Source organism: Sphingomonas zeae, from assembly GCF_014197135.1.
Classification (GTDB): domain Bacteria; phylum Pseudomonadota; class Alphaproteobacteria; order Sphingomonadales; family Sphingomonadaceae; genus Sphingomonas; species Sphingomonas zeae.
Genome location: NZ_JACIFA010000015.1, coordinates 1 through 57,671 on the forward strand (window position 1 = coordinate 1; position 57,671 = coordinate 57,671).

35 protein-coding genes and 2 tRNA genes (1 of these 37 running past the window's edge) are annotated in these 57,671 nt (G+C 66.5%); 22 read left to right on the plus strand and 15 right to left on the minus strand.

Going from position 1 to position 57,671, the window contains the following annotated elements; translation table 11 throughout:
• Window positions 1-18: 18 nt before the first annotated feature.
• Window positions 19-95 (plus strand) — tRNA-Met (locus GGR45_RS16585).
• Between the two features lie 630 nt (window positions 96-725).
• A complete protein-coding gene (locus tag GGR45_RS16590) occupies window positions 726-2,408 on the plus strand; it encodes an alpha-L-fucosidase (protein ID WP_175310524.1) in 1,683 nt (560 codons plus the stop codon).
• A gap of 320 nt (window positions 2,409-2,728) precedes the next feature.
• On the opposite strand, the gene GGR45_RS16595 is transcribed toward GGR45_RS16590, so the two are convergent.
• Entirely contained in the window at window positions 2,729-4,585 is a 1,857-nt protein-coding gene (locus GGR45_RS16595) for a glycoside hydrolase family 97 protein (RefSeq protein ID WP_175310525.1), read from the minus strand.
• A 420-nt stretch (window positions 4,586-5,005) separates the two neighbouring features.
• Between GGR45_RS16595 and GGR45_RS16600 the strand changes: the two genes are divergently transcribed.
• Together GGR45_RS16600 and galA are read left to right on the plus strand one after the other, a co-directional pair.
• Window positions 5,006-7,777: a glycosyl hydrolase 115 family protein gene (locus GGR45_RS16600; RefSeq protein ID WP_217497861.1), complete on the plus strand. Its 2,772-nt coding sequence runs from the start codon at window positions 5,006-5,008 to the stop codon at window positions 7,775-7,777.
• Window positions 7,774-10,659, plus strand: a complete 2,886-nt coding sequence (galA, locus tag GGR45_RS16605; RefSeq protein ID WP_175310527.1) for a beta-galactosidase GalA — start codon at window positions 7,774-7,776, stop codon at window positions 10,657-10,659. The genes GGR45_RS16600 and galA overlap by 4 nt, the downstream gene beginning before the upstream one ends.
• 77 nt (window positions 10,660-10,736) lie before the next feature.
• Here the strand turns inward: galA and GGR45_RS16610 are convergent, their stop codons facing one another.
• From GGR45_RS16610 to GGR45_RS16620, 3 genes are all read right to left on the minus strand, one after another.
• Window positions 10,737-11,852 (minus strand): acyltransferase family protein, encoded by a 1,116-nt coding sequence (locus GGR45_RS16610; RefSeq protein WP_175310572.1) that lies wholly within the window; start codon window positions 11,850-11,852, stop codon window positions 10,737-10,739.
• Between the two features lie 5 nt (window positions 11,853-11,857).
• Window positions 11,858-14,140 carry an alpha-N-acetylglucosaminidase gene (locus tag GGR45_RS16615; protein WP_246358282.1) on the minus strand — a complete coding sequence of 761 codons (2,283 nt, stop codon included), beginning with the start codon at window positions 14,138-14,140 and terminating at the stop codon, window positions 11,858-11,860.
• 81 nt (window positions 14,141-14,221) lie between these two features.
• Window positions 14,222-17,005, minus strand: a complete 2,784-nt coding sequence (locus GGR45_RS16620; protein ID WP_175310529.1) for a TonB-dependent receptor — start codon at window positions 17,003-17,005, stop codon at window positions 14,222-14,224.
• An 824-nt stretch (window positions 17,006-17,829) separates the two neighbouring features.
• On the opposite strand from GGR45_RS16620, the gene GGR45_RS16625 reads away from it, so the two are divergent.
• The 6 genes from GGR45_RS16625 (at window position 17,830) to GGR45_RS16650 (ending at window position 27,312) form a co-directional block, all read left to right on the plus strand.
• Window positions 17,830-18,579: an acid phosphatase gene (locus GGR45_RS16625; protein ID WP_175310530.1), complete on the plus strand. Its 750-nt coding sequence runs from the start codon at window positions 17,830-17,832 to the stop codon at window positions 18,577-18,579.
• Between the two features lie 183 nt (window positions 18,580-18,762).
• Entirely contained in the window at window positions 18,763-22,338 is a 3,576-nt protein-coding gene (locus GGR45_RS16630; protein ID WP_175310531.1) for a hydantoinase B/oxoprolinase family protein, read from the plus strand.
• Window positions 22,338-23,006, plus strand: a complete 669-nt coding sequence (locus GGR45_RS16635; protein ID WP_175310532.1) for a DUF969 domain-containing protein — start codon at window positions 22,338-22,340, stop codon at window positions 23,004-23,006. Before GGR45_RS16630 ends, GGR45_RS16635 begins: the two co-directional genes overlap by 1 nt.
• A complete protein-coding gene (locus GGR45_RS16640; protein WP_175310533.1) occupies window positions 23,003-23,908 on the plus strand; it encodes a DUF979 domain-containing protein in 906 nt (301 codons plus the stop codon). Before GGR45_RS16635 ends, GGR45_RS16640 begins: the two co-directional genes overlap by 4 nt.
• Window positions 23,905-24,900, plus strand: coding sequence for a DUF2891 domain-containing protein (locus GGR45_RS16645; RefSeq protein WP_175310534.1), 996 nt, complete (start codon window positions 23,905-23,907; stop codon window positions 24,898-24,900). Before GGR45_RS16640 ends, GGR45_RS16645 begins: the two co-directional genes overlap by 4 nt.
• A 186-nt stretch (window positions 24,901-25,086) precedes the next feature.
• Window positions 25,087-27,312: a TonB-dependent receptor gene (locus GGR45_RS16650; protein ID WP_285138816.1), complete on the plus strand. Its 2,226-nt coding sequence runs from the start codon at window positions 25,087-25,089 to the stop codon at window positions 27,310-27,312.
• A 120-nt stretch (window positions 27,313-27,432) separates the two neighbouring features.
• Here GGR45_RS16650 and GGR45_RS16655 read toward each other — a convergent pair whose 3' ends face one another.
• From GGR45_RS16655 to GGR45_RS16665, 3 genes are all read right to left on the minus strand, one after another.
• Window positions 27,433-28,185 carry a FadR/GntR family transcriptional regulator gene (locus GGR45_RS16655; protein ID WP_042490680.1) on the minus strand — a complete coding sequence of 251 codons (753 nt, stop codon included), beginning with the start codon at window positions 28,183-28,185 and terminating at the stop codon, window positions 27,433-27,435.
• 62 nt (window positions 28,186-28,247) lie between these two features.
• The gene (locus tag GGR45_RS16660) at window positions 28,248-29,057 is read right to left on the minus strand and encodes a DeoR/GlpR family DNA-binding transcription regulator (protein ID WP_175310535.1); all 810 of its coding nucleotides are present in this window, start codon (window positions 29,055-29,057) and stop codon (window positions 28,248-28,250) included.
• Window positions 29,054-30,559 (minus strand): glycerol-3-phosphate dehydrogenase, encoded by a 1,506-nt coding sequence (locus tag GGR45_RS16665; protein WP_175310536.1) that lies wholly within the window; start codon window positions 30,557-30,559, stop codon window positions 29,054-29,056. The genes GGR45_RS16660 and GGR45_RS16665 overlap by 4 nt, the downstream gene beginning before the upstream one ends.
• 121 nt (window positions 30,560-30,680) lie before the next feature.
• Here GGR45_RS16665 and glpK point away from each other — a divergent pair, with 121 nt between their 5' ends.
• Both glpK and tpiA read left to right on the plus strand, forming a co-directional pair.
• Entirely contained in the window at window positions 30,681-32,174 is a 1,494-nt protein-coding gene (gene glpK, locus GGR45_RS16670) for a glycerol kinase GlpK (RefSeq protein ID WP_175310537.1), read from the plus strand.
• 2 nt (window positions 32,175-32,176) lie between these two features.
• Window positions 32,177-32,899: a triose-phosphate isomerase gene (tpiA, locus tag GGR45_RS16675; protein WP_175310574.1), complete on the plus strand. Its 723-nt coding sequence runs from the start codon at window positions 32,177-32,179 to the stop codon at window positions 32,897-32,899.
• A gap of 89 nt (window positions 32,900-32,988) precedes the next feature.
• On the opposite strand, the gene GGR45_RS16680 is transcribed toward tpiA, so the two are convergent.
• Both GGR45_RS16680 and GGR45_RS16685 read right to left on the minus strand, forming a co-directional pair.
• Window positions 32,989-34,155 carry a sensor histidine kinase gene (locus GGR45_RS16680; RefSeq protein ID WP_175310538.1) on the minus strand — a complete coding sequence of 389 codons (1,167 nt, stop codon included), beginning with the start codon at window positions 34,153-34,155 and terminating at the stop codon, window positions 32,989-32,991.
• A complete protein-coding gene (locus GGR45_RS16685; RefSeq protein WP_175310539.1) occupies window positions 34,145-35,464 on the minus strand; it encodes a sigma-54-dependent transcriptional regulator in 1,320 nt (439 codons plus the stop codon). Before GGR45_RS16685 ends, GGR45_RS16680 begins: the two co-directional genes overlap by 11 nt.
• 90 nt (window positions 35,465-35,554) lie before the next feature.
• Between GGR45_RS16685 and GGR45_RS16690 the strand changes: the two genes are divergently transcribed.
• The 5 genes from GGR45_RS16690 to GGR45_RS16710 are packed head-to-tail and all read left to right on the plus strand — an operon-like array spanning window position 35,555 to window position 41,943.
• Window positions 35,555-36,787, plus strand: a complete 1,233-nt coding sequence (locus GGR45_RS16690) for an efflux RND transporter periplasmic adaptor subunit (RefSeq protein ID WP_175310540.1) — start codon at window positions 35,555-35,557, stop codon at window positions 36,785-36,787.
• Between the two features lie 10 nt (window positions 36,788-36,797).
• A complete protein-coding gene (locus tag GGR45_RS16695; RefSeq protein ID WP_175310541.1) occupies window positions 36,798-37,475 on the plus strand; it encodes an ABC transporter ATP-binding protein in 678 nt (225 codons plus the stop codon).
• Between the two features lie 11 nt (window positions 37,476-37,486).
• Window positions 37,487-38,239, plus strand: a complete 753-nt coding sequence (locus GGR45_RS16700; protein WP_175310542.1) for a GIN domain-containing protein — start codon at window positions 37,487-37,489, stop codon at window positions 38,237-38,239.
• Between the two features lie 28 nt (window positions 38,240-38,267).
• Window positions 38,268-40,670 (plus strand): ABC transporter permease, encoded by a 2,403-nt coding sequence (locus GGR45_RS16705; RefSeq protein ID WP_175310543.1) that lies wholly within the window; start codon window positions 38,268-38,270, stop codon window positions 40,668-40,670.
• Window positions 40,663-41,943, plus strand: coding sequence for a TolC family outer membrane protein (locus GGR45_RS16710; protein ID WP_175310544.1), 1,281 nt, complete (start codon window positions 40,663-40,665; stop codon window positions 41,941-41,943). The genes GGR45_RS16705 and GGR45_RS16710 overlap by 8 nt, the downstream gene beginning before the upstream one ends.
• 159 nt (window positions 41,944-42,102) lie before the next feature.
• Here the strand turns inward: GGR45_RS16710 and GGR45_RS16715 are convergent, their stop codons facing one another.
• The 5 genes from GGR45_RS16715 to GGR45_RS16735 all read right to left on the minus strand — a co-directional run bounded on the left by GGR45_RS16715 (window position 42,103) and on the right by GGR45_RS16735 (window position 48,741).
• Complete coding sequence (locus GGR45_RS16715; RefSeq protein WP_175310545.1) at window positions 42,103-42,489, minus strand: response regulator; 387 nt, start codon at window positions 42,487-42,489, stop codon at window positions 42,103-42,105.
• Window positions 42,482-45,931 (minus strand): CheR family methyltransferase, encoded by a 3,450-nt coding sequence (locus tag GGR45_RS16720; RefSeq protein WP_343051212.1) that lies wholly within the window; start codon window positions 45,929-45,931, stop codon window positions 42,482-42,484. Before GGR45_RS16720 ends, GGR45_RS16715 begins: the two co-directional genes overlap by 8 nt.
• Complete coding sequence (locus GGR45_RS16725) at window positions 45,928-46,488, minus strand: PAS domain-containing protein (RefSeq protein ID WP_343051213.1); 561 nt, start codon at window positions 46,486-46,488, stop codon at window positions 45,928-45,930. The genes GGR45_RS16720 and GGR45_RS16725 overlap by 4 nt, the downstream gene beginning before the upstream one ends.
• A 132-nt stretch (window positions 46,489-46,620) precedes the next feature.
• A complete protein-coding gene (locus GGR45_RS16730) occupies window positions 46,621-48,507 on the minus strand; it encodes a M61 family metallopeptidase (RefSeq protein WP_175310546.1) in 1,887 nt (628 codons plus the stop codon).
• 160 nt (window positions 48,508-48,667) lie between these two features.
• Window positions 48,668-48,741: transfer RNA gene (locus GGR45_RS16735), tRNA-Cys, on the minus strand.
• Between the two features lie 799 nt (window positions 48,742-49,540).
• On the opposite strand from GGR45_RS16735, the gene GGR45_RS16740 reads away from it, so the two are divergent.
• The 5 genes from GGR45_RS16740 to GGR45_RS16760 all read left to right on the plus strand — a co-directional run bounded on the left by GGR45_RS16740 (window position 49,541) and on the right by GGR45_RS16760 (window position 56,771).
• Window positions 49,541-50,209: a protein-L-isoaspartate O-methyltransferase family protein gene (locus GGR45_RS16740; RefSeq protein WP_175310547.1), complete on the plus strand. Its 669-nt coding sequence runs from the start codon at window positions 49,541-49,543 to the stop codon at window positions 50,207-50,209.
• 6 nt (window positions 50,210-50,215) lie between these two features.
• Window positions 50,216-51,736 carry a TolC family outer membrane protein gene (locus tag GGR45_RS16745; RefSeq protein WP_175310548.1) on the plus strand — a complete coding sequence of 507 codons (1,521 nt, stop codon included), beginning with the start codon at window positions 50,216-50,218 and terminating at the stop codon, window positions 51,734-51,736.
• A gap of 44 nt (window positions 51,737-51,780) precedes the next feature.
• On the plus strand, window positions 51,781-52,353 hold the full coding sequence (locus tag GGR45_RS16750; RefSeq protein WP_175310549.1) for a DUF2497 domain-containing protein: 573 nt from the start codon (window positions 51,781-51,783) through the stop codon (window positions 52,351-52,353).
• 71 nt (window positions 52,354-52,424) lie between these two features.
• Window positions 52,425-54,056 (plus strand): histidine kinase famiy protein, encoded by a 1,632-nt coding sequence (locus GGR45_RS16755; RefSeq protein WP_217497862.1) that lies wholly within the window; start codon window positions 52,425-52,427, stop codon window positions 54,054-54,056.
• 42 nt (window positions 54,057-54,098) lie between these two features.
• A complete protein-coding gene (locus GGR45_RS16760) occupies window positions 54,099-56,771 on the plus strand; it encodes a valine--tRNA ligase (RefSeq protein WP_175310550.1) in 2,673 nt (890 codons plus the stop codon).
• 143 nt (window positions 56,772-56,914) lie between these two features.
• On the opposite strand, the gene GGR45_RS16765 is transcribed toward GGR45_RS16760, so the two are convergent.
• On the minus strand, window positions 56,915-57,671 hold the 3' portion of the coding sequence (locus GGR45_RS16765; protein WP_175310551.1) for a cation:proton antiporter domain-containing protein. Its footprint extends 1,022 nt past the window's final position; the window shows 757 of its 1,779 coding nt (coding positions 1,023-1,779); its start codon lies off the right edge, out of view — the gene reads right to left on this strand; its stop codon occupies window positions 56,915-56,917.

Consider the following 57,671-nt stretch of genomic DNA (forward strand, 5'->3'; position numbering starts at 1 on the left):
CACACCTTCCAGAATTGGCGCGGGGTGGAGCAGCCCGGTAGCTCGTCAGGCTCATAACCTGAAGGCCGCAGGTTCAAATCCTGCCCCCGCAACCACAGCTATAACACTCGATACGCCGCCCTCACGGCGGCGTCGTCGTTTATGCCCCAACCAAGCAAATCCGATACCTGAGCTGCTGCCGGTTCCGTGGACACCGAGATAGGGTGTTTTGGAACCGGAGGATGGAGATGCAACGACCGAAGTTCAGCCGTGAGTTCAAGCTTGGGGCAAAATGTCCCCCGGACATTTCGTCTTTCCCATCGCTGTCGCTGACAGTGGTGCGGACCAGCTTGCTGCGGATCACGCCGGCCAAGCTCATTGCCTACATCAGGCGGGCAAGGGTTTCGCAGGCGACGTTCAACCCTTCGCGCCGAAGTTGCCGCTAGACCCTGCACATGCCGTAAATGCCGAATTGCTCCTTGAATACGGCGCACTTCCGGTCCGAACGCATCACTATGCCAAGCCTGAGCCGACGGCTTGGTCGGCCCAACCCTTCTGGCTGTGTGAGCATGAACTGAATGCCCGAAGTCCCTTGCCAACTCCAACAAACAAAGGTCTAACATCGCGCATATAAGATAAGGCTTTCACGTGAGAGAGTAGAAAGCGGCGCATTCGATAGCGAGGTTGTTCCAATGGCCTTGGGAAATGCCGGCGATGCGTCTCGCGATTGATGGCGGGAGAGGGCGATGAGGGCGAACAGACGAGAGATGATCGGCGGAGGGATCGCGGCGGCATTGGTGCCTGCTGCGGCATCGGCCGTCACCACCGCACCGCAGACGATGGGGGCCGGGCGTGCGCTGAAGGTGCCGCCGCCTGCGCGCTTCACGCCGGACTGGGAGTCGCTGACCGCTGGCTATAGCGTGCCCGACTGGTTCCGTGACGCCAAGTTCGGCATGTGGGCGCATTGGACCGCGCAGTGTGTGCCAGAGGCGGGCGACTGGTATGCCCGCGACATGTATCTGCCCGGCTCACGCGCCTATGTTCATCATCTCAAACATTATGGTCACCCGGCCGATGTCGGCTTCATGCAGATCCAGAATCTGTGGAAAGCGGATCGCTGGGATCCTGGCCGATTGCTTGATCTTTACAAGAAGGCGGGTGCCAAATATTTCATGGCGCTGGCCAATCATCACGACAATCTGGATACCTACGACTCGAAATATCATCGCTGGAACACGATGCGGGTGGGGCCGCGACGCGATATCATCGGCGAGTGGGAAAAGGCCGCGCGCGCGCGCGGCTTGCGTTTCGCGGTGTCGAACCATTCGGCCCATGCCTGGCACTGGAACCAGCCCGCTTATGGCTATGACCCGACCGGCCCGCGCGCGGGCGAACGCTATGATGCCTATAAGCTGACCGCCGCGCAGGGGCGGGGGCAGTGGTGGGAAGGTCTGGATCCCCAACAACTCTATGGCGGGCGCCACATGCCGATGCCCGACGGCATCCGGACCCTTGCGGAGGCTCATGCCTGGCACGAAGCGACCGATCGCCTGTGGAACGAGGGCGTGCCTGCCGGGACCGACTTCGCCCGCAACTGGTTGCTGCGGACCAAGGATTTGGTTCAGAAATATCGTCCGGACATGGTCTATTTCGACAATTTCGACCTGCCGCTGGAGCAATATGGCCTGGACTTCACCTCCTGGTTCTACAACCAGTCGCTGCAGTGGAATGGCGGTCGGCTGGAGGCGGTAGTCACCAGCAAGATGACCCCGCCGCAACGACGCATGGGCATCGTCGACGATGTCGAGCGCGGCGGCAAAAGTTACATCGAACGCTTTCCGTGGCAGACCGATACCTGCATCGGCGGCTGGCATTACGACATCGAGACGTACAGGAACGATGGCTACAAGTCGGCAGCCAACGTCATCCATACGCTATGCGACGTCGTCTCGAAGAACGGTAATCTGATGCTGTCGGTGCCGATGCGGGGCGACGGGACGATCGACGACAAGGAAGAGAAGGTGGTCGAGGAGATCGCCGACTGGATGGGCCGCTATGGCGAGGCCATTTATGGCAGCCGCCCGTGGAAACTGAACGGCGAGGGGCCGACGCGCCCGAATTCGGGGCTGTTTTCCGAAGGTGGGCCGAAGTCGGCCTATACCGCCAGGGACGTGCGTTATGTGACGCGCAACGGCAACCTTCATGCGCTGGTGCTGGGCTGGCCGGAGGACAATGTCGCGCGGATGACGCTGCTGGGCCAAGCCAGTCCGACGATGCCGGGTCAGATCCAGCGGGTAACGCTGCAGGGCGACAACACCCCGCTGTCCTTCAAGCGCACGAGCGAGGCGCTGGAAGTCACGCTGCCGCAGGGCGCCCGTCACCACATCGGCGTCGCTCTGGTTATCTCGGGCAACGGCATCACCGCCTGACGATCACAGGGGGGCGGTGCGCCTCTCCATTGATAGGAGAGGGAACGGATGGGCGACTGGCCGCGACTGAAGCGCCGGGCCTTTTACCGTTCCAAGGCCCTCCCTTGCCCTAGACAGAAGAGGGGGGTGGCGAAGCTTGCCAGCGCTCTTGCCAACGCCACTGGGATGACGGGTTGAGCAAGCCTTCGGCGCGCGCGCTCCGCGCCCACCACGCTGCCTTATGGAGTGGAACGCAAAGGATCAAAGAAAGTTGATCCGCTCGAACGGAAGCGGGGCCGGGAGGCTTATCCCGGCCCGGCTTCTATTCAGCTAAGCCTCCGTCAACGTGCCGGACGCAGCCACCCCACATAGCCGCCCTGGGTACGCAGCGCGGTGTCGATTGAGTCCGTCGCGCCGACTATGCGCTCGGTCCGATCATAGGCGTCGGGCTTTGCTTGATTGTCGGCCAGCGACACCAGTTTCCACTTGCCTGCGCCCAGGAAGCGCAGGTCGATTTTCAGCGGACGCGCGGCGGTGCCGTTGATGATCGCCACGAACCAGTCCTGCCCGCGACGACGGGCAAAGCCCGCCATGGTGCCGGGCTCGCTGCCCGGCAGGACGATCGTCTCGTCATAGACCGCGGGGATCGCCTTCAGCACGTCGAGTGCGGGGTTTTCTAGATAGGCCTTCGGATGGCCGCCCATCGACAGATAGGGCGAGGTGAACAGGATCGCCTGCGCCAATTCGTGCGACCAACTGTTGCCCTGCAATTCCTTCGTCTCGAACACGGTCGGCGTATAGTCGCCCGGCCCGACGACATAGCGACTGAAGGGCAGGATCGTGTCATGGTCGCCCGGCAGCACGCGTTTGTAGCGGGTGATGTGCCATTCATGGCCGCGCACGCCCTCGCGCGTCATGACATTGGGCCAGGTCCGCTCTGTGCCGGTCGGCTTCAACGCGCCGTGGAAATCGACCATCAGCTTGTCGGCCGCCGCATCCCGGGCGAAATCCTGATACCAGGTAGCCCAGATGTGATTGGGATGCTGCGGGAAGTCTACCTTCACGCCGACGATGCCCATATTGGCATAGCGGCGCAGCATGGCGCGGCGCTGGGCAGGATCGAACATTTCCTTGCTGTGGACCCAAACCCAGATGTCGACGCCCTGCGATTGGGCATAGCGGATCGTCTCCGCCAGTCCTTCCCATGGACGCTTCCACTGCGCCCATCCTTCGTCGACCAGATAATAGCGATAGCCGAGCTGCCTGGTCCAATCGACCCACTGGCGCTGGTCGTCCTCCTTGGGCGCGCCGATCGCCAGCCATTGCCAGGACGAGACGCCGGGACGGATCCAGTCCGCCTTGGCCAGCGCGGCCGAGGGCGGCGGGTTGAGGTTCTGGATCAGCGTGGTGTTGACCAGTGCGGTCAGGTCGCGCGCGACGATGGTGACGCGCCAGGGCTGGACGACGGCCTGGTCGGTCTTCCACCCCTTGGGATCGGCATAGAGATTGCCCCGGAGCAGGCCGCCGGCATCGGGGGTCACGCCCATGTCGCCATAGTCGACGACCGCCGCCTCGCTGATCGTCACATAATAACGGTCGATCTTCGCAGTCAGCGGCATGCCAAGCGCGCGGCCGGTCAGCTGGCCCAACGTCTTGGTCTCGTAAACGGCTTCATAGCTGGGATCGAGCGCCGCCGCCCAGACGCGCGGGTCGGCCGCGGCGAGCTTCCAGCCCGAGTGATCCGCCTCGACCTGACGACCGGCCTTGGCGGGCAGGCGCAGGCGAACGCCGACGCCGTCATCGGCGACATGGACATCGGCCTCGAACCGGATACCGCGGGCGGTCAGCGCGACGCTGGCGACATTGGCCTTGTCGATCGCCTCGGCCTTGCCGCCAAGGAAGCGATAGCGGCTGTTGACCACCTTGCGCTGTACTGTGCCGATCTGCGCGGCATTGCCCAGATCCACGCCATCAACCTTCATCGCCAGCGGCGAGGGATCGAGGATCGCGCGCCCGTCGATCGTCACGCGATATTGCAGCTTGCCGCCGACATCCGACAGAACCGCCTGAACCTTGCCGTCCGGGCTGGCGACGGCCACCGTCTTGGCCTGTGCCCCGGATGCCGCCATGACGGCGCAGCACGCGATCGCCCAGCGACACGTACCCCTCCGCAACCTCAATCCCGTGATACGCGTCATGTTATCACCCTAGCCTGGGCCGGGACGGCAGGCGTTGCTCGCCTATCCCGAACCTCTCCCTTCGCTTTCAACGCTTTTATGTGTGAAACTGAAATGTGATGCACGCAAGGTCTGAAATGCATCTTGACGCTACATGGTTTTCTGTCTGGCCAGCTCCACCGCAATGCCCGGCAAAATAGCGCTCCAGTCGATCCGCCTCCGCAGCCGCGATCGTCGTGACCGAACCATGTTCGGCAGAGGTGAAGTTAGTGGTCTTCATCGGCGAGCCGGGGTCATTGAAATGGGGTGAGAGGGTCGATCACATAGGCTTGCAATCGGCTCTAAATTGGTCAGGCAAATCACCTTTACAGCTCGATCCGTTGGATTAGACTGATCGGACAAGCATGGGGGCGATGAATGAAGCGGGCGAGGATCGGTGTCATGAGCGCGGGCCTGGCATGGATGCTGGGCATGACCGTACCCGCCAAGGCCGCCGACCTCGAACTGACCCGCGCCAACCTGCTTGCCGCCCCTGATGGAGAGGGAACCACCCGCCTTGCCGCCGAGCTATTGTCTCGCGATCTGAGCGCGCTGGGCGGGCAGCCGGGCGCGGTCGTCGAGGACAGGACGAACTGCGCCAGTGTGTGTATCGTCATCGGCACCGCCGCTTCGCCGGTCGTGCAGAGGCTGGCGCGCGAAGGTGGCGTCGATCTGTCGCCCATCGCGGGTGGCTGGGAACGCTATATTCGTGTGGGCATGCGCGTGGCGGGGCGGCACTATCTATTGATCGTCGGATCGGATGCGCGCGGCGCCGCCTATGGTGTGACCGACCTGTCGCGCGCGCTCGGCGTGTCGCCCTGGGAATGGTGGGCCGATGTCACGCCGCGCCGTCGCGAGCGGATCGCCATCGACGCCGCAGCCTTCGTCTCGCGCGAACCCTCGGTGAAGTATCGCGGCATCTTCCTGAACGATGAGGATTGGGGGCTGGAGCCCTGGGCGGCCAAGACCTTCGACCCGGCCAAGGGCAATATCGGCCCAAAGACCTATGCGCGCGTCTTCGAACTGATGTGGCGGCTGAAGGCCAATACGCTGTGGCCGGCCATGCACTCGGTTTCGACGCCATTTTTCGGCGATCCGGGCAATGCGCCGCTCGCCCGGCGCTACGCGATCGTGATCGGCAGTTCCCATGCCGAGCCGATGCTCCGCAACAACCTGCGTGAATGGGATGAGGACAAACGGGGCGGGTTCGACTTCACCCGGCGGCCCCAGGCGATCGTCGATTACTGGCGCGAGCGAGTGAGAGAGACCAACGGGCAGGAGGCGTTCTATACCATGGGCCTGCGCGGCCTGCATGACGGGCCGATGCAGGGCGTCACGACCACGGAGGCGCGGCGCGGCATACTGGAGGATGTGGTCGGACGGCAGCGCGCGCTGCTCGCCGAGACGCTGGGCAAGCCCGCAGGGCAGGTACCGCAGCTTTATGTCGCCTATCATGAGTTGCAGGAGGCCTATGATGCCGGGCTGACCCTGCCGGATGATGTCACGCTGATGTGGACCGACGACAATTACGGCTATCTGCGGCGGCTCAGCACGCCCGAGGAGCAGAAGCGGCCGGGCGGAGCGGGCGTCTATTACCATCTGTCCTATTGGGGCCGGCCGCATGACTATCTGTGGCTGGGCACCACCCACCCGGCGCTGATCCGCGAGGAGATGGGGCGGGCGTGGAACACGGACGCACGGCGCATCTGGGTGGTCAATGTCGGCGATATCAAGCCGATCGAATATCTCTCGCAATATTTCCTCGACCTCGCCTTTGACGCGCGGTTGCTGCACCAGTCGCCTCGCGAGCATCTTCGCCGCTTCATGGCAGAACAGTTTGGCGAGGCCGAGGCGGGCGTGATCGCCGATGTGATGCTGCGCTTCTACGATCTGGCCTGGCCGCGAAAGCCGGAATTCATGGGTTTCGGCCAGACCGAATGGGTCATGCCCAACCGCCCGAGCGGTTACGTCCAGTCGGACGGCGAGGAGGCGCAGGACCGGATCGCGGCCTATCAGGCGCTTGCGACGCAGGCCGAGGCGATCGGCGCGCGCATCCCGAACGACCGGCAGGACGCGTTCTATGAGCTGGTCCTTTATCCGGTGCGCGGCGCAGCGGGGCTGAACACACGCATCCTGTCGCTCGATCTGGCCGAGCTGTATGCGCGGGATCAGCGGGCCAGCGCCAATGCCTATGTCGCGCGGGCCAAGGCGGCGCATGGTGGGCTGGTCGCGGATACGGCGCGGTACAATGCGCTCGCCGGGGGCAAGTGGCGCGGGATGATGGACATGGCACCCCGCCGTCTTCCGGTCTTTGCCGAGCCGATGTGGCCGAGCTGGCAGCCCTCGATGCAGAAGGGCTGCGCCACGGGACTATCGGGCGCATGGATCGGGGACGAGAATGTCCTGACCTTTACCCGCGGCGTTCCTGCCACGCGGCCCGTGACCCTGTACCAGCACCAACCACGGACGACCGCCTGGTCGGTGCATGGCATACCGGCCGGTCTGTCGCTGTCGGCTGCCAAGGGCGAGTTGAACGAGCGTGGCGGGTATGAGCAGCGGCTGACACTGCACTATGACGGCAAGGGAGCGGTCGGGCCGGTGACGCTGCGCTGCGGCGATCAGCCGGTGGTCGTCCATGCGACCGCGCTCACCCCGCCCAAGGTCGAGCCGGGCACGGCCATTGAGGACGAACGCCGCATCACCATGCCCGCACTGACCGCCCGCTATGGCGCCGATTGGGAAGCGATCGCCGATCTGGGCAGCCAGCATGGGGCGTTGCGGGCGAAGCTGGCACTGCCCACGCGCGGATCTGCGGCGCAGGGCACGCCCGCCACCTGGCGCTTCGCCACCATGACCGAGGCGGGGGCGAACCTGCACCTCGTCGCTTTGCCGACCCATCCGCGCGACCCGGCCCAGGGCCTGCGCGCGGCGGTGAAGCTGGATGACGGCGACTGGCAGACGTTGGATTTCGCAACAAAGGCTCGCAGCGACCGGTGGCGGCAGAATGTGCTGACCAACACCGCCGTCGCGACCCTGCCGCTCAAGAGTTTCGCCGCCGGAGCACACCAAGTGGCGATCGTGCCGCTCGATCCCGGCCTGACCCTGGATCGTGTCGAGCTGGTGCTCGACGGTGCGCGTCCGCTTTACGCGCCAATGCCGGAGACTGCCCGATGACCGTGACCCGCCGCACCCTGCTCGCCAGCGGGCTGGCCGCCCCGGCGCTGGGTACACCCGCCCTGGCTGCGAACCGCCCCGTGATGCTCGACAGCGGGGACGCGCCCGCGCCGTTCGAGGCGATGCCCGAGCCGCCTTTCGTGGCGGACCCCGGCTTGCTGCGGCTGGACGACGGCTGGTTGTTCCACAAGGGCGACATCGCGGTGCCACCGATCTTGGGGCATGAGGAAAGCTATCAGAATGCCAAGGCCGGGATCGCGCAGGGTGCGGCCGCCGTCAGCTATGACGACAGCGACTGGCGCGCGGTCGAGCTGCCGCATGATTGGGCGATGGAGGAGGTGGTCGATCCCGCCGCCAATGTCGCGCAAGGGTATCGGCGACGCGGGATCGGCTGGTATCGCCGTACGCTGAAGCTGCCGACCGAGTGGCGTGGCCGGTATCTGGAGGTGCAGCTCGGTGCGGCGGCGACCAACGCCAAGGTCTGGTTCAACGGCGTTCTCGTGGCGCACAGCTTCAGCGGTTACACCGCGATCCTGATCGACATCACCCCCTATGCCCGGTTCGGCGAGGAACTGAACACGCTGGCCGTTCGCGTCGATGCCGACACGATGGAGGGCTGGTGGTATGAGGGCGCAGGTCTATATCGCCACAACTGGTTGGCGGTGCGCGATGGCGTCAGCATCGTCACCGACGGCCTCCACGCCGACCCGCGGCGCAAAGATGCGGGTTGGGCGGTGCCGGTCGCGCTGACCGTCTCCAACATTCAAAAGATGGCAGCAACCGTCCGGGCCGAGGCGGTGCTGATCGACCCGAAGGGCCGCACGATCGGTCGGGCGGAGACGGACGTCACGATCGATCCGCTTAAGACCGCCGAGGCAATGATGTCCATTCCGGTCGCGGCGCCGCAGCGCTGGTCGGTCGATCAGCCGACCCTGTACCGGGTGGAGACGCGGCTGCTGCGCGACGGCAAGGCGATCGATGCCCGCGCCGCCCGGATCGGCTTTCGCGAGATCCGGTTCGACGCGGCGACCGGCTTTTACCTCAACGGCGTGGCGACCAAGATCAAGGGCGTGTGCGTCCATCAGGATCATGCCGGGGTGGGCGTCGCCATGCCCGATGCGATGTGGGAATGGCGCATCCGGCGGCTGAAGGCCATGGGGTGCAACGCACTGCGCTGCTCGCACCACGCGCCCGCACCCGAACTGCTCGACGCTTGCGACCGGCTGGGGATGCTGGTCATGGACGAGAACCGCAACTTCAACCCCAGCCCCGATTACCTGCGCCAGTTGCAATGGCTGGTCCGCCGCGACCGGAACCGGCCGAGCGTCTTTCTGTGGTCGGTCTTCAACGAGGAGCCGATGCAGGGCACCGAACAGGGTTACGAGATGGTCCGTCGCATGGCCGAGGCGGTCAAGGAGCTCGACATCTCGCGTCCCGTCACGGCGGCGATGAATGACGGGATGTTCTCCCCGCTCAACGTCTCGGACGCGGTCGATGTGATGGGCTTCAATTATCAGCATCGTCGCTACGACAGCTTCCACACCGCCCACCCGACCAAGCCGATGACCAGTTCGGAGGATACCAGCGCCTTCATGACGCGCGGCGTGTGGAAGACCGACATGGCCGCGCACGAGGTCAGCTCCTACGACACCGACGCCGCCGAATGGGGCCAGACCCATCACGAAAGCTGGCGGATGATCGAAACGCGGCCGTTCGTCGCGGGGACGTTCGTATGGACCGGCTTCGACTATCATGGCGAGCCGACGCCGTTCGAGTGGCCGACGACCAGCAGCGTGTTCGGCATCATGGATCTTTGCGGCTTTGCCAAGATGGCGTTTCACCTGCGCCGTGCGCAATGGGTTGACGATGCGCTGGCGCTCGCGATCGCGCCGCACTGGACCTGGCCAGGGCGCGAGGGGGAGGCGATCCGCGTGATCGCGCTGACCAATGCCGAGACGGTCGAGTTGAGGCTGAACGGCCAGTCGCTGGGCCAGAAAAAGGTCGACCGGCTGGCCATGCCAGAATGGCAGGTGCCTTATAGCCCCGGACGGCTGGAGGCGGTCGGCTATCGCGGCGGGCGCGAGGTGTCGCGTACCGCCGTTGAGACGGCGGGCAAGGCCGTCGCCTTGAAGCTGGTGGCGGATCGTGGCGGAATGCTGGGCACGGGCAGCGATGTTCAACCCTTCACCGTGATGGCGGTCGATGCGCGCGGGCAGGTGGTGCCCGATGCTGATGCGCTTGTCCGCTTCCGAGTGACTCGGGGCGCGGTGATCGGCGTTGGCAATGGCGATCCGAACGATCATGATTCCGAGGTCGTACCCGCGCGTCGCCTGTTCCACGGCCTCGCCCAGGCGCTGGTCTGCGCTGAGGCGGGGGCGGGCAGGCTGATCGTCGAGGCGAGCGCACCGGGACTGAAACCGGCGCGTGCCACGGTGCGGGTGATCGCCGCCGAGCCGCTGCCCGCGCTGCCCGCGACGCGCCCGGTGGCGATGCTGACCGACTGGAAGCGGAGCGACTTCACCGCGACGCGGCCCGATCCGCTGCGGCGCTATGCAGGCAACGACATGAACAGCCTGGTCTATGCGCGGCCCGGACGGCTGGAGGGGCCGGGCGAGGGCGTCTGGTCGACCTATCGCACCAGCTTCAAGCCGCGCCGCCGGGTGGCGGAACAGGGCGGGGCGGTGGTCTTTGCCGAGGTCGTCGGGCGAGCGCAGGCCTGGGTCGACGGGATTAAGCGAGCGGAGAAGACGGACTTTGCAGGCGCGCCGTTGGTAGTCCCGTTCCCGGCCGGGGTGGGCGAGCGGCAGGTGGTGCTGGTCGTGGAAGCGGAGCCGGGCAAGGCTTCGGGATTGGGGCGGACGATTTCGGTGCGGGAGCGTTGACCCGTGCGCTTCGACTTCGCTCAGCGTGAACGGAATTCACCCCTCCGTTCAGCCCGAGCGAAGTCGAAGGCCAAGGGTCACACCTTCAGAATGATCCCCTTGCGATCCAGCACCCACCCGAACGCGCAGCAGATCAGCGTATAGGCGAGAGCGCAGAGCAGCGACCCGACCGGTCCCGGTGCGATCGGCTGGAAGCCGTTGAGGCCGACCCAGGTGTAAAGCCCCACACCGTCGACATGGACCAACTCCAACACGACGACGAGCAGTTCGGAAAAGAGATAGATGGCCAGCGGATTGCGCCCCAGCATCTGAAGGAAGGAGCGCCCGAGCGTCACGCCCCGCACCTCGACCAGCCAGAGCGTCGCGCCCAGCAGGATCAGGTCGAGCCCGACGGTCAGCGCGACGAACGTGCCGGTCCACAGCTTCTTGCCGATCGGCAGGACCGGCGCGAACAGCAATGCGACGACGACCAGCGCGGCCCCGATCGCCGCCAGCTTCCCGACCGTCGCGCCATGCTTGCCCCAGCGCTGGATGGCGAGGCCGGTCAGATAGCCCGCGATCACATTGGCGGTCGCCGGCAGGGTGCCGAGCAGCCCCTCGGGATCGAAGCCATGGTCCTTCTTGTAAAGATGCTCCGGCCCGATCAACCACAGGTCGAACAGCGTCCCTGCATTCCTATAGCGCCCGAACGCCTCGCCCGCCGGGCTGAGGCCGACCAGGATCGCCCAATGCGCCACAACCAGCCCGATGGCGACCATGAGCAAATGGCTCGGCCGCAGATAGCGGGCAAGGAGAGCCCCCAGCAAATAGCAGAGCGCGATGCGTTGCAGCACGCCGGTCAGCCGGGTGTCGGCAAAGGGCTTGGCGACCCAGCTGCCGTCCGCCTGATGGGCGACGAAGGGGAACCAGTACATCAGCACGCCGAGCAGGAAGATCAAAGCGGCGCGCTTGAACACCCGGCGCAGGAAGACATGCTCGGGCATCGGTCGGGTCAGCGCGAAGCTCATCGCGTTGCCGACCGCGAACAGGAAGCTGGGATAGATCAGGTCGGCGAGCGTAAAGCCGATCCACGGCGCGTGCTGCAACTGGCTGAACGCGCCGCCCGCGCCTGCCGTGTTGACCACGATCATCAGGAAGATGGTCGCGCCCCGGAACATGTCGAGTGAGGCGAAGCGCTCGGGTCTGGCGGTCATGATCGTCACCGGGCGGTCTCCATCATCAACGCGCGCGCCTCGGCGACCGGGTCGGCGGGCGTTATGGCCTTGTAGGAGCGTCGCGAGGCGACCCACGCCTTTTCCCAATCAAGCAGCTTGGCCGTGAAGGCGGCATCGTCGACCGGCCGCTCGGCCAGCGCGGCGGCGCGCGCCTCGGTCAGATAACGGGTCCAGCGCGGCAGATAATAATCGGCATACATGCCTGCCCAGGCCTTGGACGCATAATCGCCCAGATGGCCGCGCCCGCCCCAGATCGTCACCTGCGCCTTGGCATTCTGTTCGTAAGCGCTTTTCTCGGCGGGGGTGTCGCCATAGGCCCGCGCATCGGCGATCCAGCTGGCCAGACTCTCCTGCTGTCCGCCGATCAGATGGTCGATGGCAAGTGCGAGAACCTTGACCCGCGCCGTTTCGCGGTCCCCGGCGGCGACGTCGCCTTTCTGATAGGCGGCAACGCCGGCCTTCACGCTGTCGTCGAGCGACAGGCTGGCGGCGTGGCGGGTCAGGTCGACCAGATCGTAACGGTAGAGCGGGCTCTTGCCATAGGCAGGCGCGAGTTTGAGCATGGCGGCGATCCCGGCGCGCAGCCTGATGCGGTCGCCCGGCTCGGCGGGATAGGTCGGCGCATCGGCGGCCGGTCGTTTGAAGAACAGATACGCGCCGGCCCGCTCGTTCCACCAGCGCGGGGTCCAGTAGCGGACGTCATAGGCGCCCGCGACGACATCCTGCCACGCCGCGATCATTGCGGGATCGCTCCGTCCATAGCGGGCGGCAGTGTACCGGCTCAGCCAGGGCGCCATCGCCATGTCCGTGCCCGGCCAGGCAACGTCATAGGCATAGTCATAGACCAGGCTGTTATTGTGGAGCCCTTCGGGGAACAGTCCGAAGCCGCGCACATGGCCGCGGCCCTTGTCCGCGAACAGCGCGGCGACATCGCGGCGGTAGAAATCCGGCGCGCCGTACACGGGGTTGCTGCCGCCATAATTATGGACATAGCCATAGACCCAGCTCTTGCCGTCAAACCCGTTCGTGGTCTTCCAGATGCCGGGATAGCGGTCGTTGCCGATGTCGAGGATCAGCATCTTCTCGTTCGGCACGTCGCGCAGGAAGGCGGCGATGGCGTCGGGCGTCCAGAATTTCTTGTCCGCGCCGAACAGCCAGCCCTGCATCACCCAGGTGGCTCCCGGCGCGGCGGCGGCGATCGAGGCGTATAGCCGCTGGCCATAAGCGGCCAGCCGGGCGTCGCGGACCTCGCGGGGCAGGGCGGCCGCCTTGGTCGCGGCATCGAGCGCGGGCGTGTTGGCGGTCGCGTCGCCGTACGAGGCATGGGCGGTGTCGCTGCCATCCTCAGCGATCGGCGGCACCATCTCGTTGAAGGCGTCGGCGAGGTAGTAAGTCCCCGGCCCGTACTCGGCGGTGTAGAGTTGCAGGAACCGCTTGGCGAGCGGCGCGAAAAGGGGGTCGGACGGGCCGAGCCAATAGGTGCCCTCAAATCCTTCCCAGGACCGCATCTTGTAGATGCGCGCCTTGGGATGCGCCTCCGCAAAGGCCTTGGGCACGTAACCAGCGAAGGCGGGCAGGATGGGGGTCATGCCCAAGCTGCGCATCCGGGTGAGGATACGCTTTTGCAGATCGTGTTTCTTGTCGATCCAACCGTTCGGCAGGGGCGCGCGATAGCCTTCGATATTGCCCATGCGCTGCCATGGCAGGAAGGCGGGGCCGGAGAAATGCTGGGCCAGTTGCGCCTCGCTCAACCCCTGTTCTCGCCAAAGCTGGCGCCAGACATAATCCTGCCCCTCCATGGCGAGCGGCATGTCGACGCCGTGGACGGCCATCGCGTCGATCTCCCGCTCCCAGCGCGGCCAGCCCCACCAGGGCGTGGTATAGCCGAAGGTGCAGGTATTCAGGTAGGCGCGGAACGCAAAGGGCGAGGATACCCAGCCGCTGTCGCCGGGCGTCAGGCGGCTCATCGGGCCGACGCGCTTGCCTTCCCAGCTGATCGACAGCCGCCCTTGTGTGTTCAGCGTCGCGGCGGCCCCGCGCACGGCCGCGATCGGGGACGAGGCTTCGACATGCAGCCGGTCATGATCGACCCGGACGCGGTAGCGGGGGGCCGACGATGGCGCGATCGAAATAACGACCTGTCGCTCTGGCACGCCCAAGCGTTGGAGGGCGGCGCGTGCGGCTTGTGCGCCATCGCCCTGGGCGTGGGCGACCGAGGTCGTAAGGAACAGGGTGCCGATCAGGCCGAGCGTCTTGGGAGAGGTCATCACGGGCGGCATTGTCCCCGGTTAAAAAGAAAAGGGAAGGGCGGACCAGCCCGCACGGCGGCCCGCCCTTCAGGGGGGAGGTCAGAACCGCGTCGACGCCGAGAGATAGAAGGTGCGCCCCGTCCGGCTGGCGAGCTGGAAGGTGTTCGCGTTCGTCTGATAGGCGTCTTCGTGGGTGTTGTTCAGGTTGATGACGCCCGCCGTGAAGCTGAGATAGCTGGCCGGATTGAAGCCCAGCGCCAGGTCCATCTGGGTACGCGGACGCACCACATGGGTCAGGCCGCCATTGACGAAGAAGCTGGACGCCGCGTCCTGAACGTAGGAGCTGCGGTGATTGACCGACAGCCGGACGCTGAACATCTCGTTTTCCCAATAGGGCGTCACGTTCCAGGTCAGCTTGGACAGGTCGCGCAGGTTGAAGCCGGTGCCGATCGCGCTGGCATCGGTGTCGACCACCGTGACGTTGCCGACCGCGCCGAAGCCCTTGACGGGCAGGATCGCGTCGAAATTCTGCGACGCACCGAGCTCCAGGCCCTTGATATGGATGACCCGGTCGTCGTTCAGCACCCGGCTGAAGCTGTAGTCGGTCTTCAGGTCCGCCGACTGGCAGTCGCTGACCACGCCGTTCAGGGCCACGCCGTCATAGGAGGACGGGCAGTAGAATTGCGTGAAGGTGCCGTTCTTCACCGCCTTGTAGAAACCGGCGAGCGTGATCGAGTTACCCTTGCCGTGATAATATTCGAGGCTGATGTCCAGCTGGTTGGCGGTCAGCGGCTTTAACCGGCTCTCGCCCTGCGCGACCGAGACGCTGGGGCGCAGGCTGGTGGTGACGCGGGTGATGGTGTCGGCCATCTGCGTCTGGCTGTTCAGCAGCGGGCGGACCAGCACCTTGGCCGCCGCGATGCGGGCGACGAGGTGCGACGTGACGTCCAGCGCGAAGCTGGCGCTGGGCAGGACGTTGCCATAATCCTGCACCACATGCTGCTGGCCGAGCAGCGTCGCATTGCTGTCGGTGCCGTTGGTCAGGCTGCTGGTGACGTTCTGGTGGGTATGTTCGTAGCGAACGCCGATATTGCCGCGCACCGGCAGGTTGAACAGCGTGCCGTCGATATTCGCCATCGCATAGACCGCCGGAATATAGCGATCGACCTTATAGGTGTTGGGCCAATCGGGCGTGTCGGGGACGCTGATGCCCTTGTCGCGCAGGATCTGCTGCCACAGCGGCGCATTGACCGACAGGAAGCTGCTAGGGATCGCCATCGATCCGCCCAGGAAGTTGTTCACCAGCACACCCGTCTTGGACAGATCGGGGATCCAGGCGAATTCGGGATAGGTCACGGGATCGGTGACATCGGCGTCGCGGTCGTGGCGATAGGCCTTGGTGGCGAAGCTCTCGTGATGATATTTCGCGCCAAAGACCAGCGCCTTGATCCCGTGCCAGTCGAGGTCCTGCGTCAGGTCGGTCTGGATCGCACGGTCGCGGGCCGACTGAATATGCGTCGCGCCGTCGACAAAGGCGTACCAGGTGCGGTTCGCCATGTTGTAGATCGATCCGTCGGTCAGGCTCGCGGTGTTCCACTTGACGTTGAACGGATCTGAAATGTCGAGCTGGCCGCCGTTCGCAAAGCGCACCTCGTCGATCGTTGCCCATTCGTACAGTTTGGCGTCGCCCTGGGTATAATGGCCGATCGCGCGAATATGGGTGGTGTCGGTCGGGCTCCAGTTAACGGTGCCGGTATAGGCCTGGGTCTGGAGGTTGCGCAGTTCGGGCTGGTCGTTGTTGTCGACGTTGAAGTTGCTGATATTGATATTGTTCGCGACGCCATTGGCGGTGCTGTTGACCGTCACCGCCGAGGCGGCCCAGCGGCCGAACACCATCTGGCGCGTATCGTATCGGGTATGGTCGCGCGAATACTCGCCCTGCAGCAGGACTTCGAAATTGTCCTGCGGCTTCCACTGGATCGCGCCGCTGCCCATCAGCTGCTCGGTATCGCGGTCGATCCGGCGATAGCGCAGATTGCCGGGCACCTGTGCGTCGGGGGCGCCCGCCACCGCGCCCGGCTGGTACCAGTTCTTGATGAACAGATAGTCGCCGCGATCCTTCAGCTTCTGATAGCCGACGTCCAGCATGACGCCGATCGTTTCGTCGGCGAAGCGCTTGATATAGGCGGCGTTGACCTTGGGCGTCGCGGCCTTGCGATAGTCGGAATAATAGCCCTTGATCCCGGCGATAAAGCTCGGACCCTTATAGGCCAGCGGCTTGACCGTATCGATGTTGACGGTGCCGGCCAGGCCGCCGGTGTCCATGTCGGCGGTCGGCGACTTGATGACCTGGATCGCGCTCGCCAGATCGGTCTGGATGATGTCGTAGCGGAAGCCGTCCTTGAAGTCCGCGCTGGCGAAGGTCTGGCCGTTGATCGTGGTGCGCGCATATTGCGGCCCGAGGCCACGAATGCTGATCGTCGAGCCACGTCCGTTGATGTTGGACATCTGCACGCCGGCGATACGCTGGATCGCTTCGGTGATGTTCTGGGCGGGAAACTTGCCGATGTCCTCCGACGAGATGCCGTCGGTGATGCGGATATCGTTGCGCTTGGCGGCGAGCGCGGAGGCGATGCTCTGACGATAGCCGGTGACGGTAATCTCGTTCTGGCCGCCGTCCCCGGCGGTGTCGGTCTGCGGCGTGGCCTGTCCGACATCGGCGGCGGCAGTGACGCTGGCAGCAGGAACGGCCGGGCCGTTCGTCTGCGCCGTGGCGGACGCGGCGATCATCGCCGAGGCCGCCCATGCCGCGGTAAAGGCCGTCGTCTGAAGCAACCCTTTGCGCCAATGGCGCGAGACGTCGTTGCACGGTGACATAGTCATGCTCTTTCCCTCCCTCTGATCCCGACGCGGGCACATCGCGCCGGACTTCCCCGAGACTTTGCCGGAAAGGGCATCGGCGACCGGGGCGGAGCAGAGGGCGTCAGCGGCCGGAACGGGTGAGCGTTCACGGACCGGAATCGGCCGTCTCATTTGCTGCGCCGGGACGCGGAGCCTGTCCGGGGTCCGCCGCCGCACCTGCCGCCCGGCCTATAGGCCGTGTGCGACGAGCCACGTCGAAGAACCGAAAATTTCTTCCTGCATCGCGGTGTTGTAATCTTATGGTCTTATCGGTGACATGAAATGGTCATGCCTGTCAACGGTGCTGGAAGACGTTTCGCGCAAAAATCGGTCAGGACAGTGGCGCGGTCACAACAATCTATTTTTGTCAGAAACTTACGATCATGAAGAATTTGTCATATTTGCGCGCCATGCGCTCAGCGGATGCCTTCATTGGACCCGCAAATCCTCGAATCCTGACGACAATGGCCCGGAGTCTCGATTGGTATTGTCGCTATTGGTTCGGCCAATTGGCCTGTTCGGTATCGTCGCTCCGAACGCGCGGATGGTCCGTCCATCGTTCTGGACCGAAAGGTCGAACAGGGCGCCGATCAGCGTCAGGCTTTCGACCGGCGTGTCCAGCCGGATCGCTCAAACGGATGGGGGGTGACGGCAATGATTTTTGCAAAAGTTTTTAGACATTTATGGCGTTCTGGATCGGCCGGGCTGACGTCGCGGATGCGGCCGTAAATATCGCAGGACAATGCCCCCGAAAGCGGGCAAGCAAGGTCCTCTTTCTGTTCGATAGTTTCTTGTGGATGAGTGTCATGACCGGGGTAAAGCGGGGTTGGAGTCTGGCGGTGGCGACCGCAGTTGCGGCGACGGTACTGTCGCCGTCCATGGCGGAGGCGAAGAAGGTCGCGGGCTATCTGGCGGCGGGTGAGGGTGTCGATCTGGCGACCATCCTGCCCGGACCGCCGACGCCCGGCACGCCGCGCGCGCTGGCCGATGCGCGGGCCTTCCGCGACAGCCGGGCGCTGCGCGGCATGGCGCGGTGGCAGCAGGCAACGGCGGACGTATCGAGCGACCTGGGCGCGCGCTTCGCCGCCGCGCTGGGCTTTACCCCGGACTGGACGAAGCTGCCGGTGACGCAGGGGCTTCTCGCGCGGTTCGGCGCGGACCGCTCGGCAGCGATCCGCGTGGCCAAGGCGCATTGGCAATCGCCACGCCCCTTTATCGGCAGCGACCTGCCCATCTGCGAGCCGCGTACCGCCAGCTTGATGACCAATGGCGATTATCCGTCAGGCCATACGGCGAACGGCTGGAGCTTCGCGCTGATCATGGCCGAATTGGTGCCCGACCGGGCGACCGCGATCCTGACGCGGGGGCGCGATTATGGCGACAGTCGCTGGATCTGCGGCTCGCACAGCCAGAGCGCGGTTGAAGGCGGCTATATGGCGGCGAGCGCGGTGGTCGCACGCGAACATGGCAATGCGGCGTTCCGGCGCGACATGGCGGCGGCCGCCGAGGAACTGGCGCGCTACCGCGCCAAAATCGCCAGTCCGCGCGGAGGCTGACGACCCGGCCCTGCTCGGCACGATGGTGACGATCTCGCGGCCGTCCCCGCCGTTCCAGTTGCCCAGGCCGCGCCATCGGGCCAGGCGTGCCGATAGGGGCAATCGTGAAGGGCGCATGTCGTTCTGCAAAGCCGTCACAAAAGCGACTGGCGGCGACGGCGACGGGATGACATGCATAGCGCCATGGCTGAATGGCAATTCTGGATCGATCGCGGCGGTACTTTCACGGACGTGGTCGCACGGCGCCCCGATGGCGGGGTGGTCACCGCCAAGCTGTTGTCCGAAGATCCGGGCCGGCGATATGATGCCGCAGAGGCCACGATCCGGCAGCTTACCGGCGTGGGCGACGGGCCGCTTCCCGCATGTGCGATCCGGATCGGCACGACCATCGCCACCAATGCGCTGCTGGAGCGCGAAGGCGAGCCGGTGCTGCTGGCGATCACGCGCGGCTTCGGCGATGCGCTGGCGATCGGCTATCAGGACCGCCCTGACATTTTCGCGCGGGATATCCGCCGCGCCGCGCCCCTGTTCGCCGAGGTCGTCGAGATCGACGAGCGGGTGACCGAGGATGGCACTGTCCTGACTCCGCTCGACCGCGATGCGGCGGCGGCGGCCTTTGCGCAGGCCCATGCACGCGGGCTTCGATCGATCTCGATCGTCCTGATGCACGGCTGGAAGCATCAGGCACACGAGTTGGCGCTGGCCGAACTGGCCGAGGCGGCGGGCTTCACCCAGATTTCGGTCAGCCACCGGACCGCGCCGCTGATCCGACTGGTCGCGCGCGGCGATACGACGCTGGCCGACGCCTATCTGTCGCCGGTGCTGGGCCGCTATGTACAGGGGCTGGAAGCCGGTCTGGGCGAGGCGGCGGCGGGCGGATTGCTGTTCATGCAGTCGAGCGGCGGGCTGGTTGCGGGCGACCGTTTCCATGGCAAGGACGCGCTGTTGTCCGGCCCGGCGGGCGGCATCGTTGGCATGGCGCGCACGGCACGCGGCGCAGGCTTCGACCGGGTGATCGGCTTCGACATGGGCGGCACCTCGACCGACGTGTCGCTGTTCGCCGGGCAATATGACCGCCGCTCCGATGCGGTTCTGGCGGGCGTGCGCGTTGCGGTGCCGATGATGCGCATCGACACGGTCGCGGCGGGGGGCGGGTCAATCTGTCATTTCGATGGCGGGCGGTTGCTGGTCGGCCCCGCCTCGGCGGGGGCGGACCCGGGGCCTGCCTGCTACCGGCGCGGAGGGCCGCTGACCGTCACCGATTGCAACATGATCCTGGGCAAGATCCAGCCGGTCCATTTCCCGGCGCTGTTCGGCCCCGATCGGAACTTGCCGCCCGATCCTGATGCCGCCCAGCGCGCGCTCGCCGAACTGCTCGATGAGGTGGAGGCCGCTACGGGCGAACGCCTCGACCCCATGGCAGCGGCCGAGGGGCTGGTGGCGATCGCAGTCGCCAGCATGGCGCGGGCGATCCGCGCCGTCTCGGTCGCGCGGGGTGAGGACCCCGCCTCCTATGCCCTGGCTTGTTTCGGCGGAGCGGGTGGTCAACATGCCTGCCTTGTCGCCGATGCGCTGGGCATGGCGCAGGTGCTGATTCATCCGCTGGCGGGCGTGCTGTCGGCGGTTGGCATCGGGCTGGCCGATCGCAGCGTGGTGCGCGAGGCGACCGTGGGCCTGCCGCTGGGCGACGGCGCGTTGGACACTCCGCTGGCCGATCTGCGCGAGGCTGCGGTCGCGGGCCTTGCAGAGCAGGGTGTCGATCCGACGGCGATCCGGATCACGGTGCTGGCGCAGCTTCGCTATGCCCGCAACGATCAGACGATCGGCGTCGCCTGGGACCGCCCCGAGGCGATGGGCGCGGCCTTTGCCGAGGCACATCGCCAGCGTTTCGGCTTTGTCGGCGAGGATATGCTGGTCGTCGAGCAATTGCGGGTCGAGGCGATAGCGGGCGGCGAAGCCCAAGCGCTTCCCGCCCCGGTGCTGGCCGAGCGGACTGCCGATCCGGTCGACCGCGTGGCCATGTATCTGGCGGGGGCGTCTCATGATGTGCCCGTCCACGCTCGCGACGAGTTGGCGGCCGGAGCGGTGCTGGCGGGACCGCTACTCATCATCGATCCGGTGTCGACCGTGGTGGTCGAGCCCGGCTGGTCCGCGCGCGTACTGGGCGAGGGTACGTTGCTGCTCGAACGGGTCGCGGCGCGGCGCGAACAGGCGGCGGAGGAAACGGTCGATCCCGTCCGGCTGGAGATATTCGCCGGGCTGTTCATGGGTATTGCCGAGGAAATGGGCGCGGCGCTTCAACGCAGCGCCGCGTCGGTGAACATCCGCGAGCGGCTGGATTTCTCCTGCGCGATCTTCGATGCGGACGGAGGGCTGGTCGCCAACGCGCCGCATATCCCCGTTCATCTGGGATCGATGGGGGAGAGCATCCGCACCGTCATCCAGGCGCGTGGGGGCACGATGCGCGAAGGCCAGGTCTATGCGCTGAACGACCCCTATCGCGGCGGCACGCACCTGCCCGACATCACGGTCATCATGCCGGTCTTTGCCGGCGGCGAGGCGCCCGCCTTTTTCGTGGCGGCGCGAGGGCATCATGCCGATGTCGGCGGTACGGCACCGGGTTCGATGCCGCCCGATAGCCGGACGCTGACCGATGAGGGCGTGGTCTTCGACGATGTGCTGATCGTCGAGGGCGGCGCGATGCGCGAGCAGGCGATCCGCGAGCTGCTGGCCAGCGGTCCCTGGCCGGCGCGCAATATCGACCAGAATATTGCCGACCTTGCCGCGCAGGTCGCGGCCTGTGCGCGCGGCGCGGACGGGCTTCGCCAGCTGGCCGCGCAACAGGGGCAGGGCGTCGTCACCCGCTACATGGCGCATGTCCAGGCTCATGCCGAGGCGATGGCGCGGCGGATGATCGCGACGCTGAAGGACGGCGAATTCCGCTACCAGCTGGACGATGGCGCGGTCGTCGTGGTTCGCGTGACGATCGATGCGGAACGGGGCAGCGCGACGATCGACTTCACCGGCACCAGCGCGCAGCGGCCGACCAACTTTAACGCGCCACTGGCGGTGACGCGCGCCGCCGTCCTTTATGTCTTGCGCCTGCTGGTCGACGAAGCCGTGCCGCTGAACGAAGGCTTTCTGCGGCCGGTCACGCTGATCGTGCCCGAAGGATCGATGCTCAACCCGCGCTTTCCCGCCGCCGTGGTGGCGGGCAATGTCGAGGTCAGCCAGGTCGTGACCGATACGCTGCTCGGTGCGCTCGGCGCGATGGCGGGTAGCCAAGGGACGATGAACAACCTGACCTTCGGCGACGACTGCTATCAATATTATGAAACGATCGCTGGCGGCGCGGGGGCCGGGCCGGGGCATGACGGGGCCGACGCGATCCAGACGCACATGACCAACAGCCGGTTGACCGACCCGGAGGTGCTGGAGACGCGCTATCCGGTGCTGCTCGAACAATTCGCGATCCGGCGCGGGTCGGGCGGCGCGGGGCAGTGGCGCGGCGGCGATGGCACGATCCGCCGACTGCGCTTCCGGCAACCCTTGCGCGCCGCGATCCTGAGCAACCGTCGGGTCGTGCCGCCCTTCGGCCTGAACGGCGGCGGCGAAGGTCAGCCGGGCCGCAACCGCGTCGAGCGCGCCGACGGCACCGTCGAGGAACTCGCCTCAACCGCCGGGATCGATATGCACGAAGGCGACGCGCTGGTTATCGAGACGCCAGGCGGCGGTGGCTATGGGCGGGAGACGCGCTGATGTGGGTGCTGGCGGGCATTGTCGTCATCGCGGGCGGATTCCTGCTACGGTTCAACCCCCTGCTGGTCATCATCGTCTCGGCCCTCGTCACGGGATTTGCGGCGGGGCTGGACCCGGTACGAATCGTCGCAACCTTTGGCCATGCCTTCAACGAGACGCGCTACGTGACCGCCATTTACATGGTCCTGCCGGTCATCGGCCTGCTGGAGCGGCGGGGACTTCAGGCGCGCGCTCGGACGCTGGTCGCCGGGTTTCGCGGAGCGACGGCGGGACGGCTGCTGACGGGCTATCTGCTGTTCCGGCAGGTGACGGCGGCGCTGGGCCTCACTTCGGTCGCGGGGCCGGCCCAGACCGTCCGGCCGCTGGTCGCCCCGATGGCGGAGGCTGCCGCCGAGCGTCAAGGCGGCGCACCCGAAGACGCCGAGCGGGTCAAGGCGATGGCGGCCGCGACCGATACGGTCGGGCTGTTCTTCGGCGAGGATATCTTCCTTGCGGTCGGATCGATCCTGCTGATGAAGGGCGTGCTGGAAGGATATGGCATCATGCTGGAGCCGTTCCAGCTGTCCATCTGGGCGATCCCGACCGCGATCGCGGCGTTCGTGATCCATGGATCGCGGCTGTGGTGGCTCGACCGGCGCTTGTCGCGCGAGGGACGCGGCGCGCGATGATCGGGCTGAACCTGGTCTATGCCGTGGCGGGGATCGCCTTCGCGATCTTCGCGCTGCTGTCGGTGCGCGACCGGCGCTTCGCCAATGCGGCCTTCTATGCGCTCATTACCCTATCGTTCCTGTTCGGCGATATGCTGGGCGATGTCGCCAATGGCGTGCTGGTCCTGGCGCTGGTCGGCATCGCGGCGTCGGGGCAGATGCGCCGGGCCGAGGCGGTCGCGCCCGCCGAGGACCGGCATGGTGCGAAGGTCTTCGTGCCCGCGCTCGTCATCCCGGCGGTTGCCCTGCTGGGGACGCTCGCGTTCAAGCAAGTGCCCGCGCTGGTCGATCCCAAGCAAGCGACTTTGGTCGCGCTGACGCTGGGCACCGTGATCGCGCTCGTCCTGTGCGGCATATTGTTGCGCGCAAGGGCCGCCGAGCCCTTCGTTGCGGGGCGCGGGCTGATCGACGATATCGGCTGGGTCGCGGTGATGCCGCAGATGCTGGCGAGCCTGGGTGCCGTCTTCGCCCTGGCGGGCGTCGGCGAAGTCGTCGGCGAGCTGATCGGCGCGGTGATCCCGGCGGGCAGCGTGATCGGCGGGGTGCTGGCCTATGCGCTGGGCATGGCCCTGTTCACCATCGTCATGGGCAATGCCTTCGCCGCCTTCCCGGTCATGGCGGCGGCGGTCGGCGTGCCGATCCTGATCCGCCAGATGGGCGCAGACCCGGCAGTGGTCGCAGCGGTGGGGATGCTGGCGGGGTTTTGCGGGACGCTGATGACGCCGATGGCCGCCAACTTCAATCTGCTACCCGCCGCCCTGCTGGGCCTGAGGGATAAATACGCCGTGATCCGTGCGCAGGTGCCGACCGCGCTGCCGTTGCTCGCCTTCAACATCCTTCTTCTCTACGGGATGATCGCATGACCCGACTGGACCGATCTGTTGCCGAACGCTTTGCCGCCATGACGCTGGGGCATGTCGGCCGGGAATATCCCAACGCCCTGTCGCACGTCCTGAACGGGCCGGAGGATGCGCGGACCCCGTCGGACCTGCATCCGATCTTTTACGGCAGTTTCGACTGGCATAGCTGCGTCCATGGCTGGTGGCAGCTGCTGCGGCTGATCCGGCTTTATCCTGATCTGGAGGCCGCGCCTGCGATACGCGCGCGCGCCGATGCGATGTTCGTGCCCGACAAGGTGGCGGGCGAGCTGGCCTATCTGGAGCGCCCCGGCGCGGCAGGGTTCGAGCGGCCTTATGGCTGGGCCTGGATGCTGGCGCTGCATGACGAGGCGAGCCGCCATGATGCGAGCTGGGCGGCGACGCTAGAGCCGCTCGCACTGTTCTTCGCGCGTCGTTTCGCCGATTTCCTGCCGCGCCTGACCTACCCTTTGCGCGTCGGTACCCATTTCAACAGCGGCTTCGCTTTGACGCTGGCCTGGGACTGGGCGGGCGAGCGCGATTCGGCGCTTCGCCACGAAATCGCGACGGTAGCGCGGGACTGGTTCGGAAAGGATCGCGACTGTCAGGCGTGGGAGCCGGGCGGCGACGAATTCCTGTCGCCCGCGCTTTGCGAGGCGATGCTCATAAGCCGGGTACTCGACGCGGCGAGCTTTCGAAGCTGGTTCGACGCATTCCTTCCCCATGTCGGGGCAGGGGAGCCCGCGTCGCTGTTCACCCCCGCGATCGTATCCGACCGCACGGACGGCAAGATCGCGCATCTCGACGGGCTGAACCTGACCCGTGCGTGGTGCTGGCGGGTGATCGCGGCGAAGCTGGGTCCCTCACACCCGGTCGCAGCCCGTGCGGAGGCGACGGCGGCGGCCCATCTTGCCGTCAGTCTTCCGCATCTGGGCGATGATTATATGGGCGAACACTGGCTTGCCACCTTTGCGCTCCTGGCGCTCGAGGCCGCCTGATTGACGGATTGAGAGACCGTCCGTGGAGGCGTTAAATGTCGCGGGCGTCTCCACAACGTAAATTTAAACAATCATCTTTATCTCTCCCTTTCGGGAAAAGGGGGGGTAATGATGAACCTGTATGCTCCGCGCCTGTTGTGTGGCGTGGCTCTCATTGTGTTGCCTGTTACGGAAGTCCGAGCAGAGGTGGCATCTTCGGCTCACACCGGTAATCCGGCCGCGACCAAGTCGGTCGATACGACAAGCGATGCGAAGGTGAAGACAGACGCTGCGAAAAGCAATGGCATCGTCGTAACGACGACCGCTCAGAAGCGCTTCGAAAACATTCAAAATGTGCCGCTCGCCGTCCAGGTCATTTCCCCGGCGGAACTGAACGCGCATGGGGTGCGTCATTTCCAGGAACTGGGCAAGGTCAGCCCCTCGCTGGTCATCCGTCCGGCCGAACAGCCGGTCAACGGCACCGTCTCGCTTCGGGGTGTGGGTACGCTGGCCTTTGGCATCGGGGTCGAGACCGCCGTTGCGATCACCGTCGACGGCGCCGCGCTGCCCTTCATGGCGCGCGTCTATACCGACCTGCCCGACATCGCCCAGATCGAGGTGCTGCGCGGGCCGCAGAGCACGCTGTATGGCAAGGCGGCCTCGGCGGGTCTGGTCAAGATCATGACGGTGCAGCCGACCGACGACTATCATGTGCGCGGCAACGTAACCGTCACCGGCGACCGCGAATATGGCGCCAATGTCAGCGTGACCGGGCCGATCAGCGATACGCTGGGCTATGTCTTCTCGACCGGCTATTCCAACTGGGACGGCAATGTCCGCAACGTCTTCAACGGTAAGCGGACCAACGGCCGCGAAACCTTCAACACGCGGGGCAAGCTGCGCTGGAAGGCGTCGCCCGATGTCACCTTCACCCTGTCGGGCAATTATGTCGACGGCAACGCCACGATCGCACGGCCGTTCGTGGCCGTGGCGTCCGACGCGCTGTTGCGGGGTGTCGCGGGCCAGACCCCTTCAGTGATTTTCCCCGGCGTGACGCCCGGCCCGGGCAATCAGAATGTCAGCAACAATTACTGGTCGCACAACAAGTTCTCGGGCGGCGGCGCGCTGCTAAGGAGCGAGGCGAATATCGGCCGGATGAACATCCTGTCGCTGACCTCCTACGACCGCTTCCGTCTGGACGACTATCTCGATCACGACGACAGCTCGTCTTCGGCGGCGGTCGGCAGCAACATCCAGGTCGGCGCATTCAAGTCGCGCATGTTCACGCAGGAACTCCGCCTGTTGTCGCCCGGTGAGGATGCCTTCCGCTATGCGCTGGGCGTCTATTACGCGAACACCGGCTTCGATCGCCCGTTCCAGCGTGGCCCGGCCTTCTCGCTCGCCAACTGGTACGCCACCACCGGATCGCGCCAGGTCGCAGCCTTCGGCCAGATCGACTGGGAATTCGTCTCGAAGCTCACCGGCACCATCGGTGGCCGTGTCCAGAACGAGCGCGTGAAATACACCTTCGCCGACAATCTGGCCCGGACCAGCTATGCCGGGAACGCGGACGACACCGCCGCGACCTATCATCTGGGCCTGACCTATCAGGCGACGCCCGATGTCATGACCTTCGCCAGCTACTCGACGGGTTACAAGGGCCAGACCTATGACCTGACGACCGGGTTCAACCAGAACCGGGCGGCAGCAGGACCGGTCAAGCCGGAGCGGTCGCGCGACCGGGAGCTGGGTATCCGCACCCAATTCTTCGACCGGCACCTGACGCTGAATGCCACCCTGTTCGACACCGACTATACCAATCTCCAGGCGCAGACGATCGAGACGCTGGCGGACGGCACCAGCAACTTCCGTCTGACCAATGTCGGCAAGTTCAACACGCGGGGGCTGGAAATCGAGACGGCGGCTCGGCTGGGCCGCGACATCGCGCTGCGCGGGGCAATCACCTATCTGGACGCCAAGTACACGTCCTTCCCCTCGGCGCAATGCTATCCGATGCAGACGGCGGCGCAGGGGTGCAGCGGCTCGCCCGCCCGCCGCGACCTGACCGGCGTGCGGGCTCCGCAGGCCCCGGTGTGGAAGGGCAACTGGTCGGTCGATTATACGCCGCCACTGACCGACACGCTGGACGGCTTCGCGCAGGTCGCCGGAGAATATCAGTCGAGCCTCTATTATGTCGCGGCCGATCCCCAGACTTTCCAGCCGGGTTTCGCGATCTTCGACCTGCGCCTCGGCGTCGGGTCGCATGATCGCCGCTGGGACGTGACGGCGTTCGTCAACAACCTGTTCGACCAGCAATATTACGCGTCGCTGGTCAACACGGCGGGCAATTTCGCTGGGCGCATGGCGACCCAGGCGGTGCTGCCGCGCGACTTCCGCCGCTATGCGGGCGTGCGGTTCGGCGTGAATTTCTGAACTGCTAATTCACCCCTCCCCTTCAGGGGGGGGCAGGGGGAGGGGCGCTTCCGCGAGCACAGGTTTCGAGGTGAGGCCCCACCCCAACCCCTCCCCTGCAGGGGAGGGGTTACGTCTCATTCAAATCTTCAGATGCGCCGTCCGGTCACGCTTGGCGGCCAGCGCCTGACGCACTTCCGCGACCGCGCGGGCTTCGCTGGCGATCAGCAGGCCTTCCAGTGCGGCGGTCAGGTGCCGCTGCATCGCGACCCGCGACGCGACCGGATCGCGCGAGCGCAGCGCTTCCAGGATCGCGGCATGATGCTCGACGATGGGCCGCACATCGATCTCGCGGACCTTGGCGTCGAGCAGCACGCTCTCCGCCGAGCGCAGCCGCTGTTCCCATAGCCGGTCGATCGTCTCAAGGATCGCGCTGTTGCGCGTCGAGCGGGCGATCAGCGTGTGGAAGGCGCGGTCGGCATGGAAGGCGCCGCCGACCGTGTTGTTCTCCTCCTCGATCGCATCGACCAGCGTGGCCAGCTCGTCCAACTCGCTGTCGGTGATCTGCGAGGCCGCCAGCGCCGCTGCCTCCGGCTCGAACAACAGGCGCGCCTCGGCCACTTCCATCGCGGAGACGCCGAAATCGGGCGTCTCGCCCTGGCCCGGCAGCGCCACGACATGCGCGCCCGAGCCGATCCGCACCTCGATAAAACCCTGGACTTCCAGCGCGATCAGCGCCTCGCGGATGACCGGGCGGCTGACGTCGAACCGGGTTGCCAGCTCACGCTCGGCGGGCATCCGCGTGCCGATCGGGTAGCGGCCCTCCTGCAACTCGGTGATCAGCGTGCGGGCGAGTTCCCGGTAGAGCCGGTCCTGGGTCGTGTTATTGTCCATCACGAGCCTTATAGGGGCCGAGGCGGGATGGCGGTCAAGCGCCAGTGTCATACCAATGTGTGTCAGGCCGATCGGGACATTCCGCCGCTGTCGGTTTCGACGACGGTCGTACCCGCGGTGCGGGCGGCCTCAGCGAGCCGGGAATCGGCCCTGTCGGTGACGAGAAAGTCGACATCGCCCATGTCCCCGACCCGGACCGGCGCGGCGCGTTCCAGCTTTGAGCCGTCGATCGCCAGCAGTACCTGCCGCGCCTGGGCGATGATCGTCTGCGACACGCGCACCTCGTCCACGTCGAAGTCGAGAAAGCTGCCGTCCGGATCAATGGCCGACGCGCCGATCAGCGCCATGTCGACCTTGAACCCCCGGATGAAGTCCATCGCCAGCGCGCCGACCACCGCCCGGTCGCTGGCGCGCACTCGGCCTCCGGCGGCGATTACCTCGATCGAGGGGCGGCCGCCCAATATGTCGACGACGTTCAGATTGTTGGTGATGACCATAAGGTCGCGGTGATCGACCAGCGCCTTGGCGATCGCCTCGGTGGTCGAGCCGATATTGATGAACAGGCTGGCCCCGTTGGGGACGAGCGCGGCGGCCGCCGCTCCGATCGCCGCCTTGGCGGGGGCGGCCACCGTGCGCCGTTCGGCATAGGCCAGATTGTCGGTGCCCGAGGTCACGACCGCGCCGCCGTGGACGCGCGCCAGCATCGACTGGCCCGCCAGGATGTTCAGGTCCTTGCGGATCGTCTGCGGCGTCACGCCCAGCTTGTCGGCAAGCGCATCGACGCTGACGCTGCCCGTCCGACGGGCGACGTCGAGGATCGCGGCATGGCGTGCCGCGACGATCTCCGCCGATCCGGGAGAGGGCGGCTTCATGCGACGCCCTGCTCGGCCAGATAGGCCGCCAGCCGCTCGGGCGTTTCGGGCGGCACGTGCAGGCCCAGCTTGCTGCGGCGATAGAGGATGTCCTCGACCGTCCGCGCCCATTCGGCTTTCACCAAATAATCGACCTCGGCGGTGTGCAGCCCGCCGCCCAGATCGGGTCCGAGATCACCCGTCTCCAGCATCGCATGGATACGCGTGCCATAGGCACGGGCCAGACGACGCAGCAGGGCGGGCGGCATATCCGAATGCCTAGCGGTCAGTTCGCGCAGGAAGGCGTCGAAATCCGCATCCGCCATATCCCCGCCAGGCAACGCCGCCCCGGCCGTCCATGCCCCCCCGGCCGCGGGGAAGAAGCGCGCCAACTCGCGCATCGCGTGCTCGGCGAGCTTGCGATAGGTGGTGATCTTGCCGCCGAAGATGTTGAGCATCGGCGCCCCGCTTTCCCCCTCCGCGCCCGTATCGAGGTCGAGTACATAGTCGCGCGTCACTGCCGAGGCATTGGCCGAATGATCGTCATAGAGCGGCCGAATACCGGCATAGCTCCACACGATATCGGTTTCCCCAGTCTTCCGCGCGAAATAGCGGTTCACCGTGACGAGCAGATAATTGGTCTCCGCCGCGCTGATCGACGCCTTGGCGGGCGCGTCGGTCCAGGGTTCGTCGGTGGTGCCGACCAGCGTGAACCTGCCCTCATAGGGGATGGCGAAGACGATGCGGCGGTCGTCATTCTGGAGCATGAAGGCATGGTCGCCCTCATAGAGTTTGGGCACGATGATATGGCTGCCCTTGACCAGCCGGACGCCGCGATCGGCCCTCGCGCCGTGAGTGCGGCCGATCACGTCGGCGACCCATGGCCCTGCCGCATTGACCAGCGCGCGGGCGCGGACGGTGCGGGCCGCCCCTGCGGCTTCGATTGTCGCAACCCAGCCATCGCCCTCGCGCTTTGCATCGACCAGCTTGGTGCGCGTCGCGATCGTCGCGCCCCGCTCGGCGGCGTCCATCGCGTTGAGCACGACGAGGCGACTATCCTCGACCCAGCAGTCCGAATATACGAAAGCCTTGCCCTTTCGCGGCGAAAGCCCGGCGCCGAACTTCGAGCGCTCCAGCGTGACGGTGCGCGTGCCCGGCAGCTTCTCGCGACCGCCGAGATGGTCGTAGAGAAACAGACCCAGCCGCACCATCCACGCGGGGCGCGGCGACTGGGTCTGCGGCAGGACGAAGGAGAGGGGCCAGATGATGTGCGGCGCCATGTTCAACAGCCGCTCGCGCTCGATTAGCGCCTCTCGCACCAACCGGAACTCGCCATATTCCAGATAGCGCAGGCCGCCATGGATCAGCTTGGTCGAAGATGAGGATGTGTGGCTCGCCAGATCGTCCTGTTCGACCAACAGCACCGACAGGCCGCGCCCGGCGGCGTCGCGCGCGATGCCTGCACCGTTGATGCCGCCGCCCACGATCAGCAGGTCGATCCTATCCATCGCGTGGTCCGTCATGCCGCTTGTCCCTGTTTCTGAGCGCGTCCTTTGTTATACCATGTCGACGCAAAACGAAAGCATTGACGTTCATATGAAAGCGTGTGACGTTCCAAAACGAAAACAAGGAGAGGGGTGAGCGATGGCGTCGCACATTCTGGTGATCGATCAGGGCACGACCTCGACGCGCAGCATCGTGTTCGATGAACAGGCTCGCCGGGTCGCCATCGCACAGGCCGAGTTCGCGCAGCACTACCCCGCGCTGGGCTGGGTCGAGCACGACCCGGAGGATATCTGGCGCGATGCGCTGGCCACCGCGCGCAAGGCCATTGCCGAAAGCGGCGTCGCTCCGGCGCAGATCGCCGCGATCGGCATCACCAACCAGCGCGAGACGGCGGTGGTCTGGGACCGCGCCACCGGCGAGCCGATCCACCACGCGATCGTGTGGCAGGACCGGCGCGGCACCGACCTGTGCCAGACGCTGAAGGCCGACGGCGCCGAGGACTTGGTGCGCGAGCGGACCGGCCTGCTGATCGATCCCTATTTCTCCGCGACCAAACTCGCCTGGCTGCTCGACCATGTCGAGGGCGCGCGCGGGCGGGCTGAGCGGGGCGAACTGGCCTTCGGCACGATCGACAGCTTCCTGCTCTGGCGGCTGACCGGCGGCGCGGTGCACGCGACCGACATCACCAATGCCAGCCGTACGATGCTGTTCGACATCCATCGCGGCGTGTGGGACGCGGAACTGTGCCGGTTGCTGCGCGTGCCGATGGCGATGCTGCCGCAGGTGCATGACAATGCGCATGTCTTCGGCACGACCGCCCCCGATCTGCTCGGTGCGGCGATCCCGATCGCGGGCATGGCGGGGGACCAGCAGGCGGCGTTGTTCGGACAGGCCTGTTTCCGACACGGCATGGCCAAGTCGACCTATGGCACCGGCTGTTTCATGCTGCTCAACACGGGCAAAACGGCGGTGGCGTCGAAGCATCGGCTGCTGACCACGCCCGCCTATCGGCTGAACGGCAGGACAACCTATGCGCTGGAGGGCTCGATCTTCGTCGCGGGCGCGGCGGTGAAGTGGCTGCGCGACGGACTGGGCGTCATCACCCATGCCAGCCAGACCGACGATCTGGCGACGCAGGTGCCTGACAGCCACGGCGTCTATATGGTCCCCGCCTTTGTCGGCATGGGCGCGCCCTATTGGGAGCCGGATGCACGCGGCGCGATCTATGGCCTGACCCTGGGCGCAAGTGCTGCGCATCTGGCGCGCGCGGCGTTGGAGTCGGTCGCCTATCAGACGATGGATCTGGCCGCGGCAATGAAGGCCGATGCGGGCGAAGGCGCCGCTATCCTGCGCGTCGATGGCGGCATGGCGGCCAATGACTGGCTGTGCCGCTTCCTGGCCAACATGATCCAGACGCCGGTCGAGCGGCCTGCCGATCTGGAGACGACGGCGCGCGGCGCGGCCTTTCATGCGGGGCTGGCGACGGGGGTCTGGTCGGGGCTCGACGCGCTGGAGAAACTTTGGTCGCGGGAGGAATGTTTCGAGCCGGGCATGGCCGAGGACGCCCGCGCACCGTTGGTCGCCGGATGGCGCGACGCGGTGGCGCGGACGCTCGCCAAGCCCGTCGCGTGACGATGGCGCTGCGGCCGCTGCTGGTCGGCAACTGGAAGATGCACGGCGATGGCCGCAACCTGCCGATCATCGCGGCGATCGGTGAGGCAGCGCAGCGGCATCCGGGCGTGGATGTCGCATTGTGCCTGCCCGCGACTCTGATCGATCGGGCGCGGGACGCTTGTCCGGGCCTAACGATCGGAGGGCAGGACTGCCATGCCGAACCCAGCGGCGCGCATACCGGCGATATTTCCGCCCTGATGCTGCGCGAGGCGGGCGCGTCGCTGGTCCTGCTCGGCCATAGCGAGCGGCGGCGCGATCATCACGAGGGCGATGCGCTGATCGCCGCCAAGGTGCGGGCCGCGCGGGCTGCGGGTCTGGATGTCGTGCTCTGCGTCGGGGAAACGGCCGAGGATCACGCCGCCGGTCGCTCGGCGGATGTCGTTCGGGAGCAACTGACCCGATCGCTTGCCGGGGCGAACGGGCCGGGGATTGCCATCGCCTATGAACCCGTCTGGGCGATCGGTGGCGATCGTACGCCCGAACCGACGGAGGTCGAGATGATGGCCGGGCTGATCCGCGATACGGTTTCGGGGGTGCGTATTCTTTACGGTGGCTCGGTGACCCCCGACAACGGCGCGGCGTTGTTTGAACAGGGCGGGATCGATGGCTTCCTCGTCGGGCGGCAGAGCCTAGACGCCGGTGCGTTCAAGGCAATCCTCACTTTGATGTTTCGCCAGCACTAAAATCCTCCCCGGTACGGGGAGGGGGACCATGCGAAGCATGGTGGAGGGGGAGTGCCGCAAGGGACGTCCTTTGCCGAAGCCCCCCTCCGTCAGCGCTCCGCGCTGCCACCTCCCCTTCCAGGGGAGGAAAGCAGCAGTTCAAAGGTCGTAACGGCGACCGGCAACAGGGTCAGTTCCCCGCCATGCGCCTGCGCGATCCGGCGGGCCAGGGTCAGGCCGATGCCGGACCCTTCGGGCTTGGTGGTGTGAAAGGGACGGAAGATCCGCGCCCGCTCCGGCGCGGCGACGCCCTGGCCGCTGTCCGACACGCGCACGACCAGCCGCCCCGCCTCCGTCGCGACGTGGAGCGTCACCGCCGGGGCGACCGTCCCGGCCAGCGCGGCTTCGGCCGCGTTGTGGAGCAGCGCCCACAGCCCTTGCGTCATCTGGTCCCGGTCGCACCAGCCGGTCGCGCCCTCGGGCACCTCGGTCGACAGCATGACCCGGTCGCCGAAACGCTCGGCGAACAGGCGGGACAGGTCGCCGACCAGTTCGCCCATATCCACCACCGCCCGCACCGGATCGGGCAAGCGGGCGAGCATCCGATAGGCGCGGGTGAAGCGCTCCAGCCCCTCGATGCGCCGGGTCAGCGTTGCCAATATGCCGGGCAGCCGCGTGTCACCGCGCTCCGCCGCGACCTGCGCGCTATCGGCCAGCGAGACGATCGGCGACAGGCCGTTGAGTAGCTCATGACCGAGGATATCGATCATCTCGTTATCGGCATGGGCTTCGGCGGCGCGGCGTTCGGCTTCGATGTCGATTAGCATGACCAGCGCACGGCCGGTGCCCGCCACCCGCTCGATCCGCCAGCTCTTTCCCTCGTGGCGTAGTCGCGTCTGGCTCACGTCGAGCAGCGCGGGCGGCGTCGGAATCACCCGGTCGTCGGTGGCGAACAGGCTGCGGCTCGCCCGGTTGATCGCCTGCGCCCGGCCCGTATCGACGCGCAGCAGCGGTAGCGGGATCTGGTCGAACAGCGCGTCCAGCGGCGGCCCGTCCGGGGCGGGACGCGTCATCTCGCCATCCCGCTCGCCGCGTCCTGAACGCGCCGCCGTCCAGCATCCCGCTCCGATCAGCCAGGCGATGCACAAGCCCGCGCCCAGGATCGATCCCAGCATCCCTTTCTGCCACGCCAGCAGCATCAACCCGCCGAGGATGGTCAACGCCAGTCCGGACAGCCCCGCCGCCAAGGCCCGGCGGCGCGACAGTTCAAAGCCCATGGCGCGCCATCCGACGATAGAGCGCACCGCGACTGAGCCCCAACGCCTGCGCGGCCTGGGTGACATTATGGTGATGCTCGATCAGGGCCGCCTCGATCATCGCACGCTCGCTTTCGTCCAGATCGAAGCTGGCGCGTGTCGAAGCGGGGGCGACGATGGCACTGACCGGCGGCGCGAGCAGCGCGGCCTCGATCACGCCATTTTCGCCCAGCAGCAGCGCGCGCTCGATCGCGGCGGCAAGGCCGCGCGCTTCATCGGGCCAGTGTGCGGTCGCCAGCAACGCCTCGGCGGCGGGCGTGAAGCGGGGCGGGGCAAGCCCGTGGCGCTCCGCCGCGATCCGCGAGAAATGGCGGGCGAGCAGCGGCACATCTTCCTGCCGTTCGGCCAGCGCGGGGGCCATGATCTCGACCGCCGCGATCCGGCGGGCGAGCGCCGGGGTGATCGCACGCGGCTCGTCGGCGATGGCGATATAGCGATCCTCTGGCCGCAACCGGTCGAGCAGCCGGGCTTGCGCGATCTCGTCCAGCCGGTCGGGATGGCGAAGCAGCCAGCTCGTTCCGCGCTCGGCGGAGCCCAGGCGGTCCCAGGCCAGGGGATCGCGCACGTCGATCCGCGACATCGGCCGAGCCGCTGCGTTCGAGGTGGCATGAAGCGCGGCGGCGATCAGGCTGCGCCCCGCGCCCGAGGGGCCGGTGACGACGACACCCGCCATGGTCGGGCCGATGCGGCGGATCAGGTCGCGGACCTGCGCGATAGCGGGACTGTCGCCGAGCAGACGCGCAGGTTCAGCCGTGGTATCGGGCGCTGCCGCATGGCCATGCGGCGCGGCCCGACGGCGGGCGGCCAGCTCGATCTTGGCGATCAGCTCGGCATTGCGCCACGGCTTCATCACGAAATCCCGAGCGCCCGCCTGCATCGCGGTGACGGCCAGCCGGATGCCGCTATGCGCGGTGATGACGATGATGCACGCGCCCGGATCGTCGGCGAGCACCCGGTCGAGCATCGCCAGCCCCTCGACGCCGTCGGTCCGCCCCGCCGCATAGTTCAGGTCGAGCAGGATCGCGTCGTAAGCCTGCGCTGCCAGCCGGGAAAAGCCGTCTTCGGGACCCAGCGCCACGTCCAGCCGGTGTCCCGCCAGATCGATTGCGATGGCCAGGGATTCGGCAATGCGCGGATTGTCGTCGATGAGCAGGATCGCCAGCGGGGGCGGTTCGGGGCTTGACGCATCGCCGGAGCGTCCATTTCCGGACGGTGCGTCCGAACGTGAACGGTAAGATTCGGCCGGTTCGGAAGAAAATGGCGTTTTCATAAGGCTTTAGGTTTTTCGGCCATCGTCGGTGACACTCGACCCATGATGACCGAACAACCCGTACACGCAAGCGCTTCGCCGGGGGCGGGAATGGACCGTCGGATCGCGCGGAAGCCCGTGCCCTGGTGGCGCCGCCGCCCCGTGGTGATCGCCGTGCTGCTGGCGATCGGCGCGGTTCTAGTCTGGCGGATGCTGCCCGCCGCCGGATCGACCGACATTGCCGCCGCCAATATCGAGACGGGCGAGGTCACGCGCGCCGCTTTCGACGACTATCTGCCGGTGCGCGCCACCGTCACGCCGCGCATCACCACGCTGGTCGGCGTGCTTTCGGGCGGACAGGTGGAAAAGCTGCTGGCGCAGGACGGGCAGACGGTGACTGAGGGACAGCCGCTCGCCACCCTGGCCAATCCACAGTTGAAGCTGGACGTGCTGACCCGTGAGGCGCAGATCGCCAGCCAGCTGGGTGGCGTGGCGAGCGAAGGGCTCGGCATCGAGCGCAACAAGCTCGATCGGGCGGGCCAGGTGGCGCAGGCCGAATATGACCTCATCAAAGCGCGCCGCGATCTGGGCATTCGCCGCCAGCTTCACGATCAGGGCTTTTTGTCGGATGCGGGCGTGAAGAGCTTCGAGGAAGAGGCCGCCTATCAGGAAAAGCGCCTCGCCCAGTTGAAGTCGGGCCGTGCGACCGAGGCACGGATCACCGCCACCCAGTCGGCGCGGCTGAACGATACGCAGGCGCGGCTGTCGGGCAATCTGGCGGCGGTGCGCGCGGGCCTGGAGGCGTTGACCATCCGCGCGCCAGCGAACGGGCGGCTGACCAACTTCACCATCCAGCCGGGCCAGACGCTGAAGCCCGGCGATCCGGCCGGGCAGGTCGACAGCGAGGGCTCTTGGAAGCTGGTCGCGCAGGTCGACGAATATTATCTCGGCCGCGTCGCGGTGGGGCAGAAGGCGACAACGTCGGACGGCGCAGGGCTGACCGTGTCGAAAGTGCTGCCCGCCGTGAAGGACGGGCGGTTCCAGGTAGAGTTGACCTTCGACAAAGCCCCCACAGGCCTCAATCGCGGGCAGACGATCGACATCCGCATCACGCTGGGTGCCGCGAGCCGGGCGGTGATCGCGCCGGTCGGCGGCTGGCTGGAGGCGGGGGGCAGTTCCGCCTTCGTGCTCGACCCCGACGGCGCCCATGCCCGCCGCCGATCGGTCCGCATCGGCCGCCGCAATCCCGAACAAGTGGAGATCCTCTCCGGCCTCAATCCCGGCGAGCGCATCGTCATCAGCAACACATCGTCCGTGAAGGGCGACATACTGAACATCCGATAAGGGGAGCATCATGATCCGACTGGAAGGCATTCAGCGCCGCTACGTCTCCGACGAAGTGGAGACGACCGCGCTGCACGATATCGACCTGCATGTCGCGGCGGGCGAGTTCCTGGCCATCATGGGGCCGTCAGGCTGCGGCAAGTCGACGCTGCTCAATACGCTGGGCACCGTCGACCGGCCGACGGGCGGGCGGTACCTGTTTGGCGACCGCGATCTGGCGGCGATGGGCGAAAAGGAACTGGCCAGGTTCCGCGCCGAGACGCTGGGCTTCGTGTTCCAGAGCTTTAACCTGATCGACGAACTGACGATCGAGGAGAATGTCGCGCTCGGCCTCGCCTATCGCGGCGATGTCGGCGACCGACGGGGGCGGGTGGCCGCCGCGATGGACAAGGTCGGCATCGCCCACCGCGCGCGCCATTTCCCGCACCAGCTGTCGGGCGGGCAGCAGCAGCGCGCCGCCATCGCCCGCGCCATTGTTGGCGATCCCAAGCTGATCCTGGCGGACGAGCCGACCGGTAATCTCGACACCGCCAATGGCGAGCAGGTGATGAACATCCTGATCGGGCTGAACGATGCGGGTGCGACCATCGTCATGGTCACCCATTCGCCCAGCCATGCCGACTTCGCCAAGCGCCGTATCGACATGCTCGACGGCCGCATCGTCGCCAGCGCCATGCGCGCGATCTGAAGGGACTATCCATGACGAAGATGATTTCCGCCATCGCCCTGCTGTCACTCGCCACTGTCGCGCCAGCGCAGGACAATGCCCAGACGTCGCGCAGCTTCGCCCTGCGCGGCTTCGACAGGATCGAGGTCGGCGGCTGCGACATCGTCGCCGTCGCGTTGGGCTCTGGCTATGCCGTGACGGCGCGAGGGAGGGCGGCCAATATCGACAATCTGCGGATCGATACGACTGGCTCGACCCTGCGCATCCGCCGCCGGAACGACAGCTGCAACGGCCATGACCGGCGAGTGGCGATCGCCGTCACGCTGCCGTCGCTCCAGGCGGTGGGTGTCAGCGGTGCGGCGGAAATGAACCTCCCCGCGCTCGATGTCCGGGCCTTCGCGGCGGATACCAGCGGCGCGGGCGTGCTTCGCCTCGCGGGCCTGCGCGGGGGGACGGTCAGCTTCGGACTGTCCGGCGCCAGCCAGACGACCGTCCGCGACCTTCAGGCCGAACGGGTAAAGCTCGACACCTCGGGCGCCAGCCATCTGCGGGTCGACGGCGCCGTACGGCGCCTGACCATCGACAGTAGCGGCGCCAGCGAGGTGGATAGCCGTGCGCTGTCCGCGCCGGACGTAACGATCGGCGCCAGCGGGACGGCCAAGGTCCGCGCCGGCCGCGCGGAGCAGGCACAGATCGGCGCGAGCGGCATGGCCAACGTCACCGTCGAGGGCCATCCGCGGTGCACCCTGTCCAAGAGCGGGCTGGCCCGCATCACCTGCGGCTGATCGCCGGGATCATCGGGGGCATGTCATCATGAACCGCTTCGCACTTCTCTCGCTCTATCGCTCGCTTGTGCGCCACAAGCTCTATGCCGCACTCAATATCGGCGGACTGGCGGTGGGTATCGCCGTCTTCCTCGTGCTCAGCCTCTATGTCCGGTTCGAGACGGGCTATGAGAAATGGCTGCCGGGCCATGACAGACTGTATCTGGCCGAGGAATATTGGGACATGCCGGGCAGTCCCGCCAATGGCTACTCGACCGGCACTATGGGCGGCCTGATCGACCAGCTTCGCGAGGATTTCCCGGACACGGTCGGAACGCGCATCCAGGCGATGGATGCCAATGTCGTGCGAGGCGGAACCGCGACCAGCGAGACATTCGCCTATGCCGACGCCAATTTCCTCGATATCGTTCGCCTGCCGATCGTCGCCGGGGATGCGGCTCGCGCATTGCAGGCCCCGGACAATGTCCTGATCAGCGAGACGATCGCCAAACGCTATTTTCCCGGTACCAATCCGATCGGTCAGACGATGACCCTGACGGCGATCGGCAAGACGGCCAATTACCGCGTGGCGGGCATCTTCCGCGACCTGCCGCCGGATACCGAATTGTCTTATTCCATCCTTGCCAAGACGCCCAATCCGCATCCGGACAAGATGTGGTTCCATTGGGGCAGTTCGCGTGTCTGGACGATCCTTCGCTTCGACACGCCGCAGGATGCCGCTCGGCTGCAGGAAAAGATGCGGGCCTTTGTCGATCGACGAGGCGCCAAAGACCAGGGACCTTCGATCAAGAACCTTAGCCTGAAGATCACACCGCTAACCCAGATCCATCTGCAAACCACGCCCGGTCGCAAGATGACGGTGGCGACGCTGGGTATCGTCGGCGTGCTGACCCTGCTGATCGCGATCGTCAATTATGTGAACCTGGCGACGGCGCGGGCCGGGCTGCGGGCGCGCGAGGTCGCGATGCGCAAGGTACTGGGGGCGGGCCGGGACGTGCTGGTCCGGCAGTTTCTGGGCGAGGCGCTGCTCGTCGCGCTGCTGTCTGCGCTGGGTGGCCTGATTCTCGCGGAACTGGGCCTGCCGATGATCAACGCGGCCGGGGGACTGACGCTGTCGCTCGATTATGCCGTGGTGCTGCCTGGCCTTGCCCTGCTGGCTTTGGTCGTGGGCGGCCTTGCCGGACTGTATCCGGCGCTGTTGCTGTCGCGCTTTCCGGCGGCGGCCGTGCTGGCTTCGTCCCGCTCGCCCGGCGGCGGACGGGCGGGAGCGCGGGTCCGCGAGATGCTGGTGGTGTTCCAGTTCGCGCTCGCCATCGCCTTCATGATCGGGACGGTCGTGCTGATCGCCCAGACCCGCCATGTTCGTAATACCGATGTCGGGTTCCGCCGCGACGGGCTGGTGATCGTGAGCTCGACCGCGGACGGTGCCGTGACGGAGCCGCAGTTGACCGCCTTCATGGCGCGCGCGGCGGCGCTGCCCGGCGTGCGGTCGGTAACGACGTCGGACTCCTCGCCCGGATCGAGCAGCTTCAACAGCGACAGCTATGCCGTGCCCGGCAAGCCGGAGCCCGGTCCCAGCCTGCAAGCGATCATCGTGTCGTCAAACTTCTTTCCGACTTTCGGCCTCAAGCTGATCGCGGGCCGCCTGCCTGACGATGCACATCGGGCTGACGATAGCCGCAACGCCACAGGTCCCGGCCCGAACGTGATCAATGTCGTGATCAATCGCGAAGGGGTAAGGGCCCTTGGCTTCAGCAGCCCGGAGGCGGCTCTTGGCAAGACGGTCGGGCGGACCAATCCCCGCATGATCATCGGCGTGGTGGAGAATGCCCGCTTCTTCTCGCCGCGCGATCCGGTCAATCCGACCATGTATTATTACCAGTCGCGCTTCTCGACGATCCCGCGCACGACCCTGCGCGTCGAAGGCGATCCGCGTGAGACGATCGCTGCGCTGCGCGCGATCTGGCGTCAGATCGCGCCGCAGGTACCCTTCGAGGCGAAGACCGCCAACCAGAACATGGACGAATATTACAAGGTCGATGATCGCACCACGCGCCTGTTCGGTATCGGCGCGGGGCTTGCCGTCCTGATCGGCTGCGTTGGGCTTTGGGGCCTGGCCTCGTTCAACACCCAGCGGCGGGTGAAGGAGATCGGCATCCGCAAGACGCTGGGCGCCTCGGCCACCGATATCGTCAAGCTGCTGGTCGGGCAGTTTCTGCGGCCGGTGCTGATCGCCAATCTGGTGGCCTGGCCGCTGGCCTATGTCGCGATGCGGGCGTGGCTGGCCGGGTTCGACGACCGGGTGAGCCTGTCGCCACTCTATTTCGCCGGGGCGACCATGCTGGCGCTCGCCATCGCGGTGCTGACCGTACTGGGCCAGTCGCTGCGGGCCAGCCGGGCGGCACCAGCCTGGGCGCTCCGCCATGACTAAGCCGGGGGCGTGGTGGCTGATGGGGGCGGCTTTGGTCGTGGCCGCCCCCGCATCGGCGGAGACGTTGCGCGAGGCGATCGCGGCGGCGTGGGAGGGCAATCCCGAACTCGCCGCCGCACGGGCGCGGCAGGATGCGTTGGCCGAAACGCCCAACCAGGCGCGGGCCGCGGGGCGACTAACGGCGGGTGCTACGGGCAATGCCGGTTATGACCGGCTGGGTAGCAACGGGGCCGGGACGCGGACGGGCGCCACCTCGGCCCTGGGGGGCATCAACGCGACTTTGCCGATCTGGACCGGTGGCCGGGTCTCCTCGGCGGTACGCGCGGCGAATGGCGATGCCGCGGCGGGGGGAGAGGCGCTGCGCGATGTCGAGGCGGATGTCTTGGAGCGGGTGGTCGGCGCCTATGCCGACCTGCTCTACACCCAGCAGGCGGTCGAGGTCGCGCGGGTCGGGATTGAGCGGCTTGACAGCCAGGTGGCCGAGGCGAAATCGCGCTACGGCCTGGGACAGGCGACGCGCACCGACGTCGCTCAGTTGGAGGCGCAGCGGGCCAGTGTCGTCTCCAATCTGGTCGATGCCGAGGGCGCGGTGGCGACGGCGGCCGCCGCGTACCGGGCGATCGTAGGGCGTGATGCGGGCGCTTTGGAGGCGATGATCGCCACGCCCGCCGCCTTGCCGCGTACGCTCACCGATGCGCGGGCGGCTGCGGAGGCGAGCAATCCGCTGCTCCTCGCCCAGCAGCGCCGGGTCGATGCCGCCACCGCGCGCATCGATCAGGCGCGCGCGGATCGTGCGCCTGCCATCGATCTGGCCGGGGGCTATGGACACGGGGTACAATGGGCGGGGGGACAGGCGAGCGGGTTCGACAGCGCGGCCAATGCCGGACTGGCGCTGCGCATTCCCCTGCTGACCGGCGGCCTCGTCGCCTCGCGCGTGCGGCAGGCGGAGGCGGCGCGACGGGCGGAGCGATTTGACGCGGACGCCGTGGCGCGCGGCGTGGTGCGGGCCGCCGATACCGCCTGGGCCTCGCTGACGGCCGCCAAGGGTCGGCTGACGGCGAGCGCGGAGGGGCTGACGGCGGCCGATCTGGCGTTGAAGGGTGTGCGGGCCGAATATGGCTTCGGCCTGCGCTCGACCATCGACATTCTCGTAGCGGACCAGAGTTATCGCTCGGCGCAGCTGGCGGTGGCGCGGGCGCAGGTGGATGTGCTGATCGCGGAGGCGGCGCTGCTGCGTGCGACGGGCCGGATGGGGCGGGGGGCTTTTGATTGAGGGGTGCTGTGGCTCTGCGAGGCCCCTTTCCCTCCCCCAGCCCCTCCCGCCTGCGGGAGGGGAGAGGTTGTTGGCGGAGGTCTCCCCTTAATCACTCCCCTCCCGCAAGCGGGAGGGGTTGGCGGAGGGTAGGGTGTCTCACCGAGACCAACGCCCAATTCACCCCGCCGCCCGGTCCCCTTCGGCCAGCCCAGAAACCGCCATCGACAGGGTGCGACGGAGCAATGATGGCGAACACGGCTTGCCGCACACCGCCGCACCTGGATAGCGCGACTGCAGCGCATGTTCGTCGGCATGGCCCGAATGGAAGATCAACGGCACGCCCGCCTCGTGCAGTCGCTCGGCCGCCGGGAAGACTTCGCCATCGCGCAGGCGGACGTCTAGGATCGCGCAGGCCAGTTCGGGTTTGTCGCCGTCCAGATGCGCCAGCACCTCCCCGACGCTGACATAGGGGCCGTCCACCTGATAGCCGCCATCCTCGATGATGGACTGGAGATCCAGCGCGACGAAGAACTCATCCTCGACCAGCAAAATCGTCTTAGTCATGCGACAAAATGCTCTCCGGCAAGGTAAGGCTGAGCAGAAAACGTCCGTCGACGGCTTTACGGTCCAACTGCGCCCCCAATTGGCGTGTCGATGTCTGGACGAGCAGCGTACCGAAGCCCTTTGCCGCGTCCTGATCCGGCATCTGGCCGCCCGTCTCGGTCCAGTCGAGCCGCAATGTGCCGTCGGCCAGCGTCCAGCACACCGCCAGTTCGCCCGCCGGCTGGGCCAGCGCGCCATATTTGACCGAATTGGTCGCCCATTCATGCAGGATCAGCGCCAGCGGCGACAGGCAACGGCGATCGACCAGCAACGGCGGACCATCAATGGTGATGGTCGACTGGCCACGATAGGGGGCGATGGTCGCCTCGACCAGCGCCGCCACGTCGATCGCCTGCTGCTCGCCCGACGGGGCGGCGAGCGAATGGGCACGACCCAGCGTCGCGATGCGCTCGCGCACATCGTCCGCCATTTCGATGACGTCGCGGTGCGACCGCGCCGCCGCCGAGACGATGCCGGAGATGATCGCGAACAGGTTCTTTACCCGGTGGTTCATCTCGCGCAGCATCAACTCGCGCGTCTCCGCGATCGCATATTCGGCGGTCACGTCGATCGACACACCGACCATCCGATGCGGCGCTGCGGCGGAGACGATCCGGCCGAAGCCCTTGATCCACCGCGCCTTGCCCTCCAGGTCGAGGCGGAAGGTCATCTCGAAATCGCCGCGTCCCGCCATCGCCTCGGCCAGCGCCAATTCCACGCCCGGCCGGTCCTCCGGCACGATCCGGTCAAAGACCTGATGCGCCTGATCGGCCGAATCCTGCGAACCGAATCCGAACAGGTCGCGGCCGGTCTCATCCAGGAAAATCTCGCCGGTGCCGCCGCGATATTCCCACACGCCGATGCCGCCCGCCTTGATCGCCAGGTCCAGCCGTTCGCGCTCGGCTGCAAGCTCGTGCTCCAAGCTCAGCGCGTCGGTGATATCGGTCAGGACCAGCGTTGCGCCGTCGATTTCGTCGCCCTGGGTGCGGTAGGGCAGGATGCGCAGCGACAGGGTCCGCCTGCCATCGCGCGTCGTCACCCGCTGCTGCATCGCCGCGCCGCCGCCCGCAACCTGCGCCGCGCCGTCAAGGTAATCGGTCGTCGCCAGCCGGGTCGAGACATCGGCGAGCAGCCGACCCCGGTCGCCGGGTTGCAGCGGGAAGATCGAACGCGCCGCCTCGGTATAGCTGCGGATGCGCAGGTTGCGGTCGAGCACCACCACCGCGAGATCGGTCGATTCAAAGAAATTGCGCAGATCGGCATTCGCGACCGTCAGCTGGTCGACCTTGGTCTTCAGCTCGTCATTGACGGTCGACAGTTCCTCGTTGGTCGATTGAAGCTCCTCGTTCATCGACATCATTTCTTCGTTGGAGCTTTTCAGCTCCTCATTCGCCGTCTCCAGCTCCTCGACGGTCGAGCGCAGCCGGTGGCGGGTCAGGCGCAGCTCGTCCTCCAGCGCCTCGATATGGTCGTCGCCCGGCTCCAGATCGGCGAGGTCGCTCGCCTCGACCGGGCTGAACGGCGCGGAGTCGCGGAACAGGAACAGCAGCGATCCGTCGGTCAGGGGATCGCAGATCACCTCAACCTTCTGCACGCCGAACTCCGTCGTCACCGCCACGTCGCGCGCCGCAATCCGCTTGCGCGCGTCGCGGGCCTGACGGAGCATCGGGCCGATCACTTCGCGCAGGCCGGGCCGAGCCAAAGTGATCGCGCTCGATCCGCCCGCGCGGGTCACGGGGAAGTTGAAATAGCGGCTGAGCTTGCCGAACGCGGCCAGGATGCCGCCATCCTGATCCACCACCATGCTCGGCGGGGAATAGCGGTCGACGATGCGGCGCATCGCCATACTCTCGTCACCGCTGGGAGCAGGCCCGTCACGCTCGCCCCGTTCGCCCCGCCGACGTGGGCTGCGGCTCGCGCCGCCGGGCAGGTCGATGGGGTAGGAGGGGGAGCCCGGCGACCGCTCGAACAGCCGGGCATGGCCGTCGATTGCGGGAAAGAGATGGTCGAACCGCCCCACGCTTTCGGACGGCCCCAGGAACAGATAGCCGCCGGGCCGCAGCGCATAATGGAGCAGCGGCAGGACGGACTGCTGCAACCGATCGTCGAAATAGATCAGCAGGTTGCGGCACGATACCAGGTCGATCCGCGAAAACGGCGGGTCCTTGACCAGACTGTGGTTGGAAAACCGGATCATGTCGCGGATCGGCGAGGCGACCGTGAAACGCTCGGCGTGCGGCATGGTATAGCGTTCGCGAAGCGGTGCCGGAATATCGGCCATCGCGGAGGCGGGATAGCTGCCCGCGCGCGCGATCTGAAGCATCTGCTCGTCAATGTCGGTCGCGAAAATCTGCACCGCCAGCGGCTGTCCGCTTTGGCGCGCCGCCTCGGCGAACATCATGGCGATACTGTACGCCTCCTCGCCGCTGGAGCAGCCCGGGATCCAGACGCGGATATCCTCATCCGGGTCGCGCGCGCGGATCAGCGGCTCGACCGCCTTGGTACGCAGCGTCTCGAACAGCTCGGCATCGCGGAAGAAGCGCGTGACGTTGATGAGCAGGTCGCGGAAATGCGCCTCGCACTCGTCGGAGTCGCTCTTGACCCGCGCGAGATAGGCCGAGCCCTTGTCGATGCCCAATACGTGCATCCGCCGTTCAACCCGGCGGACCAATGTGGTCCGCTTGTATCCGGAAAAATCGTGGCCGACCGCGTTGCGCAGGACCCGGCACAGATCGTCGACATGGTCGGCGACGACTTCGGCCTCCTGTTCCTTCGGATCGCCCGAGCGGCGCGTGAAAAAGGCTTGAAGGCAATCGACGATTTCGCTGGGATGCTTGACGAAATCGACTAGCCCCGTGCCGACCGCTGACAAGGGCATCCCGTCATAACGTGCGGTCTCGGGTTTCTGGACGACGCTGACGCCGCCATTCTCCTTGACTGCGCGCAGGCCCGTGGTTCCGTCCGCGCCGGTGCCGGATAGGATGACGCAGGCGGCATTCGCCTGCTGATCGCTGGCGAGCGACAGGAAGAAATCGTCGATCGGGCGGCGAAGCCCGCGCGGCTGGACGAAGTCGGTCAGTTCCAGCACGCCGTCGCGAATGGCCAGGCCACGGCCGGGCGGGATGATATAGACGCGGTCCGCCTCGATCCGCTCCGCCCCCTCGCACTGACGCACTTCCAGATTGGTGTGTCGGTCGAGCAGCTGCGCGAGCATCGATTCATGATTGGGGTCAAGATGTTGGACGACGACGAACGCCATGCCCGTCGGTGCGCGCGCAGGCGTCAGCATTTCGCGAAGCGCTTCCAGACCGCCCGCCGACGCGCCGATGCCGACAACGGGCACTGGTCCGATGCCGCTGTCCTGACGGGCGGCGGGCTGTGGCGCCTCGGTCTCGGAACTCACGGAAAGGCGGTCCGGTCGAGATCGGACAGGGTGAGCTTGGCCTGGGCGATGGTCGCGGCGGTGTTGGCGATCGCGGTCAGCGACCCCTCCAGCACCATGCCGCTTTCCGCCAGGATCGGGGTCAGCCGACCGAGCGTATGCCCCAGCTCCGCGTCATAAGCGGAGAGTCGTTCGGGCTGAGACCGGCTGACGTCGAATTGCGAAGCGAAAATATAGGGCATTTCCCCGCCAAGCTGGCGCAGCTTGGACATGTAGAGCAGGTTGACGAAGGGGGAGCCGTCCTTGCGGAAATTGATGAGCATGGTGCGGACGTTCAGCTGGCGATCATTGGCCAGGAATTCACGGATGCGGTCGCGCGCATCGCTATTGTCCGCGTCGCGCTGGAGCATCCGGCAATTCCGCCCGATCATGTCCTCGCTGGTATAGCCGGTCAGTTCACGGAAACCGTGATTGATGAAGATCAGCGGATTGTCGTTCCGGGCGTCCGCCAGAGCCAACGCGATGGGGGACCGATCCAGGTAGACGGCCAGATGACTAGGAACTTGAATATCGTACACGCAATCTGGCTCCATGACGCGCATTCGCATGGCGTCTGCCCCTCGGCAAGTGGCGAGACGCCCGGCTCGTCTCAGAAAATTGACATGGATAAACCCGCCTAGGACGCGCTCCGTTCCCGACAGGATCGCAATTCAGTGCGAGGACGCAGCGGGCGGCAGTGCCGCCGGGACGGGAAGGGGGCCGAGCCACGCCCGGCGGAAGCGGGTCTGTTCCGGCGTCAGCGGCTGACCGATCTTCTCGTTGGGCACGACCTCGATCATCGGGTCGGCGGCCAGGGTCAGGATCGCGTTCCGTTCGCTGCCCCGCTGGCGATAGACGATGGGCAGGCGATCGCCGGGCGCATGACGCGACAGCAGCGCGGTCCACTCCTCCTGGGTGGCGAGCGGACGGCCATCGACGCTGACGATGCGGTCGCCCTTGTCGAGCCCGGCTTCATAGAGCGGCGTGCCTGGCGCGGTCGGAACGGTGAGCCCCATGCCGCCGTCGAGCGGGCCGGGCGTGCCGCCGGCCCAGGCCGCGTTGGGATGTGCCTTGCGCAGTGTCAGCCCCGCCTGGGCGAGCAGCGGCGCGAAATCCGGCAAGCCGCTCGCGGTCACGCTGCGCGCGAAGAAGCGGTCGGCGAACGTCTGATCCCCGGTCAGCTGCGCCAGAGCGATACGCAGGTCGTCGGGGCGATAGCTGCGCTCCGGCTTGCCAAAGCTGCGCCAGAGCTGGCGCATATAATGGTCGAGCGTCAGCTGCGGAAAACGCTGTCGCAACTCCAGGTCCAGCGCCAGCGCGATGACCGCGCCGTAGGGGTAATAGGAGAAGAAGATGTTGGGGTTGGTCGGATCGATCGACTGCGCCGCGTCGACGAACGGCGCGCGCAGGCTCATTTCCTGCGGACCCCCATAGCGGCGCGCCGGGGAATTGAGGAGCGCGTTCAACGTGCCCGACAATTGGGCGACATAATCATCGACCGGCATTTCGCCCGCGCGGACCACCGCCAGCGGGCCGTAATATTGGGTGAACCCCTCGGCCAGCCAGAGCGAGGGCGTGGCGTTGGCGCGGGTAAAGTCGAACGGCTCCAGCTCCGCCGGACGGATGCGCTCGACATTCCAGCTGTGGAAGAATTCGTGGCTCAGCGTCTGGATCTGCGAAAATTTGCCCGCCGCCAGTGAACGCGCCTGGCTGATGACCGTGGAGTTGCGGTGCTCCATGCCGTCGCCGCTGATCTGCGGCATGTAATCGGCGAGGAAGGTGTAGGTGCCATGGTCATAGGCGGGCGGCTCGCCGAAAATGGCGATCTGCTGCGCCGTGACCTTCTGCGCCATGGCGGCGAAGCGGTCGAGATCGGCGGCGCTGCCGTCATGATGGACGGTCAGGCGGATGGTGTAGGTCTTTGCTCCGCTTGCGACCGTCCAGTGCCGCTCGTCCCAGGCAGACAGTTCGACCGGGCTGTCCATGAAATATTGCAGATCGCGCGCTGTGAAGACGGTCGGGTCGTTGCTCGGCGCGAGCTGCGTGGCGATCTTCCACCCGGCTTGCGGGTGAAAGCGGACGCGGATCGGTCGTGCGTCCTGCCCCACCGCCCACAGGAAGGTCGCGGGAATGTTCAGCCGGGCATGGGTGGGGTCGATCTGCGCATAGGTGCCATCGCCCCGGTCGCCGAACAGCGTGTAGCGCACCGTCACTATGCCGTCATGGCCGCCCACGGTCCAGCCGTATGGATCGGTGCGCTCGACGGTCAGCGGCTTGCCCGCGCCATCGACGGCGGACACCGAATAGACGTTCTTGGCGAACTCGTGCAGCGCATAGCGGCCGGGCGAGGAGCGGGCCATCTGGAAGCGGACGGGTTTCGGATCGAGCCCGCGATAGGTGACGCTGACCTGTGCCTCGTGATGCTGGGCACGAGGGAAGGCGATGTCATATTCGACCGGCGCTTGGCTGACCTGAGGCGCGGAGGCGGTCTGCGCCGCGACCGGCTGCATCGCCGTGGAGGCCAGCGCCAACGCCGCCGTCATCGCCAGAAACCGCATTCCATTCCCCTTCGCGCGTGTGAAGACCGCGACTTAGGCATGGAGGCGGCCCAGGGTCCACCGCTTTTCCGGGCGAGCGTTGATTTGCCAAGCGACAGCCGAATCAATGCGCTGCCCGCCCCGCAGGGCCGGTCCAGTCGTCCGAAATGTCAGGAAAATCTGGAGGCGCGACCGGGAATCGAACCCGGGTGCAAGGATTTGCAGTCCTCTGCGTCACCACTCCGCCATCGCGCCTCGATGCGTGGGAGGCGGGCGTTTCTTCGGTTTTCGTTGCGCTGTCAACAGGGGAGTGCGCAGTCGATTTGAAAAGTACGCACTGTTCATGTTTTCTTCTCTCTATACGGCAGGCGGGGTTGCTTCGTCCGACCTGCATGTATCACGATGCGAGGATGAGTGATTTAGGCGATGATCGTAGAGAGCGCGAGGAGGGGTTCCAGCGTAGATGGTGGGGGTACGGCACAGGGCTACTTGTGGCGTATGCACTATCGGCGCCGCTTATCCGCTATGCCGATCCTGAGGCCTTGCAGATTGTAGGCTTCCTCATCGCCGGGGTAATCTTTTGCGGTCATGCGGCCATGACAGATCGGCCAAGCAATTTCACTCGGGTCATGCTCATCGCCACCATTCTTGCCGCTGCATCAGTCGCATGGATTGCATCAAGTATGCTCAATCACGCTTCGTGGGCCAGCAGAGCGAACGACGCTCGTTGCATGGCTATTCAGAACGATATGCTTTCAGCCCATCCACGAAGGACGGATAGCCCAGACCTATATCAAGCGCTGGGCTGCCGTCCCCAGGGCTATGGTGGCGTGTCCGCGCCGCCGACCGACCGCGAGCGAAAGGCGGGTCATTCACTCCCATGGGGAGGTTATCCGTCGTCACGCTGATAGGCTCGCTGCCCGATTAACAGTCGAATGCTCGCCACACATCAACACGCAACCACGCTTGGCGGAAATCGCCCCACGCGATAGAAGCGGCGGGAACCAATTTAGTGTATTGCACAACTAAAACGGCTGTGCGACAGGGATGGGCCATGATGACGACCAGCAACGATTCCTCGAATTTCGCCGCAATGCGCCATGCAATGGTGGCCAGCCAGCTGCGCACCACGGCGGTCAGCGACCAGCGCGTGGTGGCCGCGATGGCGCGCGTCCCGCGTGAGGCTTTCGTGCCCGAGGCGCTGCGGCCGGTCGCGTATCGCGACGGCACGCTGGACCTGGGCCAGGGGCGTGCGGTCAACCTGCCGATGGCGACGGGCCGTCTGCTGACCGAAGCGTATCTGGAGGCGGGCGACCGTGTCCTGCTGATCGGCGCAGCCACCGGCTACACCGCCGCACTGCTCGCTGGGATCGTGACCCAGGTGATCGCGGTCGAGGAAAATGCCGATCTGGTCGCCGCCGCGCGCACCGCGCTGGCGGGGGAGACCAAGGTCGAGGTCGTGCAGGGCGCGCTGAACGCAGGGCACGCCGCCGCGGCTCCCTATGACGTGCTGGTGATCGACGGCGCGGTCGAGGAACTGCCGACCGCACTGGTCGAGCAGGTCAAGATCGGCGGCCGGATCGTTACCGGCCTGGTCGAGAACGGCGTCACCCGTCTGGCCAGCGGTCGCCGGACCGAGGGCGGCCACGGCGTCCGCGCCTTTGCCGATGCCGAATGCACCATCCTGCCGGGCTTTGCCCGTCCTCGCGCCTTCCAATTCTGAGGGACTATGCGCCTGCACCTGACTTCCTCCCTGACCTCCGGCGTTCTGATCGGCTCGGCCTTGCTGCTGGCGGGTTCGGCCTCGGCGGAGACGTTGCGCGAGGCGATGGTGCGGGCGTATCAGAGCAACCCGACGATCACCGGGCAGCGCGCCGCCCAGCGCGCAACTGACGAGAATGTGCCCATTGCGCGGTCGAGCGGCCTGCCGTCGCTCCAGTCGACCGGTCAGATCATCGACAATATCGTCGTCGCCAACAACAACTTCCTGAACCCGGAACGGGTCGGTACGGGCTCGCTGCAATTGTCGGTTCCGCTGTATCAGGGCGGCGCGGTCAAGAACGCTGTGCGCGCCGCCGAAACGCGGGTCGATGCAGGGCGGGCGCAGCTTCGCGGGGTGGAGGCCAATCTCTTCACCAATGTCGTCGCTGCATACATGAACGTCATTCGTGACGAGGCGATCGTTAATCTCAACACCCGCAACGTCAACGTGCTGGAAACGAACCTGCGCGCCTCGCGCGATCGGTTCCAGGTGGGCGACCTGACCCGTACCGACGTGGCCCAGTCCGAGGCGCGGCTCGCGCAGGCGCGCGCGCAGCTCCAATCGGCGCAGGCGAACCTGATCTCCAGCCGCGAAAACTACGTCAATATCGTCGGCGTTGCCCCGGTGGGCCTGGAGCAGCCGCCCGCGCTGCCCGCTCTGCCAGGCTCGCCCAATGCAGCGGTCGCGGTTGCGCTCGACCAGAACCCGCAGCTGATCGCGGCGCGCCGCGCGGCGGATGCGACCCGCTACGACATCAATGTCGCGCGCGCCAACCGGCTACCCCGGGTGGCGGCGGTGTCGAGCGGCAATTATTTCAACTATCTGGGTTCGCTGAACGTCCCCAACGTTCCGGCTTCCGGGGTCAACGCAACGGTAGGCGTGCAACTTTCGATGCCGCTGTTCCAGGGCGGCCGCCCGGCGGCGCAGGTCCGTCAGGCTGAGGCGCTGCGCGGGCAGGCGCTCGAGAACACCACCGCGACCGAGCGCCAGATCGTCGCGCAGGTCCGTTCCGCCTATGCCGTGTGGCAATCCTCCCAAGAGGTGATCGCTTCGGCCGAATCGGCGGTACGCGCCAATTCGCTGTCGCTGGAGGGCGTGCGGGCCGAGAACAGCGTCGGGACCCGCACGGTGCTCGACATCCTGAACGCCGAGCAGGAATTGTTGAACAGCCAGGTGACGCTGGTGACGGCGCGACGCGACGCCTATGTCGCGGGCTTCGCGCTGATCGCCGCGATGGGCAATGCCGAGGCGCGCGACCTGGGGCTGGACGGCGGCTCGCTCTACGATCCGGTCGCCAACTACAAGCGCGTCCGCAACAAGATCAACGATTGGGACGGCGATGGCGAGCCTGTGCCGGTTGCGACCACCACTGCCGGAACCCCGGCGCAGACGGCGGCGATCACCCGTCCGCTTGACGCCGATGTCAACGCCCCTGTTGACAGGAGCCCCGCATTGACGACAGGTACATCGGCTCCGAGCCGACAATAAGGTCGGCAAAGGGCCTTGGGGGGGCTTCAATGGGGTTTGCGGTCATGGGTGAGATCAGCGCCGAGCCGTCGATGGAGGAAATTCTGTCGTCGATCAAACGGATCATTGCCGAAGAGGGCGAGGTGCCCGCGCGCCAGCGGCGCCAGGCGCGCCCCGCGCCAACCCCCGCCGCGGATGACGATTCGCCCGAGATCCTGGAACTCAGCGATCCGATGCCGCTGCGCATGAAGGTGGAGGCCGCCGCCGCGCGTGCGGCCGAATCGGCGATGCGCGCCATCGCACCGGAGCCCGCGCCCGCGCCCGCTCCGACCGTCGCGCCCGAGCCGGTGGCGCAGGTCGCCGCGCCCGCATCCGTCGCGTCTCCGGCGTCCGCCGATCTGGACGAGGTGGAAGAGGCGATCGTATCCCCGCAGGCCGCCCAGGCCAGCCGTGGTTCCCTGGAGGCGCTCAGCCGCATGATGGTCAAGCCAGAACCCAGCAGCGACGGCACCCTGGAGGGGCTGGTTCGCGAGATGCTGCGCCCGATGCTGCGCGAGTGGCTGGACACGCATCTGCCCGAAATGGTCGAGGCGATGGTCGCCCGCGAAATCGCCCGGATCACCCGCGAAGGGCGCTGATCCCATCGTCCGGTTCCACCTGGATCAAAAATTCAGGTGGAACCGGCGGGACCCGACCGGGTTCGAGGGGCATGGATCCGACGCCCGAGACCCCCGAGACGTTCGATAAGCCGAAATCGACGCGCTCGCACGTGTCGTCCCCGCCGATCGCCGATGCGAAGCAACCGCATTCCGGCCAATCGGATATCTTCTTCGCCGCCGTGAAGACGACGCGGATGCCGATGATCGTCACCGATCCCCGGCAGCCGGACAATCCCATCGTCTTCTGCAACGAAGCCTTCAGCTTCATGACCGGCTATTCCGAACAGGAGATCCTGGGTACCAACTGCCGGTTTCTGCAAGGCCCCGAAACCGATCGCGACGTGGTGGCGCAGGTTCGCGCGGCGATCGAGCGGCGCGACGAGATCGCCGTGGAACTGTTGAATTATCGGAAGAACGGCTCGACGTTCTGGAATGCGCTGTTCGTGTCGCCCGTCTATGACGATGCGGGCGAGCTGGTCTATTTCTTCAGCAGCCAGCTCGACATCTCGCGCCGCCGCGAGGCCGAGGATGCACTGCACGAGGCGCAGAAGATGGAGGCGGTCGGCAAGCTGACCGGCGGCATCGCGCACGACTTCAACAATCTGCTACAGGTCATTATCGGCTATTCGGACATTCTCGAGGCGCGGGTCGATCAGGGCGACCGCAGCGGGCGGCGCGCGGTCGAGGCGATCGCCGCCGCTGCGTCGCGCGGGGCGACGCTCACCCAGCAGCTGCTCGCCTTCGCCCGCAAACAGGAATTGCGCGACCGGCTCCTCAACTTCAACCAGCTGATCGAGGATTTCCGCCCGATCTTGAAGCGCACGGCGGGCGAAGGCGTGGTGATGCGCCAGCGGCTGGAGGAAAATCTCTGGAACTGCCGGATCGACCCTGTCCAGGCCGAGATGGCGCTGCTCAACATCGTCGCCAATGCGCGCGAGGCGATCGGCCGCAAATCGGGGCAGGGCGAGATCACGATCTCGACCCGTAACATGATCCAGTCCGCCGATAGTGCTGATGGCCCGGCCAATCTGGAGCCCGGCGAATATGTCGTGGTGCGCGTCGCCGATGACGGGCCGGGCATCGACCCGCAGATCGCCGACAAGATTTTCGACCCCTTTTTCACGACCAAGGAAATGGGGAAGGGGGCCGGGTTGGGCCTCGCCATGGTCTATGGTTTCATGCGCCAGTCGGGCGGGCTGGCGACGATCGAGCCGAACGCCGAAGGCGTCGCGATCGCCCTTTATTTCCCGCGCGCCGCCGGTGTCACCGAACGCCGCGCTGCCCCCGTCCAGCCCGCCCGCAGCGGTGGGGCAGAGCGTGTGCTGATGGTCGAGGATCAGCAGGACGTCGGCGATCTCGGCAAGTCGATGCTCGAGGATCTGGGCTATGACGTCGTCCTGACCCGCAGCGCGCGCGAGGCGCTGGACCAGCTAGCGCAGGACAGCGATTTCCAGCTACTGTTCACTGACATCCTGATGCCCGGCGGCATGAACGGCGTCGCGCTGGCACAGGCGGTGCGACGCGATTATCCGCGTCTGTCGGTGCTGCTGACCACCGGTTTTGCCGACGAGGCCATCGACGAGGGCGCGCGCTCCTATGAGCTGATCCGCAAACCCTATCGCCGCGCCGACCTGAACGAGCGGATTCGCGCGGTGCTCGATCGGCCAGGCGCCCGCACCTGATAGCATCTGGCGCAACGCTGCACGGCTGATTAAGGCAGCGGCATGACTGAGCTGCCCAAGACGTTCGACCCCGCCGCAATCGAAGCCCGCTGGTATGGCCATTGGGAGGAAAAGGGCCTGTTCCGCCCCGACCGCCCGAATGCCGAGCCTTGGACGATCGTCAACCCGCCGCCCAACGTCACCGGCAACCTGCATATCGGCCACGCGCTGGACAACACGTTGCAGGATATCCTCGTCCGCCATGCCCGGCTGAAGGGCAAGGATGCACTGTGGGTCGTCGGCACCGATCATGCGGGCATCGCGACCCAGATGGTCGTCGAGCGCCAGATGAACGCGCGCGGTGAGAAGCGCACCCACTTCACCCGCGACCAGTTCCTGGAAAAGGTCTGGACGTGGAAGGCGGAAAGCGGCGGCCAGATCACTGGCCAGTTGCGGCGTCTGGGCTGCTCGATGGATTGGGCCAATGAGCGGTTTACGATGGACGAGGGCTTCAGCAAGGCGGTGCTGAAGGTCTTTGTCGACCTGTACGCCCAAGGCCTGCTCTACCGCGACAAGCGGCTGGTCAATTGGGATGCGGGCCTGGGCACCGCGATCAGCGACCTGGAGGTCGAGACGCGCGAGGTGAAGGGCAGCTTCTGGCGCCTCCGCTATCCGCTCGCCGATGGATCGGGCTTTATCGAGGTAGCGACGACGCGCCCCGAGACGATGCTCGCCGACATGGCGGTCGCGGTTCACCCGGACGACGCGCGCTATACCGCGCTGATCGGCAAGCAGGTCCGCCTGCCGATCACCGGCCGCCTGATCCCGATCGTCGCCGACGAACATGCCGACCCCGAACTGGGATCGGGCGCGGTGAAGATCACGCCCGGCCACGACTTCAACGATTTCGAGGTCGGCCGCCGCGCCGGGATCGAGGCGCGGGACATGCTCAACATGCTCGATGGCAAGGCGCATATCTGCCAGACCTCGGACGGCCTGATCCCCGACGCGTTCCTGGGCCTTTCGACCGCCGACGCGCGCAAGGCCGTCGTCGCGCGGCTGAAGGAAGAGGGCGTCCTGATCCCGCACATCGACAAGGACGGCGCCGAGCACGACGCCGAGCCGCGCACGATCCAGACGCCGTTCGGCGACCGTTCGGGCGTGGTGATCGAGCCATGGCTGACCGATCAATGGTATGTCGACGCCAAGACGCTGGCCCAGCCCGCAATTCAGGCGGTGCGCTCGGGCAAGATCAAGATCGTGCCGCAGGCGTGGGAAAAGACCTTCTTCAACTGGATGGAGAATATCCAGCCCTGGTGCGTCAGCCGTCAGCTCTGGTGGGGGCACCAGATCCCGGCCTGGTTCGCGGAGGATGGCCGCGTGTTCGTCGCCGAGAGCGAGGAAGAAGCGCAAGGGCAGGCGGGCGCAGGCGTCACCCTGACTCGCGACCCGGACGTGCTCGACACCTGGTTCTCGTCCGCACTATGGCCCTTCGCGACGCTCGGCTGGCCCGACAATGGCGACAAGACGCTGGCGGGGCGTTATCCGAACGACGTGCTCATTTCCGGCTTCGACATCCTGTTCTTCTGGGATGCGCGGATGATGATGCAGGGCATGCACTTCATGGAAGATGTGCCCTTCAAGACGCTGTATCTCCATGGTCTCGTCCGCGCCGCCGACGGCTCGAAAATGTCGAAGTCGAAGGGCAATACGGTCGATCCGCTGGGCCTGATCGACCAATATGGCGCCGACGCGCTGCGCTTCTTCATGGCGGCGATGGAAAGCCAGGGCCGCGACATCAAGATGGATGAGCGCCGTGTCGAGGGCTATCGCAACTTCGCGACCAAGCTGTGGAACGCGGCGCGCTTCGCCCAGGCCAATGGCATCGGCGCATCGACGACGCTGGAGGCGCCCAACGCGACGCTGGCGGTCAACAAGTGGATCATCGCCGAAACGGTGAAGACGGTGCAGACGGTCGACCTCGCGCTGGCCGATTACCGCTTCGACGGTGCGGCCAACACAATCTACCAGTTCGTCTGGAGCCGGTTCTGCGACTGGTATCTCGAACTCATCAAGCCGGTCCTGCAGGGCGGCGAAGAGGGCGGCGACGAAACCCGTGCCGTGGCGGGCTGGGTGCTCGACCAGATATTGGTCCTGCTCCACCCGTTCATGCCGTTCATCACCGAGGAGCTGTGGCACGCCATGGGTGCGCGCGATCATGACCTGATCGTGGCCCAGTGGCCGATGGCCGACGCCCGCGCGCTCGACCCGGAGGCGGAGCGCGAGATTGACTGGCTGATCCGTCTGGTCAGCGAAATCCGTGCGGCTCGGACCGAACTCAACGTGCCGCCGGGCGCGCGCCTGCCGATGCATGTGCGTGATGCCCATGGAGATACGCAGGCGCGGCTGACCCGGCAGGCCTCGGCGCTCGCGCGTCTGGCGCGTGTCGACGCGGCCGAGGGCGAAGTCTCGGGCGGTGCGGCGCAGGTTGTGGTGGACGAAGCGACCTTCGTCCTGCCGCTGGAGGGCGTGATCGACCTCGACGCCGAGCGCCAGCGCCTGACCAAGGCGATCGCGGCGGTCGAGAAGGAGCGCGACGCGCTGGGCGGGCGGCTGAGCAACGCAAGCTTCGTCGAACGCGCCAAGCCCGAAGCGGTCGAGAAGGCGAAGGCCGACCATGCCGACAAGATGGCCGAGTCAGCGCGCCTGCACGCCGCGCTGGGCCGCCTGGGCTGACCCTCAAATCCTCCCCATCGTAAGATGGGGAGGGGGACCGCGCCCGCAGGGCGTGGTGGAGGGGCATGGCCGGTCCGTCACCGCCCCTCCACCATCGCTGGCGCGATGGTCCCCCTCCCCAAGCAAGCTTGGGGAGGATTGGTTTATCCCTGTTCCCCCAATCGTCGCAGCCGCCGGATGCGGGGCTCGCGCTGCAACTGCGCTTCACGCCGGATGACCTGGCGAAGTTCGTCGCGCTTTTCGTGGATCGACGCGATCACCGGCCCCATCGCGACGCCCAGATCGACCAGCACGGCCTCCGACAATTGGAGCGAGCTCTCCAGCGTCTCGGGCACCGCCTCGCTGACGCCCGCGCGGTACAGCTCGGTCGCATGCGCCATGTCGCGGGCGCGCGCGATAATCGGCAGATCGGGCGCGGCCTCGCGGATGCGGCGTGCCAGCCGCACGGTCAGCACCGGATCGTCCATGGTCAGGATCAGCGCGCGTGCGGCGGGCAGGTTCAGCCGGTCGACCAGTTCGGCCCGTGCTACATCACCGAACAGCACCGGATAGCCTGCGCGCCGCGCCTCGCCCACCGAATCGATGTCGGCCTCCACCGCGACATAGGATTGGCTATGGACGGTCAGCATGTCGGCGATCATCTTGCCGACACGGCCAAAGCCGATGATGACGGTCCGCCCGGTGTCGCCATCGGCCTCCGGCGCGGGGGGCAGGTCGCCGCTGCGCGCCTCGATCCGGCGAGAGATGACGCGGCCAGCCTTGGCGAGCAGCGGGGTAATGGTCAGGCCGATTGCCGTCACCGTCTGCCAGAAGGATGCGGTTGAGGGCAGGATCAGCTGGGCTTGCGCTGCCGTCCCCAGTACGATCAGCGTCGTCTCGGACGGGCTTCCCATCAGCAGG

What these genes read in the sequence shown, in the direction of transcription:
- GGR45_RS16590 (WP_175310524.1), top strand. Translation starts at nt 726, where the DNA reads ATGAGGGCGAACAGACGAGAGATGATCGGCGGAGGGATCGCGGCGGCA.
- GGR45_RS16595 (WP_175310525.1), bottom strand. Translation starts at nt 4,585, where the DNA reads ATGACGCGTATCACGGGATTGAGGTTGCGGAGGGGTACGTGTCGCTGG.
- GGR45_RS16600 (WP_217497861.1), top strand. Translation starts at nt 5,006, where the DNA reads ATGAGCGCGGGCCTGGCATGGATGCTGGGCATGACCGTACCCGCCAAG.
- galA (WP_175310527.1), top strand. Translation starts at nt 7,774, where the DNA reads ATGACCGTGACCCGCCGCACCCTGCTCGCCAGCGGGCTGGCCGCCCCG.
- GGR45_RS16610 (WP_175310572.1), bottom strand. Translation starts at nt 11,852, where the DNA reads ATGACCGCCAGACCCGAGCGCTTCGCCTCACTCGACATGTTCCGGGGC.
- GGR45_RS16615 (WP_246358282.1), bottom strand. Translation starts at nt 14,140, where the DNA reads ATGACCTCTCCCAAGACGCTCGGCCTGATCGGCACCCTGTTCCTTACG.
- GGR45_RS16620 (WP_175310529.1), bottom strand. Translation starts at nt 17,005, where the DNA reads ATGACTATGTCACCGTGCAACGACGTCTCGCGCCATTGGCGCAAAGGG.
- GGR45_RS16625 (WP_175310530.1), top strand. Translation starts at nt 17,830, where the DNA reads ATGACCGGGGTAAAGCGGGGTTGGAGTCTGGCGGTGGCGACCGCAGTT.
- GGR45_RS16630 (WP_175310531.1), top strand. Translation starts at nt 18,763, where the DNA reads ATGGCTGAATGGCAATTCTGGATCGATCGCGGCGGTACTTTCACGGAC.
- GGR45_RS16635 (WP_175310532.1), top strand. Translation starts at nt 22,338, where the DNA reads ATGTGGGTGCTGGCGGGCATTGTCGTCATCGCGGGCGGATTCCTGCTA.
- GGR45_RS16640 (WP_175310533.1), top strand. Translation starts at nt 23,003, where the DNA reads ATGATCGGGCTGAACCTGGTCTATGCCGTGGCGGGGATCGCCTTCGCG.
- GGR45_RS16645 (WP_175310534.1), top strand. Translation starts at nt 23,905, where the DNA reads ATGACCCGACTGGACCGATCTGTTGCCGAACGCTTTGCCGCCATGACG.
- GGR45_RS16655 (WP_042490680.1), bottom strand. Translation starts at nt 28,185, where the DNA reads ATGGACAATAACACGACCCAGGACCGGCTCTACCGGGAACTCGCCCGC.
- GGR45_RS16660 (WP_175310535.1), bottom strand. Translation starts at nt 29,057, where the DNA reads ATGAAGCCGCCCTCTCCCGGATCGGCGGAGATCGTCGCGGCACGCCAT.
- GGR45_RS16665 (WP_175310536.1), bottom strand. Translation starts at nt 30,559, where the DNA reads ATGACGGACCACGCGATGGATAGGATCGACCTGCTGATCGTGGGCGGC.
- glpK (WP_175310537.1), top strand. Translation starts at nt 30,681, where the DNA reads ATGGCGTCGCACATTCTGGTGATCGATCAGGGCACGACCTCGACGCGC.
- tpiA (WP_175310574.1), top strand. Translation starts at nt 32,177, where the DNA reads ATGGCGCTGCGGCCGCTGCTGGTCGGCAACTGGAAGATGCACGGCGAT.
- GGR45_RS16680 (WP_175310538.1), bottom strand. Translation starts at nt 34,155, where the DNA reads ATGGGCTTTGAACTGTCGCGCCGCCGGGCCTTGGCGGCGGGGCTGTCC.
- GGR45_RS16685 (WP_175310539.1), bottom strand. Translation starts at nt 35,464, where the DNA reads ATGAAAACGCCATTTTCTTCCGAACCGGCCGAATCTTACCGTTCACGT.
- GGR45_RS16690 (WP_175310540.1), top strand. Translation starts at nt 35,555, where the DNA reads ATGGACCGTCGGATCGCGCGGAAGCCCGTGCCCTGGTGGCGCCGCCGC.
- GGR45_RS16695 (WP_175310541.1), top strand. Translation starts at nt 36,798, where the DNA reads ATGATCCGACTGGAAGGCATTCAGCGCCGCTACGTCTCCGACGAAGTG.
- GGR45_RS16700 (WP_175310542.1), top strand. Translation starts at nt 37,487, where the DNA reads ATGACGAAGATGATTTCCGCCATCGCCCTGCTGTCACTCGCCACTGTC.
- GGR45_RS16705 (WP_175310543.1), top strand. Translation starts at nt 38,268, where the DNA reads ATGAACCGCTTCGCACTTCTCTCGCTCTATCGCTCGCTTGTGCGCCAC.
- GGR45_RS16710 (WP_175310544.1), top strand. Translation starts at nt 40,663, where the DNA reads ATGACTAAGCCGGGGGCGTGGTGGCTGATGGGGGCGGCTTTGGTCGTG.
- GGR45_RS16715 (WP_175310545.1), bottom strand. Translation starts at nt 42,489, where the DNA reads ATGACTAAGACGATTTTGCTGGTCGAGGATGAGTTCTTCGTCGCGCTG.
- GGR45_RS16730 (WP_175310546.1), bottom strand. Translation starts at nt 48,507, where the DNA reads ATGCGGTTTCTGGCGATGACGGCGGCGTTGGCGCTGGCCTCCACGGCG.
- GGR45_RS16740 (WP_175310547.1), top strand. Translation starts at nt 49,541, where the DNA reads ATGATGACGACCAGCAACGATTCCTCGAATTTCGCCGCAATGCGCCAT.
- GGR45_RS16745 (WP_175310548.1), top strand. Translation starts at nt 50,216, where the DNA reads ATGCGCCTGCACCTGACTTCCTCCCTGACCTCCGGCGTTCTGATCGGC.
- GGR45_RS16750 (WP_175310549.1), top strand. Translation starts at nt 51,781, where the DNA reads ATGGGTGAGATCAGCGCCGAGCCGTCGATGGAGGAAATTCTGTCGTCG.
- GGR45_RS16755 (WP_217497862.1), top strand. Translation starts at nt 52,425, where the DNA reads ATGGATCCGACGCCCGAGACCCCCGAGACGTTCGATAAGCCGAAATCG.
- GGR45_RS16760 (WP_175310550.1), top strand. Translation starts at nt 54,099, where the DNA reads ATGACTGAGCTGCCCAAGACGTTCGACCCCGCCGCAATCGAAGCCCGC.